Genomic DNA, 57,671 nt, shown 5'->3' with positions numbered 1-57,671 from the left:
ACATGGATTGTCTCCTGCTGGATAGGATATTTGCGGCCTTACCGTCAATGGAGCAGAGCGGGCGGGCTTCTCGTTGGGATAACGATAGTTGAAGGCTTGTCGACCTTCATCCCCGGAAATGATGGGTTTCCATCAAGCGGTTCGCTTTGCCACGCCAGACAAGGCGTTCGAAATGGAAAGAAAATTCCATGTGGTTTTATTGTGCAATTATTCTTGCAGATCGCCTGTTTCGTCTCTTATGCTTGTTCATCACGCGGCCGCCAGTGCTGCGCCACGTTGAAGGAGACGGTCGTGAATAGTGTCGAAAGCGGTGCGGCTACACCGGATGTGATTGTTGAAGCGTTGACGCGCGGCCCGGGCGCAATTCGCATACGCGGGCTTTTCAGCGAAGCGCAGGTTGCCGAGGCGCGGCGTGTGGTGATGGCGTATTCGGAAGATCATGCGCAGACGGTGACGCATTTTCAGGGACAGGCTGCGGAAGAGCAGCGCCTGCATCTGCAACGACGCGTGTGGAATCTGCTGGCTAAGGGCGATGTGTTTTCGCAGATGTCGGAGCAGCCGGTGATCGTCGATGCAATGCGACGTTTTCTGGGTTCCGAATTCATCATGGGTTCGATCGCGGCAAATCGCATCCTGCCGGATGGTCCCGGCCAGGAGCCGCACATCGACTATCCGTACTGGGATTTTCACGCGCCGGAATCATTTCCGCTCGGCATCAATGCATCGTTTCCACTCAACGCGCAGGTAACGATTCCGCTTGATCCGTTCACCGTGCAGACAGGCGCAACCGCGTTCGTGCCGCATACGCAGCACGAACTGCGCTATCCGGGCGAGGGCGATGCTTTCTTCGAGCGCTGCGAGCGCATGGAAGCGGAACCGGGGGATGCCATCGTATTCTTCGGCGCGACGTGGCATTGCGCGATGCCTAACCGCAGCGCGCAGGATCGTAGCGCGGTGCTGATTCAATACCTGCCGAAGTTCGTGAAGCCGATGGAGGATCTCAGGGCGATGGTCGGCGAAGCGTTTGTCAAACGTGCGAGCCCGACAATGCGGCAGCTGCTTGGGATGAACTTTCCCTATCCCCAGAACCTGGATGAGATTGCGATCGCAACCAATGCAGAGGGGCGGAAGAATGCGATGCGTTAGATAGCGACACGATTCGTCGCTATGTTTTGCGCTGCAATCGAAGGACACCTGTGCAATGCCGCCCTCTACCCGTGCTGGTAGGGCCGCATGATAGTCAGACTAATTGCGCGGGGCCGCACGGTAATCGCGACTCATTCCCATCGTGCCCCAGCATGCTTTGGGCGAGCAGCCTACGCTTCGCGAAACCCTTTGCGAATGTGGGCATGCGCGATGTTTACTATCTGCTCACAGCGTACTAGGATCAATTCACAGGTTAAATCTTGACGTGACGGTATCTGCAGTTATTGCGTGTTACACATGTCCGGCTGGCAGCGTTCCCGTATGTGTATGAATCACGCAGGCAAACCACATGTCAGCCTGGTGACCAACGTACACGTGTTTGCGCAATCAGCAAGACGCAGTTACCAGTCGATGACTTTCCTGGGCCGACCGTTCAGCACGGCAACATCCGCATTCGATGGCCGTCTCCCGGGTAGAAGACAGTGGCTTCTGTTGAAATAGATAAGGCAGCCGTTGTCAGCGTATGTCTCGCTGTTGGCCTTTGAGAGGGGCCCGGCTATGAGCATCGTCATGTCTGCTCTTGTTGTGCTGGAAACAGCCATCATCATCTGGTGGCTCGCCAGATCGGGTACACCTCGCGGAATTCGAGCGGGACATCCGCACTCTGCTGCATCACGAGAGATGCCGTCGGGCGGTCCGCGCACATCACGCGGCGGACGATTGTTCGTTGACCATTTTCGCGAGATCGTCTCCGCGAGAGTCGTGCATCGTCAGGCGTACAGCGTGGCCGCGCGCTCGCGCGTCTTGCCGCATTCGCGCGCGGATAGCACCGGACACAGGGCACATGATGACAGCGTCGAGCACGTACTTGAATTGTTACCGCTGCCCGCGCTGATACTCGGGGATCAGGGTCGCATAGCGAAGGCGAACACACAGACTGCCGTGCTGTTCGGTTACGCACGCGATGAATTACCTGGCAAGCCATTCCACGTGCTGGTGCCCGAAGCGCAATGTATGGAGAGCGATGCCAAAGCGTATTCAAACGAAGCATTGATGCAGGAAATGCCGGTCGCGCCAGCGATGCGCGAACGCCTCGCGAAACGCAAGGATGGCACTGAATTGCGCATCGAACTTGGCCTTAACACGGTGCTCGTCGATGACCGCAGCGTGACACTCGCGTTCATCGTCGACCGGACGGATCGATACGAGCTGCTTCGCAACCGTCAGGATCTGGCGCATCTGACGCGCGTATCGACGATGGGGCAGCTTGCCGGTTCGCTTGCGCATGAGTTGAACCAGCCGCTTACCGCGATCCTGAGCAATGTGCAGGCCGCGCAGCGGTTCATGGCGCTCGATCCGGTCGATCTCGATGAAGTACGCGAAATTCTCTCTGACATTGTCAAGGATGACTATCGCGCCAGCGAAGTCATCCGGCGCATTCGCGCGGTCGTCAAGAAAGGTGATCTTGAAGTTGCGCCGCTCGATCTCGCAGGCGTGATCCGTGATGTTGTCTTTCTGCTGCGCAGTGACGCGATTGTGCGCGGCACGCGTGTGGTGCTCGACATCGATAGCGATCTGCAGCCAGTGCGCGGCGACAGGGTGCAACTACAGCAGGTGCTGCTGAATCTCCTGCTCAACGCGTTCGATGCAATGAATGCGGTGCCGTCCGCCTGTCGCGAGGTGCGGGTGACGCTCAAGCCGGATAGTCACGATATGGTGCGCATTGCTGTCCGCGATTACGGTCACGGTCTGGCACCCGACAGGCTCGACAAGATCTTCAAGCCGTTCTTCACTTCAAAACCCCAGGGGCTCGGTCTGGGGCTGTCGATCTGTCAGTCGATCGTCGACATGCACCGCGGTCGAATCTGGGCCGAAAACAATGTTGATCGAGGTGCGACGTTCTACGTCACCTTGCCCGCTGGAGATCCGGCAGAGCAGGATCGGGCGCCCAATATCACTTCTCCCTGGCACGACACGCCGTCTGCTTCCCGCTGAGCCAGACGGCAACCGCGAAATTCCCATCGCTCTCCTGCAAAGCTTTTCGAAAGTTTTTGGTTGTTAATGCGAATGAGTTGCATTAACATTCACTTCGCTGATTAACCTTCCGCTTAACAACCACGCGTTCGAGCGATGTCGTGCCGCGCATGCCGCGTCGCACGGGCTTCCGCCTGCCTGACTAAAAACAATATGCAGAATCTGACCAACGTCCGTCGCCCAACCTTTGGACGTAGTTCCAGCCGTGCTCCGTCGTCGTTTCTCAGTGTCGCGCTTCTGGCCAGCGTGGGGTTATCACTGTCCACGCTGTCGTCGTCTGGATGGGCGCAGGCCGCCGCGTCGGGGGATGCCGCGCTGCCCACGGTCAGCGTGACTGCTTCGCGCGACACGACGGCAGCGGCTGCCGATACCGTCAGCGCTGGCGCGCTGGGTTCGCGCAAGCAGGTCGATACGCCGTTCTCGACCCATGTCGTGACGAGCGAGGAAGCGCAGGATCTGATGGCGAACACGGCCAACGATCTCTTCAAATACGATCCGGCGGTGTCGGCGACGGCCGATAACTCGATTAGCGAAAACTCGATGTTCACCGTGCGCGGGCTGCCGATCGATACGCTGAACGGCATCAAGGTCGACGGCCAGAGTTTCCCTTCGTGGGACACCGATCTCGCGCTCGAGCAGTTCGAGCGGGTGGAGCTGCTCAAGGGTCTCTCCGGTTTCATGTACGGGTTCGGCTCGCCGGGCGGCATCGTTAACTACGTGCTCAAGCGCCCGACCGATGATCCGTACCGCAGCTTTTCGGTCGGCTATCAGTCCGCCGGTGTGTTTAGCGAGAAGCTCGATCTGGGTGGCCGCTTCGGTAATGACAATCGCTTTGGCTACCGCTTGAACCTGGTGAACGAAGACGGCAATACTGCCGAGGCCAATGGTCATCTGCGGCGCAAGATGGCTTCGCTCGCGATGGATTTCCGGATTACGCCGAATCTGACGTGGTCCGCCGATGCGTTTTACCAAAAGCGCAAAACTAATGGCACGCTGTTCGGCATCATGTTTGGCGGCGGCCTTGGCATTCCCGACGCAAGCACGATTACCCATGAACTGACGCAGCCGCAGAACTTCTACCAGGTCGAAATGGCTTCGGTTGGCACGGGCCTCGACTATCATCTGTCCGAGAACTGGCACGCGAGTGTGAAGTACCGCTTTGCCAAGGAAAATCGCACCAACTCGGACAGCCTGCTGTTCGTGTTCAACGACGCGGGCGACTACTCGAACACGCTCTACGCCGCGATGACGCGCTACTTCTACCAGAACGTCGACGCGATGGTGCAGGGCAGGTTCAACACCGGCAGCGTAAAGCACGATGTCGTGTTTGGCGCGGGCTATCAGTCGCAGATGACCGAGTACGACAACAGCGAAGGCTGGAACAACGGCTATAGCCTCGGCACCGGCAATCTGTATGGCAGTACGCTCTTGACCAATGCCGAAGTCAACATCGCCGAAAACCTTTACAGACAGTCGCGCACGACGCAAACGGCGCTCTACGCGAGCGATACGGTGGCGTTCACGTCGCGCCTCTCCGCGCTGCTTGGCGTGCGCTACACGCAGTTCCGCCAGCACACCTACAACACGGATGGCTCGGTGATGGCGGAATACAGCGCCAATCCGGTCACGCCGACTGTCGCGCTGATGTTCAAGACGGACGCGTACTCGACGCTCTACGCGAGCTACGTGGAGTCGCTGCAGCAGGGTGGGGCGGCATCGAATACCAACGTCAATTTCCCGACCACGTATGGCCCGCTTCGAAGCAAACAGTATGAAGTCGGCTTCAAGACGGATCGTCAGAAGTGGGGCGCCAATCTCGCGCTATTTCGCGTCGATCAGGGTTATAACTACACGAATTCGGCCAACATTTTCGTGCAGGACGGCACCAAACGTTATTCCGGTATCGATGCAGCCGGCTGGCTTCAGTTGACCAGCGACTGGCGCGTACTGGGTGGCGTGATGTGGCTCAACACGAAGGCGGTCGATATCGACGACGTTGCCGTCGACGGCAAGCGGATCTATGGCGCACCGCGCTTGACGGTGACCGGCCGCATTGAATACAACCCGTCGTATCTGCGCCCGCTCACGCTGGCGTTTGGCGGCAAATATGTCAGCGACATGGCTGTCGATGCAGCGAACACACAATTCGTGCCGGCATACGTGACGTACGATCTGAGCGGCAGGTATGAAACGCGGATTGCCGGCAAGGACGTGACGCTGCGCGCGGGCATCAACAACCTGTTCAACCGTCGCTACTGGACCACCGCATGGGGCTACTACGTGAGCCCGTCGCCGACCCGAACCGTCGTGGCGAGCGCGACGATGGAGTTCTAGGCGCTTCAACAGGTCATTGCACAGACTATCAGTGTCAAAAAGGATGCGGCCACAACGATTTCGTTGTGGCCGCTTTTGCATTGAGTTCGCAATCCAGGGTCCCATTCCAGAAAAAATCATAAGGGTTATCCCTTAAGTATTCTTTTTGTCTGACGATATAACCGCTATGGACTCGTTCAACCCGGGGGAGCTATGGCAGAGCAGACGGCGCAGACGGTAAATACGCAGGGTGGCAAGAAGGCGTTACTGATCGGCGGCGGTGCGCCGAATTCCACGCTGATCGCGGGCGCACTGGCGGCGTTTCTCGACGCAGGCATTCACTTTGACGTCATTTCGACATCAGGAGCCGGCGCCCTGATGGGGCTGCTCTACACAGCGCCGCTCAACGACACACCGAGAGAAGCGCTCGCCCGATGGGCGCAGATCGGCGTGGCCGATTCGATCTACGAGTTTTTCCCGGTCAACTACAAGGTCTTCATGAAACCGGGTATGGCGGCGGGGGCGTATCGCAACACGCTTTCGTCGATGCCATGGGCAAATACATTTTTCGATTCCTTCGGCGGCAATCCGGCAGCGAACCTCTGGTCGGACTGGACGCAGCTCTTTCTCGCAACGATGTCGCCTACCGATCTGACGCCGCAAAGTCTCGGGCTCTGCGCCCATCTGCCGTTCGTCGAGCAGGTCGTCGATTTCGATGCCGTCGCCGCGATGCAGCCCGAGTTCTATATCAACGCATACAACCTCACGAAAGAGCACATGACAACGTGGGGCAAACGCGACATCACGCCCGCGCATGTGCGTGCGGCGCTGTCGTTTCCGTTCATCTATCCACCGACCGAAATCGACGGAAACGATTACATCGAGGGCGCCGCGCTCGATTCAATCAACTTCAAGCCGCTCGTGTCCGACGACGACGGCGCGCCGGGCCTGCATCGCGACGTCGATACGCTGGTCGTGTTCGACATCCTCGGTGACGACCAGTTGATCCGCAAACCGCGCAATCTTTACGACGCGTGGGTGCGCTCCATCATCACGCCCCTCGTGAAGATCGCGAAAAGCGACATGCGCCTTTTCGAACTGCAACACAACATCGACCCGCTTACCGGCAGGTTCAAGCGTCGCCTTTTGAAGGTAGACCTGACGGGCGGCATTCCGCCCGATCACTGGCCCGAGGTGCTCGACTGGTCGGAGTCGAACCTGAAACTCCTGTTCGACATCGGCTATCAGGCCGGCCGCGCATTCTGCGAAGCGCACCCCGAACTGATGTCGCGCGAATCCGGCAAGGTTGAACGTTCTCCCCTGGCGCCCGAACGTACGATACCCGCGCGCTCAAGAGAGTCGATGCTAACGACGGAGCCGGAACGTGACGATTCAGAAGTCTTTAGCGAATAAGACAGGAAAGCCAAGGAAAAGCCTCCCATGACCATCATCCAGCGTTTCGTTCTCACCTTGTCCGTCGCACTGATTGCGCTGATTCTCGTCGGCGCCGGCGGACTTGTGCAACTGTCACAATCGCAGCAACGGTTCGAGTCGGTGGAAACCGACACGATTCCGAGTATCCAGACCCTCGATAAAGCCAAGGGCTACCTCGGCGACGTGAGGCTCGCCGGCTACCGGCTCGCTGTCTTCTCGAACAGCGCGGACAAGACGGCGCTCGATCAGGCGATCGCCACGGCCAACACGCAGTTCGACGACACGATTGCCCACTATGAACAGAGCAACATCACGGACGAGACGGATCGCAGGATGATCCAGGCCGACAAGGCGGCGATGGCCGCCTATCGGACGGCGCTCGAACCGTTCATCGAACACGCGCATGCCGGCGATCTCGACGGCGTACGCGCGACGCTGGTTGCAGGCGGCGCGCTGGCAGTGGCGGCCGGCAACGTGAAGAAGGGCATCGACGATCACATCGCGTACAAGATGAAAATCGCCAATGAAGTCCGTGACCAGAACGCAGCGGCCTACACGCAGGCATTCCGCTTCCTGCTCGCTGTGATCGTCGTCGCGCTGCTGCTTTCCGGCGTGCTGGCCACACACCTGTTCCGCATCATCCAGAGCAGCCTGAGCGGTATCCGCACGACACTGGAGCGCGTCAGCGAGACGCTCGATCTCACGCAGCGCGCGCCGGTTCAGCGAATGGATGAAATCGGCAGGACCGGCGCGGCGTTCAATACGTTGATGACGCGGATTGCCGAAGCGATGGTTTCAGTGCGTTCAGCGAGCGAATCAGTCGGACAGGCTACGAAGGAAATCGCGGCTGGCAACGTGGATCTGTCGTCGCGTACCGAGCAGCAGGCCGCGTCGCTTGAAGAAAGCGCATCGAGCATGCAGCAGCTGACGGCCACGGTCAAAAACAATGCCGACAATGCCCGGCAGGCGAGCGCGCTGGCCGCGAACGCGTCCGACGTCGCGCATAAGGGCAATGAAGTCGTGGGCCGGGTCGTGGATACGATGAGCGAGATCAACGGCAGTTCGAACAAGATCGCCGACATCACCGGCATCATCGAGGGCATAGCGTTTCAGACAAACATTCTCGCGCTGAACGCCGCGGTCGAAGCGGCCCGCGCGGGCGAGCAGGGTCGCGGGTTTGCGGTGGTGGCGAGCGAGGTGCGCAGTCTTGCGCAACGCTCGTCGAGCGCGGCAAAGGAGATCAAGGAACTGATCGCCGATTCCGTGCAGAAGGTGCAGCATGGATCATCGCTCGTCGAAGAAGCGGGGCACACGATGACCGATGTCATGGAGGCAGTGCAGCGCGTGACCGGCATCATGGGCGAGATCGCAGCCGCGTCGGATGAGCAGACGCGCGGCATCGAGCAGGTCAATCAGGCGATCACGCAGATGGACGAAGTGACGCAACAGAACGCTGCGCTCGTCGAAGAGGCCGCCGCGGCTGCGCAGTCGCTCGAGGGCCAGGGTAAGCAGTTGCACGAGACTGTCGGTGTGTTCCAGCTGGGTGCGGTTGCGCAGGTTGCGCCCCGCACGGCTTCTGTGGCGGCGCCAGTTTTGCCGGCGCGGCGGGCTTCTGTTGCCGCTCCGGTTAATAAAAATCTGCCGGCGCTTGCGACAGCGGAACAGGTGGAGTGGGAGAAGTTCTAGACGCGCGGGTTGCCGCTCATTGCCGGACCTTCACAACGGGCACGCGGGATCGGATAGCATGACCGCTGTGCATGGTGCGGTCATGTTCGAACGAGTCCAGCAGCGAGGCAAGCATGGGAGAAGCGTGGCAATTCCAGTTGAGGATCTCTGTCTCAGCCGAACTCGCGGCGGTTCTGCGCGGGGATCCGGCATGCACGTCGCACGAAGCGCTTCGCGACGTTCTGCACCGGCACCATGCATCCTTGAAGTGCCAGTTCGACGCTTTCGCTGATTACGTGAGCGAGGCGGAAAGAATGGGCCCCGAAAAATACCCGTTGTATGAATGGACACGGAAAACGATTGAAGCGCCTGAGAAAAAGGCTCGGTATCTACGGTCCTTTACCGTCTATGTAGATAGCGAGGAAGTGTACGGCAAAGAGGTCGCTGATCCGCTGCAGTCTGAACTGTCAACGCTGGTCAGCGACGCCGGCATCATCAGCGTAAGCAGGTTCGACACGAACCCGGCGAACAATCCGCAACCCCCTGCGCGCGAGCGTTAGCGCCGGCTTTCGCGCACCGGTATTGGACGAAGGTCCAATACCGGTGCGCCCGCCAGGCGCGTAGTTTGTTGCTGGGGAGCATGCGTTCGCTCGTGCGCTCCGAGGTGAGGTGCGCGGAAAAATCCAGAACAAGACGATCGCTTCCTCAAGCGATGATTCCGACACTTTCCCTGACACATGACCCTATGAGGGAAAGCAAATGACAAACCGTCTCCTCTGGTTTGCGATGGTGCCAGTGCTGCTTTTCGCAGGCACCGCCATTGCGCAGTTCCCGGTGATGGACATGGTCGCCGATAACGTTGTTCAAAAGTACCAGTCATCGTCCTGCGAGCAGCTGTGGCAGGAACGTGCGCAGCAAAAGGGCAAGCCGAAGCCTGAAAGAGAGCAGCAGGCCGTGCAGTTGCTGCATGACGATCCGCAGATGCGCGCCGCGTTCATCAACAAGGTGGCCGCGCCCATCGTGAACAAGATGTTTGAGTGCGGCATGATTCCCTGATCGTTACGGGCACGCCGCTAACCCGCGCCGCTGAGCCGCTGATTTGCCGAGGCTGCGATGACCTATGAGAAACTGAAGAGGAGCGTGACCTTTGTCATGCTTTGTATGTTCATGGCCGCAAGCGGCAACGCGCAGCAGTCGTCGAAAATGCAACATACGCCCAAGGCGGGGAAATCTGCGTCTACGGCCGCGGCGCTCACGTTCCAGCCCGGACTTGAACCACGCGCGATCGATATCCTCAAGGGAACCAGCGCCCGTCTAGCCGCCGCGAAGTCGATGACTTTCACGGCGGTCGTTTCCTATGAAAGTCCTAGCCGCCTCGGTCCCCCGCTCGTGTATTCCACCCGGTCGGAAGTCACGATGCAGCGGCCGGACAAGCTCAAGGTGATCACACCTGGCGATGGTCCGGCCTCGGAGTTCTACTACAACGGCAAGACCATGACGGCATTCGCGCCCGCGGAGAATCTGGTCGCCGTCGCTGACGCGCCACCGACCATCGATGCCGCGCTGGAGGCTGCCTACAACACAGGCGCGATCTATTTTCCGTTCACCGACGTGATCGTCGCGGATCCCTGGAAGGACATTGCCGACGGCTTGAAGATCGCCTTCTATGTGGGTCAATCGAGCGTTGTCGGCGGCACGACGACGGACATCGTGGCGTACGTTACCGGCGATGTGTTCGTGCAGGTCTGGATCGGCGCAGACGACAGACTCCCGCGACGTATCTACGCCATTTACCTTAACGACCGCGTCCGTCTGCGTCATGTGCTGGAGTTATCGAACTGGCAGCTGGATGTCTCCATTCCGGCGAACGCGTTCGATCCGGCCGGAGCAGTCAACGCCGCACGCATTGCATTTGCGCGTCCGGACGCTGGCGGCGCGCCCGGAATGAAACCCCCGCCGAAGATGAAGCCCGCCAGAACTCAATGAGGAGACGCATCATGAAGAACGTCGTCGCCTGTCTCCTGAGTCTGCTCGTCCCGGCGCTTGCATCCGATCCTGCCGGCGCGTGGTCGCATGCCAATGCATATGGCGGCACCACGTCGCACAGTTACGGATCGACAACCCGTACCGACTATGCGGGCGGCAGTGAAACGCACACTTACGGTCAGGGCACGACCGCAACCGGCCGCTACGGCGATACAGCCAGCCACCAGGCAGGCTCGAACCAGACGAACTTTTCCAATCCCTACGGCGGAAGCGCGACCCACACATACGGTCAGGGCACCAGCGCGACCAACGCTTATGGCGGCTCGGCTTATCACGCGACAGGGTCCGGCTACACGAGCTATACAAGCGCGTCGGGCTCGACCGCATATCACAGTGCTTACTATGGCGGCGCGCCATACCCCGCCTACCATCCGCCCGTTACCGTGAACAATTACGGGTCCGGATGTTACAACTGCGGTGGCTGGTCCACCGCGGGCGCTGCTGCTGCGGGTCTGGCGGTTGGTGTGGCGGCCGGTGCGGCGGTGGCTTCGGCCAACACGGCGGCCGCTACTTCGAATGCATACAGCGCCGGCGTTGCCGCGGGCAGCACAAGTGCATACAACGCTGGGGTAGTCGCCGGAGCGACGGCCGCGAACGCAGCGTTTGCGATGGGTGCGATCTATGCAGTGCTGCCTGCCGGCTGCATCAAACCAGCGGTTTCGGGCGGGACGTACTACCTGTGTGGCAATACGTGGTTCCAGCCCTCCTACGGTGCGAACGGCGTTTATTACCGCGTGGTTCCCGCCCCTTGAGGAACCTCCGGCGCGGGGTGTCCTCGTTTCCGGGTATGCAGCAGGCAGGATTGCGCCCGTGTGCGTGATGTCCATGGGCAACACGCTTGCCACCAGAGAGGGAGGACCGAACGGTGAACCATATCATCATCGCCTTGATCGTGTTTGCATGTGTCTTTGGAAGCGCACTGCTTGGCTTGTATGTGCGCTCCATGCTGCCGCAGCATCACCTTAGCGACGAATCGATCGGTGTCGTCAAGCTGGCGACGGGCCTGATCGCGACGATGGCCGCACTCGTGCTCGGCCTTCTGATCTCGTCGGCGAAAAGCTCGTTCGACACCGTCAACGGCGAGCTCGTGCACAGTGCGGCCAGCATCATCCGGCTCGATCGCGTGCTGGCCCAATACGGACCGGAAACGCAGGATGTCCGGCTTTCGATCAAGGAGGCCTACGGCCACTTGATCCAGGTCATCGCCTCCGGCGACGCGGCGCAGCTTGCAAGTCTGACTAGCCGCGAGGCAATCGCCCACTCGGAAGCGCTTCAGCGCAAGTTGCAGGCGCTTACACCAGCGCAGGAGGAACAGCGCCAGTTGAAGGCGCGCGCCGGTCAGATCGCCGATGAAGTGCTGGCTGTGCGCTGGCTGGCGCTGTTGCAGTCGGTGGGCTCGATCCCTGTACCGCTGCTGGTAACACTGGTGTTGTGGCTGTCGATTATCTTCGGCACGTTTGGCATGTTCGCGGGCCCAAACGGAACGGTCATCGCTGCGTTGGCGCTCGGCGCACTCTCCGTTTCGGGGGCAATTTTCCTGGTGATGGAAATGACTACACCGCTCGGCGGAGTCATCACAGTTTCGCTTGAACCGCTGCGCGATGCGTACGCCATACTTGGGCAGTAGCGGGGGAGTGCCAGCGCCGGATCAGTGATTGAACCAGCGATATTGCAGCGCAATCGATATCGTTTGAAAATTGCCGCCCACGCGTGTGATCAATCCGCGCGACCACGCGAGCTTTGCCGAAAATTGCGAAGCAAGTGGAAATGACAGCGTGACGCCATAGCGCACGCTGCGCTGCAGGTCCTGATCCTGGACGCCATTCACGCTTGTTCTTCCGCCTGCGAAATACGTCGCGTCGGCTGCGATCCACAAACCCGGTCGCCAGGTGTAGCCCCCATGCCACTGGAAGGCGGGCATGGGATCCTGACTGCGTCGCCGGCCGCGGAAAAAATCGGTGTTGTCGGTGAAGAACCATACGCCCGCCGTGCCTTCGACAAACCAGTTGCCGATCGGTTGTGACAGCCCGATCTCTGGCTTGAACGACCACCGGTTCGCCCCGACGTTGATCACGCGGGACGGCACGTACTGGCCCGTCGGCGCAACCACGCTCAGGCTCATGCCAACGATGGTGGTGGGGCTGCGCCGCGCGAATTCCTCGGGTGTGAGTGGGGGGTCGCCGAGAAGATTGACGGCAATCCTGAATCGCACGTCGCCGAGGCCCGACCGGTAGGCGTGACCAGGCACGCCCTCCACATTGCCTGTGACGTCGGCGTTGGCATACGGCACCGACACGGCGACGCTCGTGGTATGCCCCAGCACGCCGAAGCTATGGGAATAACCGAGTGCCCACGTATTGATTGTTGCCTGCACGTCGGTGACCGGCAACGAAGGATCGAATGTGACGTCGCCGCTCGATCGCGCATAGCTCAGCACCACGAAGTTCGTTCCGACCGGAACGGCTGAATAGGTGCGCGGCTCCATTTCCTGCGCGTACGACAATGCGGACCATATCAACGCCACGCCTGCGCACAGATTCCGGATACGCCGCGCACGCGCCGCGTCCTGCACCGCGCCGGTCACGGAAATAAAGGGCATCAGTCGCATCGACATCTCAACAGATCAGCGGGTTTTTGAGGTCAGGAAGCGGGCATAAATCACCTACCATTCAGTAAGACACGCGCCAGCGCAGCGGCCTCGTGTCGACCACACACCAGGAGACGACTATGAGGATTCTGATATTGCTGGCATGCGTGATGCTCTCCTCGAGCGCATTCGCGGAATGCACGACTAACGGGCGCGGCGTCACCGCGTGCAATAACGGGCAGGAGGCTGGCGGCTATAACGCGAACACGGGCAACGCATGGAAGTCCCAAAAGGGCCCGGCGGGCGTGACCACGACCCAGACAAGCAGGGGCGGAGAGGCCATGACCAAAAACGGGAAAGGGGTCTACAAAAGTCCGAGTGGCAAGACCTGCTATAAAAGCGCAACGAGTCAGGGGTGCAATTGAGATGTCTGTGCGAGACAAAGGGCTGTCCCGAAGCACCTGAGCGGTATCGCAAGGAGAGGCGCTTTTGCGTTGGCTGCGATCACGATGCCTCTCCTTATGTCGACGGCGATGGCGTGCCGGATTGTGTGAGGTCATAGATACGTATGCCGTTGCCGAGATTCGTCGCGTTCTGCCATTCGGGATCCGCAATCGAGCGTTTGGCGTCGCTGTATCCGAAGTCCCACAACTCCATCACGGTGGCACGCGAGAATTCGTAGTCTTTGTAATTCGACGACTGCGAGCGGTTGCGGTTAATGAAGTGAACGAGCGCGACCGCGCCGCGTGTGCTGATCGTGCTGAGTTTCGCGACGTCGGGATCGTCTTTCATGGACGGCGGCAGCTTGTCGAGCAGCCGGCGCAGTGCGGCGCGAAGCTCTTCGATTTCGCTGATGCGGCTGGTGTTAAAGCGTGTCTTGCTGGCGTACTGGATGTCCTTGGCGCGCTCCTGCATCTGCGCGATATTTTGCGGCAATGCGCCGAGGCCACTGAATACGTCAACCTGCAAAATTAGCGCACTCATTCGATAGTCTTCGTCGAGCACATACCAGAGTGGCGAATTGCAGGCGATGCCGCCGTCCCAATACCATTCGCCATCGATTTCTATCGCTGGAAAACCTGGAGGCAGAGCGCCGCTCGCCATCACATGTTCAGGTCCAATCCGCATCTTGCTGCTGTCGAAATACATCGAATTTCCGGACCGGACATTGACGGCGCCAAGCGACAGACGAATGCCATTGCTATTGAGCAGATCGAAGTCGACCAGTTCTTCGAGCGTCGCCTTGAGGGGACGCGTGTCGTAAAGACTTAACGCCTTGATGTCATCTTCGCGCGCAGTCAGCGGCGCGGGAAATCGTGGCGTGAAGAATCCCGGGACGCCGAATGCGACCGTGGAGGCCGCGCTCACGAGATTGAAAAACGGACGGATCGGATCGAATACAGCCGGAGGGATGAACGGCGACCGTGCCGATGCGCGCTCCCAGAATGCGCGCAATCGCTCGACACGCCTTGCGGACGGATTGCCGGCGATCAGCGCCGCGTTGATCGCGCCAATCGATACACCGGCGATCCAGTCAGGTTCGACATCGCATTCAGCGAGTCCTGCATAGACCCCCGCCTGATAGGCGCCCAGCGCGCCACCGCCCTGCAGAACGACCACCGTATGGTCGAACTTTCCCCAGGCCTGAGTCGTGTCCGCAGGCGTTGCCTTAAGTGTCTTTGCCATGACTTATATGTCCTCCGCGTCTGGCGGAAGCCGCATACAACGATCACGGGTTCACACCGGCATTCCATCAGGCATCGGTAAGGACCCTGTGGGGCATGGATGCCGCCAGGTCCTGCTTTAATCCGCACTTGTCCGGCCACTGCATGGAGTACGCGTATACCCGCAGCACAACCGTGGAGCGGGTCACACCGACCGGATGAAAAATTCATATCGTTAAAACTATATGTGCCGAAAGACCGAAAACAATTGGACCTTGGTCTGATGCGCCGGTCATCCGGATGCGTTACCCGTAGCCCGGTCCCGCAACGAATCGTAGATCGGCGGACAGCGCAGCAGGGTGGGAACGATCATCGCCGTGAAGCACGCGGTGAGCATCGGCAGGAGCAGCGTGAAACTCCCCGTCATTTCAGTTGCGAGAACAATACCGGTGATTGGTGCGCGCACGACAGCGGCAAAGAAGGCGGCCATGGCGACGACGGCGAACGCAACCGGCGAGCTGGCGACATCAGGAAACAGCGATCGCCCCGGCGGAAGCGCCAAGCGCCGCAATGGCGGTACGCGTCTCGAACCGTCGTATCAGTTCTTCCAGCACGAATAAACACAGTTGAGATTAGTTTGTCCCCGAGAATATTCGTACATAGTTAAACGGGCGCAATTGGCCTTTGGTCTAATACATGCCCGAATGGGGCTTGTTTGCAACACGCCAGATTGAATTCGTTCAAATGCGCCAAATTTAGCGCATGTCGTGTTTACTATCGCCCTCCTCGCACCTACGATTGAATGTGCATTGCAGAATGCTGTCGCCGTACCGGCAGTCCTTTTTGCACACCGTTTCTTAATTAAGAAACCCAGTCCCCCGCTCCGGCTTGCCGATCACGACAGTCATCAAATTCGATCGCGGGACACGCTGGGCCCAGAGTAAACATTGATCGAGGCGCGACGTGTCACGTTATCTGGATCGCCGGGTAGGGCGCGGAGAAACGGGTCGCGATACAGGCCATGACTATTGCCACATCGCTGGTGTTCGTTGTCGACGATGACGATTCGGTACGTATCGCGCTGGGGCGCCTGATCCGCTCAGCCGGCTATCAGGTCGAGATGTTCGACTCGGCAAGGGCGTTTCTCCAACGGGCAGGTACGGTCACCTGTCCCGCCTGTGTGGTGCTGGATATCCAGCTTCCCGACCTCAACGGTCTCGAACTGCAACGCGAACTGAATGTGTCGCTGCCGGTCATTTTCATCACCGGATATGGCGACATTGCGATGACCGTCGGTGCAATGAAGGCGGGTGCGTCTGATTTCCTCGCTAAACCGGTGCACGAGAGCGATCTGCTACGCGCAATCGATCAGGCGCTCGAACGTGCCACCCAGACCTTGAACAGCCGCAGCGAACTGGACCAGATCCAGCGCCGCGTCGATCGTCTGACGCCGCGCGAGCGGGAAGTCATGTCGCTGATCGTTGCCGGCCGGTTGAACAAGCAGGTGGCGGGTGAGCTGGGCACCGTCGAAAAAACCATCAAGGTCCATCGTGCCCGCGTCATGGCGAAGATGGAGGTCACGTCGCTCGCACAGCTGGTGCTGATGGCCGACCGCGTCGGCCTGTGCGGCGCGTTCGAGGCGCACGCTCCCCACTGAATGCCGATGGGGTCATCTGCGGGTATTCACTCGCGGTCGTCACACACGGGACCAAAGTCCAATATCGGCATCGCCTGGTGTCTCATAGTCTAACCGGTGGGGAGTGTGAGAACCGCGAGCTCCCGTACACCGGACTATTCAGAATGGGAAAAGCCAAACCGTTCGTTGTCGTGGTCGATGACGATGATTCGGTGAGCCGGGCTATCAAGCGACTTTTGCGCTCGATTGGCATAGTCGCGGAAACGTTCGCCAGTGGCGACCGGTTCCTCGAAGTGCTGTCGTCCATGCCGTCCTACCGTCCCGACTGTGTGATTCTCGATGTACAGATGCCGGGAATCAACGGGCTGGAAGTTCAGCGACGTCTGTCCGGTAGCGGAATTCCTGTCATTTTCATCACGGCCCATGACGATATCGGTGTGCGCGAGCAGGCGCTCTCAGCAGGCGCGCTCGCCTATCTGCGCAAGCCGTTCAACGACGAACTGTTCGTGAAGACGGTACGCGCTGCTTTAGACAGCACCCAACAGCCCTGAGGCCGTACGCCGTTCAAACGGCTAGGCGTATCGGCGCGATATGGGACCAAAGGCCAATTGTCTTTGACTTGCGCGAACACCAATATTGTTCTCATCCGATGAGGGCCGCAGGCGGGGATGCGGTTCATTTTGGCGTCAAACACCGCTAAAGGGAGTGTGCGTCATGCGCAAGAGCATCCGGTTTGCTGCAGCTGTTCCGCTTCTGGCCGTCGCCGCGGCCTGCTCAACGGGGGGAGATGGCTCCTCGTCCTCGACTGGAATGTCGTCAACGCCGGTCGCCGAAGATTCGGTGCTCAAGAAAGATAGCTTCGCTGCGCTGGAAGCGTTGTATGCGAAGGAACCCAAGGCGAAAGAGCTGTCCACCAGGGCCAAGGCGATTCTCGTGTTTCCGAGCATCGTGAAGGCGGGTTTTCTCGTCGGCGCGCAAGGCGGAGACGGCGTACTGATCGAGAACGGCAAGGTCACAGGCGTCTATAACAACACGGCTGTGTCATACGGGCTGCAGGCCGGTGTGCAGTCGTTCGCCGAAGCGATGTTCCTGATGACAGACGCAGCTGTCAACTATCTGCACAGCAGTGATGGCTGGTCGTTCGGCGTGGGGCCGAGCATCGTCGTAGTGGATTCAGGCATGGCCAGGTCGATGACCACGACCACACTCCAGTCCGATGTGTATGCGTTCATCTTTGGACAAACGGGGCTGATGGCCGGCATGGGATTGCAAGGTCAAAAGATCACGAGGCTCAGAGGCTAGGCGGAACGCAATCGTTGCGCGTGCAACCAGGCCGCTTACTGCCGGCGGCGTGGAACGCGCGACAGGCACCCTGAGCAAGTCGCGGACGACACGCATAACGGACACGCGGACGCGTGTGTCTGCGCGGACGGTCGTGAGTGAGAGGGGCGCCGGCAAGGCGAATTAAAAGGGACTCTGGCCATGCTACCCATCGTACGAGGTTCGACTGGCTTGCTGATGCTGTTGCTTGTCTGTTCCGCAGGCGCGCAGCAGCCCATCATCTACCCCGCCAAAGGGCAAAGTCCGCAGCGTCAGCAAAGCGATACCGCGGAGTGTCAGGTGTGGGCGAAGCAGACGACCGGCGTGGACCCCGTCGCCCTCGCGCAGCAGAGCGCCAATCAACCTGGCGTGCCGCCGCCGCAGGGCGAACGCCTGCGTGGCGCAGCAGGCGGCGCGGCGCTCGGTGCGGCGGTCGGTGCGGTGGCCGGCGATGCCGGGAAGGGCGCGGCGATTGGCGCGATCACGGGCACCGCGGCGGGAGGCATGCGCCAGCGACGCACGCAGCAGGCGGCCGCTGCCCAGACGCAGGCCAACCAGCAGCAGACTTCGCAGGAGCTCGCCACCTTCAACCGCGCGGTGGGGGCGTGTATGACCGGCCGCGGGTACACGATCCAGTAGCCACCGCGAGCGGCACGAGAGGCAGCCATGCGAAAGAACTACACCTGTCTGATGTTTGCGGCGGTTTCCTGTTTCCTGTCGACCACCCTGCTGGCAGCGGACTTCGACGGCAGCAAGCCGCTTGTCTGCGCCACCATCGATGCGCACGACTGCGATCCGGGCCAGATCTGTCTGCGCGCGTTGCCAGCCGAGCTGGGCGCGCCGCAATTCCTGCGTATCGACTTCGCGAAAAAAACGGTCGTGGGTCCGGTACGCGCGACGCCGATCCGGTTCATGGAAAACGGCCAGGGACAGATAGTCATGCAAGGCACCGAACTCGGCTACGCGTGGACGATCGCGCTCGACAAGGCAACCGGTTCGCTGGCCGTCACGCTGGTCAACCGCGAAGACACGCTGGTGCTGTTCGGCGCCTGCACTCCCATGTAGCTGAGACGGTGATCCGATGAAACGCGCAAGCCTGGATGCTCAGATGCAACCCTCACCGCTGGCCGGTGAACACGCACAGCTGAAGATGACCGCTCACGGCCCGTGGCGCTGGCTGTGCGTTCTCGCTCCGGTGATGCTGTGCGCGGCCTGTCACAAGGCGCCGGCGGTGCCGACGGCCGGTCCCGCGGAGGTCACCGTCATGCAGGTCACCCAGCGCGACACGCCCGTCGATTTCGAGTTCACCGCGCAGACACAGAGTTCGCGCGAAGTCGAGATCCGCGCGCGCGTCGATGGCTTTCTCGACAAGCGGGTGTACACCGAAGGGGACCTGGTCCACGCCGGGCAGACGCTGTTCCTGATGGACCCGAAGCCATTCGAGGCCGCGCTGCAGACTGAAAAAGGCCAGCTCGCGCAGCAGCAGGCGAGGCTCTACGTGACGAAAGCGAACCTCGCGCGCGTGATCCCGCTGGCTGCGCAGAACGCGTTGAGCAAGAAGGATCTCGACGATGCGACCGGCAACGAGAAGCAGGCAGAAGCGGCAGTGATCGCCGCGCAGGGGCAGGTGCAGACGGCACAGCTGAATCTCAGCTATACAACGATCAAATCACCGCTCACGGGCCTGTCGAGCTTCGCAAGGCAGCAGGACGGCAGCTACGTGACGGCGGCCGCCACGGGCCTCCTGACCTACGTTTATCAGCTCGATCCGATGTGGGCGAATTTCAGCGTCTCCGAAAACGAGCTGCTGAAATACCGCGACGACATCACGGCGGGCCGTCTGAAGTTCCCGGCGAGCCAGGACTTTGAGGTGACGCTCGTGCTGGCCGACGGCACGGAGTTCCCGGACCGCGGTCACATCAACTTTGCCAACCCGGCGTTCAACACGCAAACCGGCACGTTCCTCGTGCGCGCATCGTTTGCGAATCCCAAAGGCACGCTGCGTCCGGGGCAGTTCGTCCGCGCCCGGGTGTCCGGCGCGATCCGTCCCAACGCAATACTCGTGCCGCAGCGTTCGGTGTTGCAGGGCTCCAAAAGCCATTTCGTATGGGTCGTCGATAGCGACTCGAAAGCGCATCAGCGCGTGGTCGAAGTGGGCGAATGGCACGGCGATGACTGGTTCATCACGCAAGGTCTGAAGGCAGGCGAGCGGGTCGTGGTGGATGGTGCGATCCGTGTGGTTGCCGATACGCCGCTGAAGATCGTCGCGACGGCGCCTGCGCCGCACGCCGCGGACGACGCCCCACCGGGCGACCAGAACAGCACGAAGGGACGACCGTCCGATACCGTTGCATCGAAGTGAACGGACCAGCGAAATGAACATCTCCCATTTCTGCATCGACCGTCCGATCTTTGCAACGGTCATTTCGATCGTCATCACGCTCGGCGGTGCGGTGGCGATGGTCAATCTGCCGATTGCCCAATACCCGGACGTGACGCCGCCGCAGATCACGATTTCCGCGACCTATCCAGGCGCCAGCGCGGACGTGGTCGCGAACAATGTCGCCGCGCCGATCGAGCAACAGGTCAACGGCGCGGATAACATGATCTACATGAACTCATCGAGTTCATCGACCGGCAACCTGACCGTCAACGGGTACTTTCAGATCGGAACCAACCCCGAACTCGCGCAGGTCGACGTGCAGAACCGCGTGAATCTCGCGTTGCCGCAGTTGCCGCAGTCGGTTCAGGCGCAGGGGATTCAGGTTCAGAAAAAGTCGTCGGCGTTCATGATGGTCATCTCGATCTATTCGCCGTCTGACCGCTACGACGCGACATACATCGCCAACTACGCGAACATTTACGTACTCGATGCGCTCAAGCGCATTCCGGGCGCGAACCAGTCGGCGATCTTCGGCACGCCCGACTACGCGATGCGGATCTGGCTGAAGCCTGATCGAATGGCTCAACTCGGCGTCACGGCCAGTGACGTGCAGCACGCGGTCGCCAACCAGAACCAGCAGTTCGCAGTGGGCCGCATCGGCCAGTCACCGACCGGCTCGCCTGTCGAGCAGTCGTTCGCCGTCACGACCACCGGCCGGTTGAGCGACCCTGCCGAGTTCGACAACATCATCATCCGTGCAGCCAATGGCGATGCAGCGATCGTGCGGCTCAAGGACATAGGCCACGCCGATCTCGGTCAGAAAGATTATTCGATTCGCAGCCGCTTTCAGGGCAAGCCAGCCACGATCATCGCTGTCTACCAGCAGCCCGGTGCGAACGCGCTCGACGTGTCGAAACAGGTGCGCGCGACGCTTGCCGAGATGAAGAAGACCTTTCCAGAAGGTCTTGAATACAGCATTGCGATGGACACAACCGAGTTCACGCGCGCGTCGATTTCGGATGTGATCCACACCTTCTTCGAAGCACTGGTGCTGGTGGTGATTGTCGTGTTCGTGTTCCTGCAAAGCCTTCGCGCGACACTGATTCCGGTGCTCGCGGTGCCGGTATCGATTGTCGGCACGTTCATGGGGATGCTCGCGCTCGGCTTCTCGATCAACATGCTGACCTTGTTCGGGATGGTGCTCGCGATCGGTATTGTGGTGGACGACGCGATCGTCGTGATCGAGAACGTCGAGCGGAACATGAACGTGCACAAGCTGAGTCCGAAGGATGCAGCCAAGCGCGCAATGGACGAAGTCGCGGGCCCGGTCGTCGCGATCGTGCTGGTGCTGTGTGCAGTCTTCGTACCGGTGGCGTTTCTCGCGGGTATCACGGGTCAGTTGTACAAGCAGTTCGCGATCACGATCGCGATCTCGGTGGTGTTGTCGGGGCTGGTGGCATTGACACTTTCACCGGCGCTTGCCGCATTGCTGCTCAAGCCCGGGCACCATGAAAAGCGCGGTTTCTTCAAATGGTTCGACAACAGCTTCGCAAAAATGACCGACGGTTACACGCGTGCGGTCAAACTGGTCATCAAACGTTTCGCAGTGGCGTTGCTGCTCTTTGTCGGGATGATCGCGCTGGCGGTCGTCATGATGCGCTCGATTCCCACGTCGTTTCTGCCGCCGGAAGACCAGGGATATCTGCTTGGCGCAATCATCATGCCTGATGCGGCGAGTCTCGATCGCACGGGCGATGTCTCGCGGAAGGTCACCGACTACTTCATGAAGCAGGAGGCGGTGAGTAGCGTGACGATCGTCGATGGCTACAGTCTGCTTGACAGCCAGAACAAGAACAACGCGAGCACGTTCTTCATCGGCTTCAAGAGCTTCGATGAGCGCTACAAATTCGCCAACATCAGGACGCAGAACGCACGGGCCGTGCTGATCGACGCGTATAAGCACTTCGCCGATGTGCAAGAGGGGATCATCCTGCCGGTCAATCCGCCGTCCATTCCCGGGCTCGGTACGACAGGCGGCACCGAGATGTGGATTCAGAGCATGGGCGACGCGACCACCGCGCAGCTAGCAGGGGTCGTGGACGATTTCCTCGCAAAGGCGAAAAAGCGGCCTGAACTTGCGCGCGTGACGTCCACGTTCAATGCATCGGCGCAGCAGCTTCTTGTCAATGTCGATCGGGACAAGTCGGAGACGCTTGGCGTGCCGATCGAAGAAGTGTATAGCGCGATGCAGACGATGTTCGGCTCGCTTTACGTATCGCAGTTCAATCGTTCGAGCCGGCTGTGGCAGGTGATCCTGCAGGCGGAACCGTCCTACAGGTTGACGCCAGAGGATCTCAACCAGATATACGTGCGCAGCAAGACGGGCAGCATGGTGCCGTTGAAATCCGTGGTGACATCAAAGTACGTCACAGGCCCCGACCTCATGACGCGCTTCAACAACTTTCCAGCAGTCAAGATTACGGCCAATGGTGCGCCAGGCTATAGCTCCGGTCAGGTCATCTCGACGCTCGAGGAAGTGGCCGACGAAGTGATGCCGTCGGGCTATGGCCTCGGGTGGAGCGGCGAGGCTTACGAGGCGCGGCAGGCCGGGGGCACGTCGGGGCTCGTGTTCGTATTCGGTCTCATCATGGTCTTCCTGATTCTCGCGGCGCAATACGAGAAGTGGAGCCTGCCGTTTGGTGTGTTGATGGCCGTGCCGTTCGCGCTCTTCGGCGCATTGCTCGCGATCATGCTGCGGGGCCTCGAAAACGACGTGTATTTCCAGATCGGCCTGACGATGCTGGTCGCGCTCGCGGCGAAGAACGCGATCCTGATCTTCGAGTTCGCGGTGCTGAACCGCGAAGCGGGAGAGTCGGTATACGACGCAGCCGTGACGGCGGCGTCCGAGCGTCTGCGGCCGATCGTGATGACGTCGCTCGCTTTTATTCTCGGTTGCGTGCCGCTGGCGATTGCGCTGGGCGCATCCGCCAACAGCCGGCATTCGATCGGCACGGGCGTGATCGGCGGGATGCTCGGCGCGACGGCGATCGCGGTGTTCTTCATCCCGATGTTCTTCTACGTGCTCGAATCGATGTCGGAACGGAGCGGCAAGAAGAAGACGCCCGGCTCGAGCGGCGGAGCGGCGGGCGGATCCGCTGGCGGACCCACGCCGGGGCCCGCACCGGCGCCTGTCGTGCAACCCGGCCCCGGTGTGTCGGCCGTCAAACCATCTGCCCCGCGCGAGGACGACTGACATGCGTGGCCCAGCGTCCCTGTTGCGTGTGATCCCTGTCCTGCTGATGTTGGGACTGGGGCTGTCCGGCTGTCTGTTCGGCCCGGACTATGTGCGGCCCACCGTGCCCACGCCCGCGACCTACCGCTTCGAGCCGGGCGAGACAGCTGAAGTGGCCAATGCATTGTGGTGGGAGCAGTTCCAGGATCCGGTGCTGAACGACCTGATCGCCGCCGCGCTCGCCGACAACAAGGACGTGAAAATCGCCGCAGCGCGCGTCGACCAGTTTATGGGGCAGTTTGTCACGACGCGTTCGGCGTTGTTTCCGCAGATCAGCGCCGGTTTCAGCGCTTCCCGTCAGCGTGCAGCGGTGGCGGGTCTGTCAACGCTGCCGCCCGGCGTCAGCCCTGTCTTTAACGAGTTCCAGGCGCCGCTGCAGGTGGCGTGGGAAATCGATCTCTTCGGCAAGGTGCGGCGTCAGACGGAATCGGCGCGCGCGAGTCTGCTGGCGAGCGAAGAGGGGCGGCGCGCGACGATCCTCTCGCTGGTGGCATCGGTTGCGTCCGCGTATATCAATCTGCGTGATCTCGACCAGCAACTCACGATCGCGAAGGCAACCACTGACAGCCGCGCCGGCTCGGTGAAGGTGTTCCAGGCGCGCTTTTCTGGCGGCGACGTGTCGCAGATGGAACTCGCGCAAAGCCAGTCGGAATACGAGGCATCGCTCGCGACGATTCCGCAGATCGAGACGCAGATCGCGCAGCAGGAAGATGCGCTGTCGGTGCTGCTCGGTCACAATCCTGGGCCGATCCTGCGTGGCCGCGAACTGACGGAACTGGCCGTGCCGGCGGTGCCGGTGGGCTTGCCGTCCGATCTGCTCGAACGCCGCCCCGACCTGCGTCAGGCCGAGCAGAACCTGATTGCCGCCAACGCGCTGATCGGCGCAGCACGTGCACTGTACTTTCCGGATATTTCGCTGACCGGTCTGTTTGGTACGGCGAGCGGTCAATTCTCGAAGCTCTTCACGGGGCCGTCGCGCGTCTGGTCGTTCGCCGGATCGTTGACGGTGCCGATCTTTACCGCGGGCAGCATCAGCGGGCAGGTGAGCCAGGCCGAAGCGCAGCAGCAACAGGCGCTGTTTCAATATCAGCAGTCGATCCAGACGGCGTTCCAGGAAGTCGACGACGCACTGATCGCGCTCCAGAAGTCGCGCGAGCAACTCGTCGTGCAGGGACGTCAGGTGGAAGCGTTGAAGACCTATTCGCGGCTCGCACGTCTGCGCTATGAAGGCGGTTATACAAGCTACATCGAAGTGCTGGATGCCGAGCGCAGCCTCTTCAATGCGCAGCTCAGCTACACGCAGACCAACGGCCTCGTATTCAGTTCGCTGATCGGTCTTTACAAGGCGATGGGCGGCGGCTGGGTGGTCGATGCCGAGCGCATGACGGGCCAGGTCATGCAGCAAGGCGCCAATGCGCCCGCGACGAAGCAGGCCGCCGCGGAGCCATCGCAATGAGCGCCGAGCGACTTCTCGCCTGCCACGAATGCGATCTGCTGCAACGTGAGGCACCGTTGACAGGCGAAGGCGTGCTGCGGTGCTGTCGATGTGGTGCGGAACTGTACCGCAGCCATCCGGACAGCCTCGATCGTGCGCTTGCCTACACGCTCACGTCTATCGTGCTGTTCGTGATCGGTAACGCGTATCCGATCGTCGGGTTATCGGTTAATGGCGACCTCGTCGAGACGACCCTGCTCGGTGCGGTTCGCGTGCTGTACAGGGACGGCATGTGGCCTATCGCAGGGCTCGTGTTCGCGACGACATTCCTCATGCCGCTGCTTCAGATGAGCACCATGACGTACATGATGGTGCCGCTGCGACTTAACCGCGTGCCGTATCGGGCCGACATCGTCTTTCGTCTCATGCATCTGGCACGGCCGTGGGGTATGACGGAGGTGCTCATCCTCGGCATGCTGGTCGCGCTCGTGAAGCTCGCGCACATCGCGAGTGTCGTGCCCGGTGTTGCGCTCTGGTCGTTCGGCGCGCTCATGCTGCTGCTCGCGGCTGCCAGTTCCGCATTCGATCCGCACGAGCTCTGGCAGCGCATGGGCGACCGCTTCAGCGGCGAGCCGGATCCAGGCGAGCTCGCGACACCCTCCGCACCCACGGCAATGGCAAGCGGTCTGATGACCTGCCACAGTTGCGGGTTGTTGACGAAATCCGATGCGCATGTACACGACGCGAGTTGTCCACGTTGCGGTGCCAATCTGCATCCCCGCAAACCGGCAAGTTACGCGCGCACCTGGGCGTTCCTCATCGCCGCAATGGTGCTGTATATCCCGGCAAACGTGCTGCCGATCATGAATACCAGCTCGCTGTTCGGCGCGGAGAAGGACACGATCCTGAGCGGCGTCGTGTACCTGTGGACTTCGGGTTCGTGGCCGCTTGCCGTCATCGTGTTTATCGCGAGCATCGCTGTGCCGATGCTCAAGATCATGGCGATCTTGTATCTGGTCATCACGACGCAGCGGCGCTCAGTCATGCTGTTGCAGCAGAGAACCCGCATCTATCGTCTCGTGGAACTCGTCGGGCGCTGGTCGATGCTCGATATCTACGTCATCACCATCCTTGTCGCACTCGTTCAGTTCGATGCGCTCGCAACCATCCAGGCCGGTCCGGCCGCCGTTGCGTTCGGTGCAGTCGTGGTACTGACGATGTTCGCGGCCATGTCGTTCGATCCGCGTCTTATCTGGGACGCGACGGAGCCCAATCATGGCTAGACCTCCCGGTCGACCGGATGTCCCCGAAGCCGTCGCCACGCCGCGCTCGCGCTGGCGCTTTCAGGTCGTGTGGCTGGTGCCGCTGATCGCGGTGCTCATCGGCGGCTGGCTGGCGGTGAAGACAATCCTGGAGCAGGGACCGACGGTCACGATCAGCTTCGAGACGGGCGAAGGGCTTGATGCGGGCAAGACCAAGATCAAGTTCAAGAACGTCGACATCGGCGTGGTCAAACATGTCACGTTATCGGGCGATCACCGCCGCGTGATTGCCACCGCTGACATTTCCAAGGACGCCACCGGGCTGCTGGTGGACGACACGCGTTTCTGGGTGGTGCGTCCGCGTATCTCCGGCGGTACCGTGTCGGGCATCGGCACCTTGCTCTCCGGCTCTTTCATCGGCATGGACGTGGGAGCGTCGACAAAGTCGCGGCGCGACTACACCGGCCTCGAGACGCCCCCTGTTTTTGCAAGCGGGGTGCCGGGTCGTGAGTTCGTACTGAAAGGCCCGGACATGGGCTCCCTCGATGTCGGTTCGCCGATTTATTACAGGCGGCTGCAGGTCGGTCAGGTGACCTCGTACCAGCTCGATCCGAACGGGAAGGGCGTGACGATGCATGTCTTTGTCAACGCCCCCTATGAAAAATACGTGAAGGCGGATACGCGATTCTGGCACGCGAGCGGCGTCGACGTGTCGCTCGATACGAGCGGGATCAAGGTCAATACGGAATCGCTGGTGGCTATCCTGATCGGCGGACTCGCGTTCCAGACGCCCGAGGAAACGGAAGATAGTCCTGAAGCCGCCGCGAGCACCGAGTTTTCGCTGTTCCGCGATCGTGCCGAGGCGATGAAGCAGCACGATCGCATCGTCGACCACTATGTGCTCGTTTTCAGGGAGTCCGTGCGAGGTCTGTCAGTCGGCGCGCCGGTTGATTTTCTCGGCATCACGGTCGGCGAAGTGGCGAAGATCAATACACGGTTTGATCCTGTCACCAAGCAGTTCAGCATACCGGTCGAGATACGGCTTTTCCCGGAACGTTTCACTTCGCGCTTCGAGAAGGGCGAAGCCGGAGCCGGAACCGGAGGCAGAATCACCAACGATCGCCAGGACCTTGCGAAAGCGCTGGTGGACCATGGTTTGCGTGCCCAGTTGCGCACCGGAAACCTGCTCACCGGGCAACTCTATGTTGCACTCGACTTTTTCCCGAATGCGGCTAAGGCGGCCGTGGACTGGACTACTAATCCGCCCGAGATGCCGACCATACCGGGAGGCTTGCAGTCACTGCAGGATTCGGTGACCAGTCTCGTCGCGAAACTGAACAAGATTCCGTTCGAAGGGATCGGCAAGAACGCACAACAGACACTGGCCGACGCGGACACGCTCCTCAAGCAACTGAGCACCGAGGTCATGCCGCAGGCTAAAGAGACGCTAGCCGCCGCGCAGACGGCGCTGAAGTCGGCCAATGGCGCGATACAGCCCGATTCCCCACTGGCGCAGAACACCAATGACGCCATGCGCGAAATGGCGCGCACAGCGGCTGCCTTCCGCACGCTCGCGGACTATCTGGAACGCCACCCAGAGGCGCTGATTCGCGGCAAGCTGGAGGATAAAAAGTGATACGCCTATCTTTATCCCTCGTCATCACGCTAGCCGTGGTCGCGCTGGCGGGTTGCGCCAGCTCGCCCAAGGCGGACTTCTACACATTGAGCCAGCAGGCGTCAGGCGATAGCGGACGTCCCGTCGCGCCTCTCACGGTTCTGGTTGGACAGGTGAGCATCCCAGAACTTGTGGACCGGCCGCAGATCGTGACGCGCGCTGGCGAAAATCACGTGACGATCGATGAATTCGCCCGTTGGGCGGACCCGCTGAAGAGCCAGATTCCGCGTGTGGTCGCCGCCGATCTTTCACAACTGTTGAACAGCCCGCGTGTGTCCGTCACGCCAATGAGTGGAGATCCGACGTGGCGCGTGCGGCTCGACGTCCAGCGCTTTGACGCCGACATCGGCGAGGCCGCGACGGTCGATGTCTTGTGGTCGGTGTTGCCGCCGGGGAAAGCGTCGCCGATAACGGGGCGTACCACCGTGCGCGAGCCTGCCGCCGGCGCTGGCTACGATCCGCTGGTGTCAGCCTGGAGCAGGGGACTGGCCACGGTTAGTCGCGATATTGCCAGCGCTATCCGTCCGGCGTCGCCCTGACGCGTGGCCGTGCCGGCGAAACGGAAAGCGCATTGCGTCGACGAGGAAGTCGCATGGCAAAGCTGCTGATCGATGTGGTCATTTTTCTTGTGTCGGCGCTGATCGCTGTGCCGCTGTCGATACGTTTAGGCTTCGGCTCCGTGCTGGGCTACCTGGTGGCCGGCGTGATGATTGGCCCGTGGGTACTGAAGCTCGTGACCGACGTCGACTCGATCCTGCATTTTTCCGAACTGGGCATCGTGTTGATGATGTTCGTGATCGGACTGGAAATGCGGGTCGACACGCTCTGGGAGATGCGCAGGACGATCTTCGGTTACGGCGCGATGCAGATGGCGCTCTGTGCCGCTGTGATGACAGCGATCTTTCTGGCCTACGGGACACCCTGGCGTATCGCGTTGACCGGCGGACTCGCACTCGCGCTGTCGTCGACGGCCATGGTGATCGCTGAACTTCAGGCGCGCGGCATGATGGACAAGCCGGCAGGCCGCGCCGGCTTCGGCATTCTTCTGTTCCAGGACATGGCGGCGATCCCGCTGATCGCGCTCCTTCCGCTGCTCGGACCCGGAGGCGCTACACCCGCGGCGGAACCTGGCTGGCTCGTCGCGGTGAAGGCGCTCGTCATGCTGGGCGCGGTGGTGCTGGTCGGTCGCTACCTGCTGCATCTTGCGCTGCGTTTGATCTCCGCGACCCGTGCGCCGGAGATATTCACAGCGTTTGCGCTGCTCTGGGTGGTGGGCATAGCGCTACTCATGGAGAGCGTCCATCTGTCGATGTCGTTAGGCGCCTTTGTCGCGGGCGTGCTGCTCGCCGATTCGGAGTTTCGCCACGCGATCGAAGTCGATATGGCGCCGTTCAAAGGCTTGCTGCTGGGTCTGTTCTTTATCGCGGTGGGGATGTCGATCGATTTTGGCGTGTTGATGCGTGAGCCTCTACGGGTCGCGGTGCTGGTGGTGGCCGTGGTCGGCATCAAGGCGATCGCGCAGTGGTTTCTCGCCCCCCGATTTGACGTGCCGGCTTCGGAGCGTGCGTACTTTGCGATTCTGCTCTCGCAGGGCGGCGAGTTTGCCTTCGTCGTGTTGGCCGCTTCACTGGCCGCGCGGGTGATCGATGAACGCCTGTCGTCACTGGTGACGCTGGTCGTCGCGCTTTCGATGGTATCGACGCCGCTGCTATTGCTGGCGCAGCGCCGGTTTGGGCAGCCCCGCGAATTGCTGCCTGAAAAGTGAGGTGTTTGCGCCGTCGCGAATGGAATGCGCAGCACCGTCGTTTGTCGAGCGTTAAGGGGTCGTGAGCCATGCAACGAATCGTTCCGGTATTGATCGGTTTTCCGATCCTGTGGCTGGCATGTGCGGCAATGGCCGCGCAGCCGATCATCTATCCCGCACGTGGACAAAGCCCGCAACGACAGCAGACCGATACGGCAGAGTGCAATGCATGGGCGCAGCAGACCACTGGCGTGAATCCTGTCGCGCTGGCGGAGCAGATGTCGAGCGCCCCGCCGCCGCCGTCGCAGCAGGGGCGGCTATTCCGCGGCGCGGGAGGTGGCGCGTTGTTTGGCACGCTGATCGGCGGCGCTGCCGGCGGTCACTGGGGCGAAGGTGCAGCGATTGGTGCGGTCGTTGGCACGATGGGAAGTGGCATGCGGATGCGGCGCGAACAGGAGATGCAGGCTTCGCAGCAGCAAGGCATGCAGCAGCAGGTGTCGGGCCAGCTTTCGACATATAACCGCGCGGTGGCGGCATGCATGACCGGGCGCGGCTACACAGTCGAATAGCAGTCACACGGGCGCCGTGCGTGTGAAAAGTCCGCTCGCCGCTGCACAACAGGAAAAAGGAGCAGTCATGCTGAAGACATTACGGGCAACCGCGCTTGCGGTCCTTGTTTGCTCCACGCCTTTGTGGGCGCTCGGCGCGGACTTCGACGGCAGCAAGCCGCTCTTGTGCGCCACCATCGATGCGCACTTCTGCGAGCCCGGCGATATCTGCTATCGAACGTTGCCGGGCGTATTAGGCGCACCGCAGTTCATGCGCATCAATTTCGCAAAGAAGCTTATCGCGGGGCCGCAGCGCACGACGGAGATCCGCTATATGGAGCCGGTCGAAGGGCAACTGCTCCTTCAGGGCACGGAACTGGGCTACGGCTGGAGCATCGCGCTGGACATGAAGACCGGCGCCATGTCGACAACGCTTGTCAGCAACGAAAACGTGTTTATTCTGTTCGGCGCCTGCACGCCGTCCTGATTTGTGTGGCTGTCGGGGCTGAGAGCGTTATCGATTTCGATCACTTCACTCGACAGGAGAGTCGCCAGACCCGTCAGCCGCGACGTGAAGTGACACCAGGCGTGCAAGCACGATAGCCGGATAGAGCTGGCCTATGAGCGCTTCGAGAATCGAGAGCGACCGCGCTGCATGAGCGATCGGTGTGATATCGCCATAACCCACGGTGGTGAGCGTGACAAAGCTGAAGTACACCCATGTCGCGCGATCCGGTCGGGCGTCGACCTGGTGAATGCCGGCGTACGCATCGGGGAAGTGGATGCCGACGAGTTGATAGGCTTCTGCCCAGACCACTCCGATCAAGACGTAAAGCGCAATCGCGCCGAGGATCCTGTCGAATGTCACCCGTCCTGGCGCGAACACGTTAATCCCGATCACCGCACCCAGGATGCCCTGCGCGAGGAGTGCCGTTTCGTCACGCAGACCGGGCGTCCACGCGGGCGGGAGAAACCGTGCCATGCCGAGAAACAGGATTGCAATGCCCGCGACCAGCGCGACGATCACGCGTTGCCCGCGATGGTCCGACACGGCGGCCAATCCGCTCAGGAGCGTCAGCGATAAAAGCACGTCTCGCGCGATGCGCGCGATGGCGCTGTCTTGAGCGAACGCGAAGGGCACGACAAACACGTTTAGCCCGAGCAGAAGGAGCAGACCCGCCATGCTGTCGACGCGTAGCTGCACTGCGCGGTTACGCCACCATTGCGCGAATGCCATGGTCGCTCCTGTCGTTTTCAATCCGGGCGCTTCCCGATCTTGCCGACCTTATCTGTCGGGCGGGCTGGCATGCCATTGAACATTGAGACCGGGTGTGCGTCGCGCACCTGCGAGCGCGCTAACGGCGGAAGCCGCCACCGCCCCTCGCGCCTCCGCCGTTCGCACCCCGGGCGCCGCCCGATTGCGCGTAGCGCTGGCTCTGTGCGGCGCCCTGCTGCCGTCCCTGCATGTCCCGGTTCAGGTCGCCGTAGGAGGGCTGCGTGCTTTGCCGGCTGGCTCCGCCGACGGGTGTTTGCGGCTGGGTCGCGGGCCTCGTGGCAGTCGTCGATGGTGCCGTACGCTGCTGATAGCTCTGCGCGTTTTGCCCGGGGTTGCCTGCATTGGCGGTCTGCGTCCCCGCGGGCCGCTGATGCTGGTATGTCTGGGCGCTTTGCTGGGTGTTCGGCGTTCTGGCTGGCTGTGTCCCGGCGGAGCGCTGCTGCTGATAGTTCTGGGCATTCTGCTGGGTAGCGCCGGCGTTTGCCGTGCCGGACGTACGCGGCGATTGCGAAGTTGACGTCTTTTGCTGCGACGACTGCGGTGTCGGCTTGTTCACGTTGGACCAGGAGCCGTTGTCGTATTTCTGCCAGCCTGAGCCGGTGTTCTTGTACACGTTGCCATCGCGACCGGCGTACAGGTCACCGCCCGCGGTCTTGCCGGCGATGGCCTTGCCATTGGCCGTGCTACTTGCGACCGCCTTGCCCCCCGCCGAATTCTGGTACCTGCCCACAGTCCCGTTAGCGGTTGTCGTGTGCTGCGTTGCGGCCCACTGGTTTCCCTTCGTCACAACCGAACTTCCCCACTGACCATACGCGTTCGATCCCTGACGGGTGGCCGCATACGCGCCGGTATAGGGGTTGTAGGCCTGCGCGACAGTCGCGCTGCCGTATCGTCCGGATGCCGTCGCACCGCGTGCATAGGTGCCCGTATAGGGGTTGTAGGACGCGCCCCATTGCGCGCTGCCGGCCGGCCCATAGACACCGCCGCGCACACCGCTTGCTCCCGTATAGGGGTTGTAGGTTCGATATCCATACGGCATGGGTCGTGGGTAGTAGACCGGATACGGCCCGCGGCCTATGGCGACATAAGGCGGATAGTAATAGCCGTTACCTTGAGCGACGATCGCGCCGATGGCGGCGCCCGCGATAAATACGCCGAGATAGCCTGCGGTATAGCTGGACTGGACATATCCGCCGGGCACGACCTGCTGGGTCACATAGGTGACGTTGTAGACGGGCGAGGACACCGGGATCGTGTAAATCACGGGGGGCACGACGGTTGTCGTTTGCCAGGGGCCAGCGGGCGACGGCGAGTCGAACCATACGCCCTGAGAGCACAGGTAGTAGCGGTTCTGCACCTTGACGACCTTGTCAGGCGTGTTGGTTGCGTAGGACATCGGCGTACCCGGAATGGGCGCAAATTCAGGGTCGCCGCTGTAGGCGACCTTGACCGCAGCGGCGGCCGCGGTCGGATTCACTTCGACTGTCGTCGGAATCTGCGCCAGCAGCACGGCGTCCTTCGCTTCCGGCGTGCCCGGTACCGAAGCGAGGACGCGCGAGGCGGGGCTGGCATGGGGAATCTTCGCGAAATCGGGCGGGAGGTGGTCGGTCGCGTACGTCCATGGGCCATTTGGGCTGGGTGATGAAAACCATCGGCCCGCAGTCAGGTAGTAGTACGTTTTGGTCGGCGTATGGACGAACACATCGCTTTGCGTATTTGTCGCGAATACCAGCCCGGTGGCGGGGATCGCCGCATAGACCGGCTGGCCATCGAAGACAATCAGATCAGCGGGCGTGCTGCTGAAAAACACAGCGGGTGGCTTCCCCGCGTTTTTCGGGGACGGTGGAATATAAGGTTTCAGATCAGCCCATGTCGGATCGGCGGAAACCTTCGTCATCTTCGGGGGCAGTGTTTTCGTTGGAGCCCAGCCGGTTTTCATGTCAGTCGATGTCATCCATGACTGGCCCGTGAACAAATAGTACTGGTGCAGAGCGGGGTCGACGAACAGCGGCCAGCTCGAGTTGACAACGAATTGCAGATCTGAATTCTGGATCGGTGCCAGCACGGGTTCGCCGTCTACGAACAGCAGCACCGCAGGGCTGAAACTCACGAAGATCGCCGGCGGGTCGCTCTTGATGCCCGCGACCGGGGACGTATCCTTTTTATCGACGCTTGCCGCGAGACGGTCCATCGAGATCGTCAGCGACGCCTGCGGGTTGAGGAATTTTCGAACCAGTTGATCGAGCTTCTGGCTGGTCGGCGTGTCAGTGTCGGGGAACGCAGTGCTGATGATTTGCGGTGCGCTCAACAGGACGTTCCGGCTGTCGATATCCACGTCGGTGTGCATCTGGAACGCGATTACGCCAACCTGCGGTTTGCCGCCGTGCTGGGTCACGCTGATCGCCATCCGGCCGGTGAGTTCCTTGAAGTCTTTCCAGTCGTCGATCTGTGGCTGGTAATAGACGACACGTGCGTCGCCCTTCGCCAGTTCGCGTGGCCAGCCGGGGTCTTGAGTGGCGGCAAGGGCTGTCTGCATCAACGGGAATGCCAGTGCCAGCGCCAATGCACGGATGGGAAGCTTCGATGTCGCCATGTTTGCTCCAGGCCGGTCTCAGACGTTTTCGGCGCGCAACCGGAGCGATGGACAAAGGCAGATTTGCGGACCCGGACTACGGATCCTGGCGGCCCGGTCGCAGTCGTCGTCAGTCATGCCCACCAGAACAGTAGGTTCATCACAGCGCGTATTCAATTGGACCTTGGTCTAATCGCGTGTGCTGCGCCGCGATCGTACGGCCGCTGGTCGGGCGTTGCCAGGGGGAAGGGCATGCAAACGCCCAGACGCACGCGAGCCGGGTGAATTCAGGGCGTTCGTGAACTATGCTCAATGTTACTTAGTCCCTGAATATCCGGTCCCCGGATCCTCTACTCTTACGGCGCGGACATGCTAAATAATCTGCTCAGGTTTTCCTTCATTGCGGTGCTTGTCAGTTTCTGCGGACTGGCGGCGGGTCAAGCGGAGGACGTGAACTCGCCTGACGGCATGATCAGGATGGTCACGCAGCAGGTGCTCACCGAGATCAAATCCGACAAGGAGATTCAGGCGGGCAACCTGACTCGCATTACCGAACTCGTCAACCAGAAGATTCTTCCCTACATCGACTTCAACCGCACAACGCGTCTGGTCATGGGCCGCTACTGGGCCTCGGCGACGCCGCAGCAACAGCAGCAGATCACCGAGCAATTCAAACTGCTGCTGATCCATACCTATTCAGGGGCACTCGCGCAAGTACGCGACCAGCAGATGACCTATCAGCCGTTCCGCTCGTCGCCCACTGATACGGACGTGATTGTGCGTTCTTCGGTCGTCAATAACGACAAGACAATTGAACTCGACTATCGCCTGTACAAGACGCCGAATGGATGGCGCGTGTATGACCTCAACATACTCGGCGTATGGCTCATTCAGGTGTACAAGCAGCAGTTCGCCGACCAGATCGCACAGCACGGCGTGGATGGTCTGCTTGACTTCCTGACGCAGCGAAACCAGCAGATCACGACGGGTGGATAGGCGAGGGCCGCGTGACCTGAACGTTGGGCTTCCTGCCTGCGTGCGAATAGATAAAAGACGTGTGATTCGCGCCGGATCATTCCTCGACGGCCTCTGTCACACAGGGCTGACAGATCGCTCTTCCAGCTGGAGAAGAACATCGTGAACCTCGACACGCCGGAAACGCTGATGGCCGCTTCCCTCGTTCTTCTCATCGGGCGGCAGATCCTCGCACGGGCAGCGATACTGCGGGCTTACAGCATCCCCGAGCCAGTTGTCGGCGGGCTGCTCGTCGCCGTGCTGGTTTTTGCACTGCGCAAGATCCTGCAAATCGACGTGCGTTTCGATACGACAATCCAGACGCCGCTGATGCTCACTTTCTTCGCGACTATCGGTCTTAACGCCGATCTCGCAGGGCTCAAAGCGGGGGGGCGTACCCTGATCGTCTTTCTCGGCGTCGTGGTCGGCCTGCTTGTGATGCAGGATGCACTCGGTCTCGGTCTCGCCTGGGCGCTGGGGCAGGATTACCTGCTCGGTCTGCTCGGCGCGTCGGTGACGCTCTCCGGCGGTCATGGCACGGGTGCAGCGTGGGCCAAGGTTTTCTCGGAGCGTCACGGGCTCGCATCCGCGACGGAGATTGCGATTGCGTGTGCCACGTTCGGCCTGATCCTCGGAGGCCTGATCGGCGGCCCGGTTGCGCGCTTCCTGATCACGCGCTATTCCCTTACCCCCAAACCGGAAGTCTCCGAGGTCGTGGACACGACCGGTTTCGAGCAACCCAAGGCTGTCCGGATGATCACGGCGGACGCCGTGATCGAAACAGTGGCGCTGATTGCCGTTTGCCTCGCTGTCGGTTCGGCCATCGCATCGTGGCTGGCTGGCACAGCGTTCGAACTACCGTCGTTCGTGTGCGTACTTTTCGTCGGCGTCGTGCTGCGCAATGGCCTGGCCATTCCCGGCTGGTATCAGGTCCTCGAGCGCGAAGTGTCATTGCTCGGCAATGTCAGCCTCGGGCTCTTTCTCGGGATCGCGCTGATGAGCCTGCGCCTCGGGGACCTGGCTTCGCTTGCATTGCCGCTTCTGGCAATCCTCGTCGTGCAGGCGATCGCGATGGCTGTCTACTCCATTTTCGTCACGTTCCGGGTCATGGGGCGCGGCTATGACGCGGCAGTACTGGCCGCCGGGCACTGTGGGTTCGGCCTCGGGGCCACGCCGACTGCGATCGCCAACATGCAGGCTATTACAGGCCGCTTTGGCCCTTCGCACATCGCCTTCCTGGTGGTGCCGATGGTGGGCGCGTTCTTTATCGACATTGCAAACGCGATCGTCATCAAGTTGTTCCTGCTGCTGCCCATTTACGGGTGAAGCGCATCTGTCGCCGGGGCGGCCCTCGCTATCGGTGACGCTCTTCGTGCGCGCTCAGGCGAACGCGTTTTCGAGCAGTTCGAACGCAGCGAACCTGTCCTCGTAGAGCAGGACCGCACTACACGGTGGACGATGGACGACGGGCCGGCTCGCGCATGACTGTCTCTCTGGTTCACGCGCAGCAGACGCCACCGAAACAGCGTCAACCATACCGAAAGCTAAACGAATAAAACAACAGGCTTTTAGCAAGCGACGCGCCGCGAAACGATAACACTGGAATGGTCCAATTCGCGCTGTTTCACGTGGTATGTCGCAACCGCTACATTTCAAACAACAACGCCAGCGTCCTCCATGCGCAACTGACGGGAGCGCTGAACTGCGAACCTGGAGCCCCGAGAAATGTTCCGTAGAGCCCTTGTACCCATTCCGTTTGCGGCGCTGATGCTTGCGCTGTCCGCGTGCGGAAGCAGCAACGACAACAAGTCTGCATCGACGCCTGCGCCGGTCGTCGCTGTGTCGGCGCAGGACGCAGCTGCGACGGCCACGCCGATCAAGCATCTGGTGGTGATCTTCGGTGAGAACCGTTCGTTCGATCACTACTTCGCGACTTACCCGAACGCGATCAACCCGGCCGGCGAGCCTGCGTTCAACCCATCGGCCAGCACGCCGACGTCGATCAACGGACTGACGCCGGCCCTCCTGACGTCGAACCCGAACAAGACGGCAGCCGGTAACGGCGCGAACGCGTCTAACCCGTTCCGTCTCGATCGCACGCAGGCCAACACCGAAGGCCAGAACCACGCGTACACGGCTGAACAGCAGGCCTACGACAACGGCCAGATGGACCTGTTCCCGGAATTCACGGGTAACAACACGGTCAGCAGCACGGGCGTATTCGGCACGCCGGGTCTCGTGATGGGCTACTACGACGGCAACACCGTCACGGCCATGTGGAACTACGCACAGAACTTCGCGATGAACACCAACACGTACACGGACACGTTCGGTCCGTCGACGCCGGGTGCGATTCACGTGGTCTCCGGTCAGACGAACGGTGTGATCCCGAGCGGCGGCGTCGCGGTGGCAGGCAGCATGATCTCCGACGGGCAGGGCGGCTTCACGATCACGGGCGATCCGGATCCGACGGGCGATGTCTGCTCGGGCGCGACGACTGGCAAGATGTCGGCGGCGAACAAGAACATCGGCGACCTGCTGAACGCGAAGGGCCTGACGTGGGGCGGCTTCATGGGCGGCTTCGACCTGACGGTAACGAATCCGAACGGCACGACGGGCTGCACGCGCACGACGTTCTCGTCGGTGCTCGCTTCGTCGCCGAAGGATTACAGCCCGCACCACAACTGGTTCCAGTATTTCCCGACGACGGCCAACCCGGCGCACACGCGTCCGACTTCGCTCGCCACGGTCGGCTTCACCGATCCGCTCGACAGCACGGCGACGCCGGTTCACCACGAATACGACGTCAACGATTTCTTCGCAGCGGTGAAGTCGGGCAACTATCCGTCGGTGAGCTACCTGAAGGCGCCGGCTGTGCAGGATGGTCACCCGGGCAATTCGGATCCGCTCGACGAACAGGCGTTCTACACGAAGGTCATCAACTTCCTGCAGCAACAGCCGGACTGGAAGAACACGGCCGTCATCCTGACGTATGACGATTCGGACGGCTGGTACGACCACCGTTATGCAGCACCGACGACGGCTTCGTTCGACGCCGCCGACCAGCTGAACGGCGCCGCGACGTGCGGCACGGCGGGCACGACGCCGCAGGGCCTCAGCCCGGCTGGTCTCGCGATCAACGGCCGTTGCGGCCCGGGCACGCGTATCCCGTTCGTCGTGGTGTCGCCGTATGCGAGGGTCAATTTCGTGGATGACACGCGCCTCACGCAATCGTCGGTCGTGCGCTTCATCGAGGACAACTGGCTCGGCGGTCAACGCCTTGGCGGCGGTTCGAACGATGCAGCAGCGGGCAGCATCATGGGCCTGTTCGACTTCACGAACGGCGGCACCACGCCGACGCTGTATCTCGACCAGAACCTGGGCACAAAGCTCTCGGCTCCGCCGCAGATCTAAGCCTCAGTTCGTTGCACTCGTGACCCGTGTCGAGCCAGCTTCATGCTGGCTCGACACGTTTGTTCGTGTTCCGCGTTCTTCATCGCCATCGCCATGACCCTTCGTACGAATGTCGCGCTTCCGCCGCCGATGCCGGCCGGCAAAAAACCCGATCCCCGCGCTGCCCGTCGCGCGTTCACACGTGTGCTCGCGTGGGTCATACCTGGCGTCGTGATCGCCCTTGCCGCCGTCGCCGGCTACGCGCTCGTGTATCCCGAGCGCATGCCGGCGGGCGTGGGCCAGTTCGTCGAAGACCTCACCGGTGCGAATGCGCATCCGGTCCATCTTGTGCGGCCCGACACAGCGCCGCTTAGCGCTGTCGCGCTGCTTGGACGCGAACTGTTCAATGACCCGTCGCTGTCGGTTTCAGGCAAGCAGTCGTGCGCGTCGTGTCACAGCGCGCAACACGCGTATGGGCCGCCGAATGATCTGTCGGTGCAGCTTGGCGGTCCGCATCTGACGGACGCCGGCTACCGGCCGCCGCCGTCGCTCACGTACCTGTATCGTCAGGCGCCGTTCAGCATCGGGCCGGACGCAGGCGATGTCGACGTCGCCGTGAATCTCGATCAGGCTGCCGCGGCCGCACAGGGCGTGCAGCGCGCGGTGAAGACCGCGGGCGCGGCGCCTGCAGCGCCTGCGATGGTGCCGCAAGGCGGTTTGTTCTGGGATGGCCGCGCGGATTCGCTGCAACGCCAGGCCATCGGGCCACTGTTGAACCCGGTCGAAATGGCCAATAAAAATGTCGGCGAAGTGGTGCAGAAACTCTCGACCAGCAAGTACCGCGATGCGTTCAGCAAACTGTTCGGCAATGCGGTGTTCGATCATCCGGATCTGCTCGCGTCGGAAGCGATGTTCGCGATCGGCCGTTACCAGGTCGAAGACCCATCATTCCACGCATTCAGCAGCAAGTATGACTACTGGCTCGAAGGACGCGCGCATCTGACGCAAGCCGAATTGCGCGGTTTGCATCTGTTCAACGACAAGGACAAGGCGAACTGCGCGGGCTGTCACGTGAGCCAGGTGAGCCGCGACGGCCTGCCGCCGCTCTTCACCGACCAGCAGTACGAAGCGCTCGGCGTGCCGCGCAACAACGCGCTGCCGGTCAACAGGGATCCGAAGTTCTATGACATGGGCGTATGCGGCCCGTTCCGGCACGACATCGCGACGCAGACCCAGTATTGCGGCATGTTCCTCACGCCGACACTGCGTAATGCCGCTTCACGTCACGTGTTCTTTCACAACGGCGTCTATCACGACCTGAAGCAGGTCATGAACTTCTACAACCTGCGCAACACGAGCCCGGAGAAGATCTATCCGCGCGACGCGTCGGGCAAGGTCAAGAAGTACGACGATATCCCCGCACAATATCAGGCGAATATCGACGTGGCCGACGCGCCGTTCGACCGCAAGGCGGGCGACCCGCCCGCGATGACCCACAGCGAAATCGACGACATCATCGCGTTCATGAAGACGCTCGACGACGGCTACAAGGTGGACGACGGCTACAAGGTGGACGGTCACTGACAGCAGTGGGCCGGCGCTGACCAGCAAGACGGGGAAGCCTGGCCCGCCCCAACGGCTTGGGGCGTCGAAATCGGCGCGGGTCGCTCAGGTCATCGAAGCAAGACCAAGCACGGCGTCGCGCTTTTCCAGCAGGTGGTGGCGCAGGATGGCGGCAAGACGCTTGCCGTCGCGCGCGTCGAGTGCTTCGAGCATTTCCTCATGATCGTGAATCGCACGATCCCACTTCGGAATCTGGAAGTTGGACCGAAACCGGAGTGCCTGCAGGCGACGATTCACGGAGATATACATCTGCCGCAGTGCCGAGTTGCGCGCCGCCTCGTTGATCTTGTCGTGAATCGCCTGATTGCGACTGTAGTACCCGGCGAGGTCATTCTGCGCGCGGCACGCGAGCATCGCGTAGTGCAGCGCCTTGATCTCCGCGATCTCCGCCGCAGTGATGCGCTCGGCCGCAAGTTCGCCCGAGAACGCCTCCAGCCCGCTCATCAACTCGAAGGTCTCGCGCAACTCCGCTTCGGACATCTTCGACACCGATGCACCCCGGTTCGGGGAAATCTCGATCAATCCTTCCGCGGCCAGCACTTTCAACGCTTCGCGCAAAGGCGTACGCGAGATGCCGAGCGTTTCGCACAGTTCCCGCTCATTGAGCTTCTTCCCAGGCTCCAGAACGCCCTCGACGATGAACCGCCGCAGGTGATCCACCACGGTGTCGTGCAGACGCTGGCGCTCGACTTTAGGCATGACGGAGCCCAGCCGTTTCTCACTCTCGAAGTTCAGTTCTTGCATACAAAATGTTCCTGATTCCTTTCTTGCATAGTAGCGCGGATCGAAATCCCAATAAAAGAGCCGGGTAAACACGGATCGAATTGGACTTGGAGTGCCTCGATTCATTCGCGTATAGTTTTTTGAATGCAAAATACAATCGGAGAGGCACAATGATCAAACTGGACTTTCATCCTGCTGGCCGACATTTCCTGCAGATCCCGGGACCGAGTCCGGTGCCCGATCGCATCCTGCGCGCGATGAGCTACCCAACCATCGATCATCGGGGGCCGGAGTTCGGCGCACTCGGTCTGAAGGTGCTCGATGGCATCAAGAAGATCTTCAAGACACAGCAACCGGTGGTGATCTATCCCGCGTCAGGCACAGGCGCCTGGGAAGCTGCACTCTCCAATACGCTGAGCCCGGGCGACGCTGTATTGATGTTCGAGACCGGCCATTTCGCCACCCTCTGGAAAAAGATGGCGGAAAGCCTCAGCCTCAAGCCGGAATTTCTTGGCTTGCCGGGCATCGAGGGATGGCGGCGCGGTGTGCAGCCGCACATGATCGAGGCGCGCCTGCGCGCCGACACACAGCACACGATCAAGGCGGTGTGCGTCGTGCACAACGAGACGTCCACGGGCGTGACATCGGACATCGCCGCGGTGCGCCGGGCCATCGATGCAGCGGGTCACCCCGCGCTTCTTCTCGTCGATACGATCTCGGGTCTTGCGAGCGCCGACTATCGGCACGACGAATGGGGCGTGGACGTGACGGTGTCCGGTTCGCAGAAGGGTTTGATGCTGCCGCCCGGCATCAGCTTCAACGCGGTATCGCAGAAGGCCCTTGCCGCGAGCGCGAGCGCGAAGCTGCCGCGCAGTTTCTGGGCGTGGGACGAAATCATCGAGATGAACAAGACCGGCTACTGGCCGTACACGCCGAACACGAATCTGCTGTATGGCCTGTCCGAAGCCCTCGACATGATTCTCGACGAAGGGCTCGACAACGTGTTCGCACGTCACAAACGTCTCGCCGAAGCGTGCCGGCGCGCGGTCCGCGCGTGGGGACTCGAGATCCAGTGTGACGACCCTTCCGTGTACAGCCCGGTGCTGACCGGCGTGATGACACCGGAAGGCATCGACGCCGATGCCGTGCGCAAGGTGATCTACGAGCACTTCGACATGTCGCTCGGAACCGGGCTCGGCAAGATGAAAGGACGCATGTTTCGCATCGGACACCTTGGCGATTGCAACGACCTCACGCTGATGGCGACGCTCGCCGGTTGCGAGATGGGGCTGCAACTCGCGGGCGTCCCGCTTGCGGCGAGCGGGTTGCCGGACGCGATGGCCTGGCTGACGTCACAGGCCAAAGGCGCGGCGTCGCTCAAGGCCGCGGCCTGACCCAGCCTGGCTGTCCGCGTGACCGCCTGGCCGTTACGTCCAGCCGGGCACGAACGAATCACGCGAATCACGCACAGAGCCCATCCGCGCCGGCGCGCCATTCATGAGCCTTCGCTCACGGCACGCGAGCCGGAACACGAAAGCAACGGAGACAGACGATGAAACGGTTTCGTATTACCAGTGCGACAAGCATCGTTCTAATCATGCTGTGCATCATGTACTTCATCACCTACCTTGACCGCGTGAACGTCAGCACGGCAGCGGCAGGTTTCGGCAAGGAATTCAGTCTGTCGAACACGCAGATCGGACTGGTGTTCTCGGCGTTCGCGTATCCGTACCTGCTGTTTCAGGTGATCGGCGGATGGGTGAGCGACCGCTTCGGCGCGAGACGAACGCTTCTCTTCTGTGGCGCACTGTGGGCCGTTGCCACGCTGCTGACCGGCTTTGCGGGCGGCCTTGCTTCGCTGCTGGCAGCGCGTGTGTTGCTAGGACTCGGCGAGGGCGCGACGTTTCCTGCGACGACCGCCGCGATGTCGCGCTGGATCGCCAAAGAGAAGCGAGGCTTCGCGCAGGGCATCACGCATGCCGCTGCACGCATCGGCAACGCGGTCGCGCCCGGTGCGATCGTCCTCGTGATGGCGACCTGGGGATGGCGCGAGTCGTTTTACATCTGCGGCGCGATCAGCCTGATCTGGGTCGCGGTCTGGTGGCTCACTTTCACGGAGCATCCGAAGGACCATCCACGCATCACCGCGGACGAACTCGCGACCCTTCCTTCGCCGAAGCCAAAGGTCGCCAGTGTTCCCTGGATGCCGCTCTTCAAACGCATGGCGCCGGTGACGATCGTCTACTTCTGCTATGGCTGGACGCTCTGGCTGTTTCTCAGCTGGATTCCGCAGTACTTCCTGCACAGCTACCACCTCGACCTGAAGAAATCGGCGCTCTTTGCCTCTGCCGTGTTCTTTGCGGGCGTGGTGGGCGATACGCTCGGCGGCATCGTGACCGACAGGCTCCTCGTCCGCACGCGAAGCCTGAAGTGGGCACGAAGCAGGATGGTCTCGGTCTGCATGCTGCTCACGCTGGCGTCGCTCGTTCCGCTGATGTTCACGCACAACCTGTATGTCTCGATGACGTGTCTCTCCGCCGGATTCTTTTTCGCCGAAATGACGATCGGGCCGATGTGGGCCATTCCGATGGACATTGCCCCGCAATGCTCGGGCACGGCGAGCGGAATGATGAACACGGGTTCGGCGCTTGCCGCGATCATCTCGCCGGTGCTGTCCGGGTTCCTCATCGACCGGTTCGGCAACTGGGAGTTGCCGTTTGTCGGCAGCATGGCGCTGATGGCGGTCGGCGTGGTGCTCGCGTTTCGCATGCAGCCCGAAAACAGATTCGAAACCGGCGAGACGCAGCGCGAGCATGCCGTTTCGCATCTCGGAGTGTGAGCGGTATGGCCAGCTATTCTGCGATCAGCCGCAGTCTCGCTCAGGCGTGGAGCGACCGGACCGTGCTCGAAAACCTGCCGGCGGAACGCATTCCCGCCGATGCAAACGCCGCGTATGCGATCCAGCACGAAATCATCGCGCAGCGCGGCGGGCAGATCGGCGGCTGGAAGGTCGGCGCGAAGTCGCCTGCCGGCCCGATCCAGGGCGCGCCACTGCCGGCGGAGGCGTGTCTCGCGAACGGGGCGCGTGTTGCACGCAGGGACTACGCGCCGCTCGGTCTGGAACTCGAAATTGCGTTCAGATTCGGCCGTAGTTTCGAGCCGCGCGACGAGCCCTGGCCGGACGACGAGGTGATGGGCGCGATCCAGTCGATGGCGGCGGCCGTCGAGATCGTCGCGAGCCGTCACGCGGCCTGGCCAGATGTCGACAAGCTCGCGCAACTCGCGGACCTGCAGAACCACGGCGCGCTGATCGTCGGCGAAGAAGTGGCGTATCGCGCGGACTTTCCATTCGTGTCGCCCGCGCTGCAATTCACTTTCGATCACGCAAACATCGCCGCGCAGGCGGTGGCGAATCCCGCCGGCGATCCGCGGCGCCTGCTGCCGTGGCTCGTCAATCACTGCACGTGTCATCGCGCGATCGCCGTGACACCGGACATGATCGTCACGACTGGCTCGTACACCGGCATGGTGTTCCCGTCCGCTGCGGGCGTTGCCCGCGGCGAGATCGATGGCCTGCCCGCCGTTCACCTTGTGTTGTCGTAGTCTCGAACAGGTTTGCCGAAATGACCCATTCCAGCGCCGGACTGCTCGTCAAACCGGTTCATCTTGTGCCGTCAGCGGCGCGCCATGTCTCGCCGCTCGCCCGTCGCCTGCGCGAAGCCCTGCGCGGCGATGTCTTCTTCGACAACGCGAGCCGCGGACGCTACGCGACGGACGCGTCGATTTACCAGATCATGCCGATCGGCGTTGTGGTGCCGCGCGACCAGGACGACCTGCGCGCCGCACTCGAAATCGCACGAGGCGAGGGCGCTCCGCTCCTCGCGCGTGGCGCGGGCACGAGCCAGTGCGGGCAGACGGTGGGCGAGGCGCTCGTCGTCGACACGAGCAAGTGGCTGAACAACATTGTCGGGTTCGATGCCGATGCGCGTACCGTGACGGTCGAGCCGGGTGTCGTGCTCGATCACCTGAACGCATGGCTGAAGCCGCACGGCCTCTGGTTTCCGGTGGACGTTTCGACGGCTGCCCAATGCACGATCGGCGGCATGGCGGGCAACAACTCGTGCGGTTCGCGTTCGATCGAATACGGCAACATGGTCCATAACGTGGTGTCGATCGACGCCGTGCTGGCCGATGGCAGCGAAGCGCGCTTCGAGTCTCTCAGGCTGCCCGCGCAGGGCATGCGGCTCAACGGGATCATCGACGGCGTGCGTAACATCGCGACGCGTGAGCGCAGCGAAATCGCGGAGCGCGTGCCGAAGGTGCTGCGGCGCGTGGCCGGCTACAACATTGACCTGTTCGACTGTCAGAATCCGCGCGCCTATACCGACGACGGTTCGGCCAACCTTGCGCATCTGCTGGTCGGGTCGGAGGGCACGCTCGCATTCAGCCGGCAATTGACGCTCAAGCTCGTGCCGTTGCCTGCGCACAAGGCGCTTGGCGTAGTGAACTTCCCGACGTTCTATCAGGCGATGGACCTTGCGCAACACATCGTCAGGTTGCGTCCGACGGCCGTCGAGCTTGTCGACAGTACGATGATTGAACTGTCGCTGTCGAATCCTGCCTTTCGGCCGGTGATCGAGAAAGCGCTGGTCGGCAAGCCCGCGGCGATTCTGCTCGTGGAGTTCGCCGGCGACGATGGCGCCACGCAGTTCCAGCGCCTCGCGGAACTCGATGAACTGATGAGCGACCTCGGTCTGCCCGGCTCGGTCGTGAAGATGCCCGATGCAGGCGAACAGAAGGCGCTGTGGGAAGTGCGCAAGGCGGGCCTCAACATCATGATGAGCATGAAGGGCGACGGCAAGCCGGTGTCGTTCATCGAGGACTGCGCCGTGCCTCTCGAACATCTTGCCGAATACACGGAGCGCCTGACCGGGATGTTCCACGAGCACGGCACCGAAGGCACCTGGTATGCGCACGCGAGCGTCGGCACGCTACATGTGCGACCGATTCTGGATATGCGTCGCGACGGCGGCGTGAAGATGCGTGCGATCGCGGAGCAGGCGGCCGAACTCGTGCGCGAGTACAAGGGCGCGTATTCGGGCGAACACGGTGACGGGCTGTGCCGTGGCGAATGGGTTGCGTGGCAGTACGGGCCGCGCATCAATCAGGCGTTCAGCGAGATCAAGCAGCTTTTCGATCCGGAAAACCGCTTTAATCCGGACAAGATCGTACGTCCTCCAAAGATGGACGACGCGCGCAATTTTCGCTTCGCGCCGGGCTATCGCGAGAAGGCGTTCACGCCGTCGCTCGACTGGTCCGCATGGAACGTGAAGCGCGATCCGCTTACTGGCGTCGAGACAGCGCCGGGCACAGGCGATGACCTGAGCGGCGGTCTCGCCAAAGCCGTCGAGATGTGCAACAACAATGGCCACTGCCGGAAGTTCGACGCCGGCACCATGTGCCCGAGCTATCGCGTGTCGAAGGACGAACAGCATGTCACGCGGGGACGCGCCAACACCCTGCGCCTCGCGATCTCCGGGCAGCTCGGCGAAGAAGGGCTCGCAGGCCGCGAGGTCAAGGAAACGCTCGACCTGTGCGTATCGTGCAAGGGTTGCAAACGCGACTGCCCGACAGGCGTCGACATGGCGAAGTTCAAGATCGAGGCGCGGGCGGCGTGGACGAAGCGTCATGGCACCCCGTTGCGCGAGAGGCTGGTCGCGTTCATGCCACGCTATGCGCCGTATGCCGCACGCGTCGGCGCGCTGATCGCCGCCACCGAAAAAATTCCCCTGCTTTCCGGCTGGATGAAACGCGCGCTCGGTTTCGCTTCCGAGCGGGCGTTGCCGCGTTTTCAGACCTCTTTCCTGTCGAATGCGGTGACCCGTCGACCAGGCGCATCTGGTGCATCCGGCGCATCCGCTACAAAGGAAGTGCTTCTGTTCGTCGATACCTTCAATAACCACATGGAGCCGGAGAACGCCCGTGCCGCGCAGACAGTGCTGGAAGCCGCGGGCTATACCATTCACTTCAACACGCGAGCGGGTGAGCGGCCCGTATGTTGTGGACGCACGTTCCTCGCGGCGGGCCTCGTCGACGAAGCGAAGCACGAAGCGCGACGTCTCCTGGATACGCTGATGCCGTTCGTCGAGCGCGGGGTCGCGGTGGTCGGGCTGGAGCCCTCGTGTCTGCTGTCGATGCGTGACGAATTCCTGCAATACGGCTACGGCGACGAGGCCCGTCAGCTCTCGGAGTCCGCCTTCCTGTTCGAGGAGTTTCTCGTGCGTGAGAAAGCGGCGGGGCGGTTAGACCTTCCGCTGCGTGCGCTCGATGCTGCGCGCGCGTGGGTTCACGGCCACTGTCATCAAAAGGCGTTCGACGCATTTCGCCCCGTGCAGACGGTGCTCAGCTGGATCCCGGGGCTGGATGTGAAGACGATCGAGTCGTCCTGCTGCGGGATGGCGGGCAGCTTCGGTTACGAGAGGGAGCACTACGCGGCGTCGAAGGCGATGGCGGAACTGTCGCTCCTGCCCGCCGTGCGGCAGGCAGCGCAAGGAGATCTTGTCGTCGCAGACGGCACCAGTTGCCGCCATCAGATACGCGACGGCGCGCAGGCCGATGCACTGCATGTGGCGCGTGTGCTGGCCCTCGCACTTGATGCCGGATCTTAAGTGCCGGTCTGTTGTGCAACTTCGGTGTTAGCCTGGATGCACCCGGACTCACGTCGGGCGCCGGACTTCGAACTGTCCGGCGCCCGACGCTCCAGGCAATGAGCGCTTCACTTCGGTTGCGCAACGTACCGCAGGTAAGGCTTCACGGTTTTGAAACCCTGCGGATATTTTTGCGTCGCAGCATCGTCGGAAACGGATGTTGGAATGATGACGTCTTCACCCGGTTTCCAGTTCACCGGCGTCGCCACCGTGTGTTTCGCGTTGAGCTGCAGCGCATCGAGCAGACGCAACACTTCGTCGAAATTGCGGCCGGCGCTCATCGGATAGACGAGCGTGGCTTTGACTTTCTTGTCCGGCCCGATGAGAAACACAGAGCGTACGGTCGCGTTGTCCACCGCGGTGCGCGGGCCGCCGCTCGCCTCAGGGTGAATCATGTCGTAGAGCTTCGCGACCGTCAGGTCCGGGTCGCCAATCAGCGGGTAGCTGACCGCGTGGCCCTGCGTCTCTTCGATATCCTTGACCCACTTCTCGTGGTCGCTGACGGGATCGATGCTGAGCCCGATAATTTTCGTGTTGCGCTTATCGAATTCTGGCTTCAGGCCCGCCATGTATCCGAGTTCCGTGGTGCAAACGGGGGTGAAATCCTTCGGATGCGAAAACAGGATCGCCCAATGGTCGCCGATCCATTCGTGAAAACGGATCGTCCCTTCGGTGGTTTCGGCGGTGAAATCCGGAGCTTCTTCTCCTAGTCGAATCGACATCATCATTCTCCATAGAGCGGGTGCACCAGGGTACCAGTGCCGCTGTCGGAGCGACGGCCCCCGGCTGCCTGGGTGTTTAGTCAGGTGATTGGTTTGACTCGGGATCAACCTCCGGCTCGTTGAACCGTATCGCGCGGGAGGACACTCTGCGGGCGCAGCGGATCCAGAGGCCCTCATCAATAGACGTGATGCGGGACAAACATCGGGACGCGCTGCAGGTCGCGCTTATAGCGTAGAACAAAAAAAGACTTTCGAATGGCGCGATCTGAAGGGCCGATATTTCCAGGCGCTGCGTTCGGCATGCGTTTTCATACGGCCTTGCGTAAATCGTGCCTGAAAGTGGCCGCTCAGGGGTGCCGTCAACCTGCTTTTGCCGGTCGCGAGCGTCCATGCGTCGCTCGTGTCACAGCTCGCGCATGCGCTGGACAGCGGGCACGCGCGTCTCGCGAAATGCGGCGATCACGGCAATCACAACCGACAGCGCTGCCACGCCGAGCAGGAAAGCAAGAAAGACCCAAGGCACACTGAGGTGCTCGGGTGGAGGATCGAACACACCGGTCAGCAGCTTGACCAGCATCCATGCCAGTGCAAAGCCAGTCAGCGTTCCGATGGCCGCCCCGCCGACCAGGAGCATGAGTGCCTCGCTCCACAAAAACGCACCGAGCTGACGCGGCCTGGCACCGAGCGCAGACAGAATCGCGAACGTGCGCCGCCGGTCGGCGAAGCCTAATGCAATGATGAGTCCCGTTGCGCCTGCGACCATCAGCGCCGCCGCACCGAGTTCGAGTTGCGTCAGGCCACGCAGATCGACGGCCGTCAAGCTCGAACTGATCATATGCTGGACCTGCCCGATGTCGCTGACCTTGACGGCGCCGAGTGGCGCGACCACCGCTCGCGCTGCCGCGGCGACCTGCTCTGGCGGCGCGGTTGTCTTCAGCAAAACGATTTCCGCCGCGCTCGTGCCGGTTTGCTGTGCGACGTAGCCGGCGTTCGCGACAAGGAACGAGTCGCGCGGCGCGGTCGGGAATTCGCGCACGACGCCAACAAAACGAAACGGCACTACGTGATATTGACGATCGCCCGCGTTCTGAAGTCGAAGATTGATCTCGTCGCCCGGGTGCAATTGATAGTCCTTCACGGTCTCTTCGGACACGAGGATGCCGTTCGGATGCTGGAGAAGCGCGTCGAGCGATCGTTGCGCATCGCCGCCTTCGAAAAAGGCGTCTGCCATGCGCGTCGCCTCTCCGATGTGGCGGGCGTCGATGCCATACAGGTCTTGCAGGTCTGTGCCCACATAGGCGAAGCGGTGTTGCATTCGTTGGGCCGCGCTGACTCCGCGCAACGCCGCAATTTCGTCGAATCTGGCTGACGCGGGCGCCTGCGAAGTCCCGGTCACCGTCACGTCCGCGCCGTTCGTGAGTTCCGCGTCCACCCGCGCCTGCGCGTTGTAGGTTGCGTTGAATACAGCCGTAGACGTCGCAAATGCGAACGCCAATGCGACCAGCGCGATGCCCTGCGTCATTCGATTGCGTTGCCGGCTCATTGCTGCGACGGCCACGCCGGCGAGCGAGTGCGCCAGCGGACGAAACCATACGGCGAGCGTGCCGCGGCCACGCCGCAATCCCGCGAGACCCAGCCGGATGGTCAGCAGACCGGATCCTGCCCAGGCCATTGCGGGCGCGAGAAAGGCGACGTAGTCGATTGACGATGACGGCGTTCCTTCGGGTGCCAGCACAACCTGATACCCCGTGCTCCATGTCCGCCAGAAAATGATGGCCGACAGTGCGAGAAGCACGAGGTCGAGGTAGACCCGCTGCCAGAGGCGCGGTCGGATGGAACCCGTCATCCGGCGGGCACTCGTGACGGACGTCGTACTCGCATCGATCCAGGCTGTCACGAGAATCGCGGCATTCGCCAGCACGATGCCCGCTATGGCCGCGCAGGCAATCCAGACCATCGACGACGCCCCGAAATAACCGGCATCGGGAAACAGACGCGACAACAGTGCAGCGAGAATCAGTCCAGCAAGCGTCCCGCCGACGCCGACGCACATCGCCTCGACGGCTGCCAGCTTCATGATCTGGCCGCGCGATGCGCCACGGATCCGTAGCAGCGCCTGATCTCGCCGTCGCCGTCCGGAACCTGACGCAACGACGGCAATCGTCAGTAACGCGCCCAGGAGCGCGCCGGGTGTGCCCAGAAACAGGAACAGGACTTTTGCGTAAAGCGCGTCGCTGCGTACGCCGTCGAGCCGCGCAGCAAGATTGTCCGCGACGGGCGCACTGCCCGCGATGCGCGTCTTGAGGTTCTTCGCGGCGCCCTGCACCTGGGCCTGGGCAGCTTCGGGATCGCCCGGAAGGCCGTCGTGCGCGAGTCCGACGTGAAGCTGCATGCGTACCGCATGCGGTCGGGCCGTGGCTTCTGCGTCGAACAGGCGGTGCCACGCGCCGATCGGAAGCAGAAGCACATTGTCCGGGGGCGCTTGCGGTACTGCGCCGGGCGCAGCACCGATCGTCTGAAACATCGCGTCGGCGTTGGGCAAATCGACGATGCCGGTGATCAGTACATCGGCCGGAGCCCGGGCCGGACGACGAATGCTCACGGTATCGCCAATGCTCACGTGCAGGTTCGCGGCCGTTTGCTGCGCAACCAGAACGCCATCCAGATTACCCAGCAGCAACCGGACCTGACCCGGAAAGTCCCGGAAGTACGAGTGGGAGAGGCCGAGCACTTTACCCTTTCCGGTTGTCTGTACGGTGTCTCCTGTGGTGGCTTCGAAACCATCGACATCGGCATAGCCGACAGGTTGCTGTCTGGTGACGCGCGCGGCCTTTTCGATGGCTGCCGCCGTTTGCAGGACCGAAAGCGCGTCAGTCGTCGCGGACTCCAGTTGCACCTGCCAGTCGACGGGCAGGCTCGCGGCGGCCCGCAGTGTCATCGAAGCGACACTCTGCGCGATGAAGGCGCCAAGCGATGCGATCAGCGCGACCGTCACCGCGACGCCCGCCGCCATGCCCGCGAGCCTGCCCCTGCGCGCCCTGACGAGTCCGGCGAACCATAGACCGATCATGTTCGGTTATCCGTCGATCCGGCGCCGGTGAGCACGCCGCGCTCCATGTGCCAGATCGTGTTCATCCGTTCTGAAACAGCCGGATCATGCGTAGCGATGACAAGCGCCGTCGACGTGTCTGCGAGATGCGCGATCAGTGCGTCGAGCAACGCCTGACCGGTAGCCTGATCGAGCTGGCCCGTGGGTTCGTCGGCGAGAATGATGAGCGGCCGTCCGACCGACGCACGCGCCACAGCAACGCGCTGCATCTGCCCGCCCGAGAGTTCCTCCGGCATTTTCTGCGCAAGCGCCTCGAGACCGAATGTGGCAAGCGCGTCGGCCACGGTGCGTTCGACACTGTCCGCGCAGGCGCCGGAATCCGCTGTATCGGCCATCAGGAGCGGCAGCGCAACGTTTTCGCTCACGGTCAACGGTTCCAGCAGGCTCGGTGTCTGGAACACAAGCGAGATTTTTGCGGGGCGGAGCGTATCTGGCGAACCCAGCGCGGGCCAGGCGATCACGCCACTCGTCGGCGTATCGAGTGCTGCCATCAGATGCAGCAAGGTTGTCTTGCCGCTCCCCGACCGGCCCGCCAGCGCGATGCGAGCGCCGCGTTCGAGGACGAAGCTGGCTGAGGCGAGCGCCACGACCTGCGTCTCGCCGTGCCGGTAGATGCGGCTGAGCGACTGGGCTTCGATGAGTGCATCACGCATCGACGAGCCTTCCATCGCGAATCAGGAGCACACGGTCCGCACGCGAGGCCAAAGCCTTGCTATGCGTTGCGATCAGCGCCATGTCCCGGTTGCCGTGACATCGCTCGACCAGATGATCGAGGATCACGGTTTCGGTTGCCGCATCCACTTCGGCGGTCGGTTCGTCCGCAAGGAGCACCTTGGGCTCGGCGGAGAGCGCCACCGCGAGTCCGGCGCGCGCCGCTTCGCCGCCAGACAACTGCGACGGATGCGCGCCGCGTCGTCCGGCGAGGCCAGTCACTTCAAGCAGCGCGTCGAGTTTGCCTCGATCCTTCCTGCCGGCCAGCGACATCTGCAAGCTCATGTTGCCCTCGACGGTGAGGTGCTCGAACAGGTTTCCCGACTGCATCAGCATGCCGATGTGTCGTGCCCGCAAGCCCGCACGCACCGCTTCGGGTCTGCGTGAGAGGCGTTGGCCCATCACATCGACGTGGCCGCCGTCCGGTTCCTCCAGTCCCGCAAGACACGCGAGAAGCGTCGACTTGCCGCTGCCGGAAGGCCCCAGCAAAGCGACGAGTTCGCCTGCGCACAGTTGCAGTGAGATGCCCCTGAGCGCTGCGGTCTCGTCGTCGCCCCGGTGATAGAAGCGGTAGAGTTCGAACGCTTCGAGCTGAGGCTCATCAATGCCACTGGAACGATTGAACGATGAGGTTCCATTGATCGGCATTGTCGGCTCCCAGAGGCGAGGAGAGATCTATCGTAGCGAGTGTGCCGCCGCGATAGATCAAATACCGGTGATTCTCAAGACGGAGTCGCTTGTTCGTAACGGGGTTCGGTTCCGAATCGGACGTGTAGGTAATGAGCACGGCCGGTCCGGCGTGCAGCGATACGTTTCTGATTGCACCGATCCTGACTGCATGACCGGTCCTGGCGAGTTCAGCGGCTTCGCGCCCGGTAACCGACGATGCCGTGGGCGCGCTCGCAGCTGGCGCAACGCTAATCTCGACGATGTTGTACTTATCCACAAACCTCGCGCCGTCGTGGCGTTCCTTGCGCGCCCAGCCTTCGGGGACCTGGAGCGAAAAGCCTGCGGGAGACCGGTAGGTGACGAAGATCTGGCTATCCGGAATGTCACCCGGCGGGCTCTTTTCGGGCGTGGCAGCTTGCCCGATTGTCGCCACTCCGCCTTCGGCGGCTTGCAGTGTGCAGGGCAAGGCAGCGAAAGCAAGCGCAATGGCCGAATTGCGCAGTACATGCTGACGGGCTGGCTTCGGCATCGGTCCCTCCATGCGGTCGCGTCGGAGCAGGTGACGGCGACCGACGCTCAGCGCCCCAGCGATCTAAAAAACATGACCGCAGGTCTATTCCTGCAGGAACGCTGGTTCGTACGATCCAGATTCAAACCATAGTCCGCCAACCTTAGGACACGCTTAGCCGCCTTGCCTGGTGTGAAGCTCGCGTATACCCCGGGCGTTCTTCGGCCAGGTGTGCCAATCGGGATCACGCGGTCAGTGAAGCGCCGGGATCGATATTGACACCGGTCCTTTTAATGTGGAATAGTGTTCCATATATTGTGGGATGAAATTCCACTCGATGTTTACGCCGCAGATGACACGCCAGGGAGGCAAAAATGGCAAGCACTTCGCAGGAGCTCAGCTACTCCGGCATCCTGGACCGTGCTCTGGCAATCATCGAATTACTGGCAGAGAGTGCGGACGGGCTGCCGTTGAGCGCTATTTCGGAGAACCTGCGGATTCCTCGCAGCGCGACGCACCGGCTGCTGACGTCGCTTTCCAGTCACGGCTACGTGCGTCAGGAAGAGGAGCGCGGGACGTACGTCCTGACCTCGAAGATTCAGGTCCTTGCCTTTCGGCATCTGTCGGTGAGCGGATTCGTGGATGCTGTCCAGCCCGTGATCAACCGGCTCGCGATGGAAACCGGTGAACTGGTGCGACTGGCGGTTGCGGACAACGGGCGACTGACCTGGGTGGCCCGTGCGCAGGGTGCCCGCTCCGGGCTGCGGTACGACCCGGACATGGGCATGGAAGCGAGACTGTCCTGCTCGGCCACAGGTTATGCGTGGCTCTCGTGCATGAGCGACGAAGCAGCACTCGCTCTCGTTGAAGCGCAGGGTTTGGGCACGCCCGATGAGTTTGGCCCCGCAGCGCCGCAGACAGGTGCGGAAATCCTCGAACGCGTTGCATTGGCCCGTCAGCGCGGGTACGCGGTCGCGATCCAGACGTTCACGGACTGGATGTCCGCGATGGCCGCGCCGCTCGTGCACCCGGTCAGCGACAAGGCAATCGGTGTGGTGAGCGTGGCGGGCCCGGTGTTTCGCCTGACCGAAGCGCGCCTGCACGAATACGCGCCGCTCCTTCTGGAAGCAGTAGAGGAAATCAGTCATCTCATTCCGGGGTCTCCCGCCCTGATGAACCCGGCCATGGCAGCACTCAGCGCCCGACACGGGCTCATCTCGTAGCAACTGTGGAAATGAACAATCCGGCGCTGATGAATTGCGATCTGCTCGTCGTGGGTTCCGGCGCCTCGGGTCTGGCCGCCGCTGTCACTGCGGCGTGGCATGGTCTCAAGGTGGTGGTGGTCGAGAAAGATGCCGTATTTGGCGGCGCGACCGCGTGGTCGGGTGGCTGGATGTGGGTGCCAGGCAATCCGCTCGCGAGGCGCGCGGGGATTATCGAAGACCCGCAACAGCCGCGCACTTACCTCAGGAACGAGCTGGGTGAGCGCTACGATCCAGTGCGGGTGGACGCGTTTCTCAACAACTGCTCGCACATGGTCGCCTTTTTCGAAGCGCACACGGCGCTGCAATTCGTCGACGGCAATGGCATTCCGGATATTCACGGCAACGTTGAAGGCGCAGCAACTCAAGGCCATCAGGTCATTGCCGCGCCGTACGACGGACGGCAGGTTGGGCCGCTCATCAAGCGTCTGCGCAAGACGATGCGTGAGACATCGTTCATGGGCATGCCGATCATGGCCGGTGCGGACCTCATGGCGTTCCTGAGCATGACGCGCTCGCTCAAGTCGTTCATTCACGTGACGAAGCGCTTTACGCGGCATCTGCTCGATCTGGCGCGCTACGGCCGCGCGATGCAACTGGTCAATGGCGTCGCGCTGGTTGCGCGCCTCGCGAAGTCGGCGGAGAACCTGGGCGTCACGCTGATGGAGTCCGCGCCTGCAAAGCGTCTCGTTTTAGAAAACGGTGCGGTACGCGGCGCGGTGGTCACGACGGCAAAGGGCGAAGTCGAAATTCGCGCGAGCAAGGGCGTCGTGCTCGCGGCCGGCGGCTTCCCTAACGACGTGAAACGACGCAAGGCGCTCTTCCCGCGCACGCCGACTGGCCGTGAACACCTGGCGCTGCCGCCCGAGAGCTGTTCGGGCGACGGCATCACGCTTGGTGAATCCGCGGGCGGTTATCTCGTGACGGATGTCGCATCGGCTGCGGCATGGGCTCCCGTATCGAGGGTCACGCATCCGGACGGAAGCATTGGCCACTTCCCGCACATCATCGACCGTGCAAAGCCTGGCGTGATTGGTGTGCTTTCCAGCGGCAAGCGTTTCGTGAACGAGGCGGACGGCTACTACGATTACACCTCGGCGATGATTGCGGCGGCGCCTGAAGAGCAGGAAGTCGCATCGTGGCTTATCTGCGATCACCGTTTTCTGCGCCGGTATGGCCTCGGTTACGCGCGGCCTTTCCCGGTTCCGGTTGGCGCGTTCATCCGCCGTGGCTATCTGCAGCGCGGCGCGACCATCGAGGAACTTGCAAGGCGTTGCGGTATCGCGCCCGAAGGCCTGGCTGCGACCGTCAAGGTCTACAACGAGTACGCGCGGCGCGGCGAGGATCCGCACTTCGGACGCGGCTCGACACCGTATAACCGCAAGGGCGGTGACCCGTTGCACGAGGGCCTGAATCCGTGCGTCGCGCCGATCGAACAGGGACCGTTTTACGCGGTGAAGGTGTTCCCGGGCAGCTTCGGAACGTTCGCCGGCCTGAAGACGAACGGCTCCGCGCAGGCGCTCGATCAGGAGGGCAACGTGATTGCCGGCCTCTATGCGGTGGGGACGGATATGGCCAGTGTGATGGGCGGTGTCTACCCGTCGGGCGGCATCAATCTCGGTCCGGCCATGACCTTCGGTTATGTGGCGGGCCGCCACGCGGCGGGTGCGACGGACTACGAAGGTAATGACGGGTTAGAGACCGTCAGCACGACAGCACAGGCGGCGGACCCGATGCCGCTGTCCACGCGCTGACGGCAACGTCCAGCTTCAATGCAATACGAAAAGATATTTCGTTAAAGCGGGAATCACACAGCGGGGAGGCGCGAATGAAGCCGATTTGCCGCTGCGCTAAATGGAGAAGACATGTCACAGCACAATCATCGCCCGTTGTCGCTTGCTGCGTTGACGGTGATCGAACTGACGCCGCCGCAGATGGTCGAGTGCGCGGCCGAGGCCGGCTACGATTTCGTCGGCCTTCGGCTTCTACCCGCGACCGCGCATGAAGTGCGTTACGACTTCATCGGCGATACGCCGCTGAAACGCGAGACGCTCGCGCGTCTGAAGGACACCGGCGTGCGCGTGCTCGACGCCGAGATTCTTCGCCTCAAGCCCGATACCGACGTTGCCGGCTACAAGCCGATGCTCGAAACCGCGGCCGAACTTGGCGCGCGCTATCTGCTCGTGGCCGGCAACGATCCCGACGAAGTGCGTACAGCGGAACACCTGGCGCAATTGTGCGATCTTGCCGCGCCGTTCGGGCTCACGCCTTCTCTCGAACCGATGCCTTGGACTGACGCGAAAGACGTCACGCAGGCCGCGCGCATCGTGAAGGCGTCCGGGAAGCAGAACACGGGTCTCATCGTCGATCCGATTCACTTCGATCGCGCGGGCTCATCGACCGATGAGCTGCGTTCCCTGCCGCGCGAATACTTCGGCTACCTGCAGTTCTGCGATGCGCCCGCCGGGCGTCCGAAGGATCTTGAGACGCTGCTCTATCAGGCGCGTTGCGAGCGGCTGATTCCGGGCGAGGGTGGCCTTGATCTCGCGGGCATTCTGCTGGCGCTGCCTGACGGTGTGCCGATCAGCATCGAAGTGCCGATGGAGACATGGGCGAAGACGGCGAAGGCCGTCGAGCGTGCACGAAGGCTACGCGAAGCGACGCTCGCCGTGCTCGATAAAACTTATGGGCGGAACTGATCACCTGCCGGTCGGCAGCCCGAAACAGAGCATCGCGAACGATGATGGCCGGGCTGGCCGATTGCAGCTAGACGTCCGCATACCCTTCTTCGAACGCACACGCTGCGGGCCGCCGTCTCAGTTAGCGAGCATTTCGATCACGCCGACCACGAGGGCAAAAACGCTGATGCAGCCGCCGAGGGTGACTGCGCCTTGCATAAAGGGTGACATATGCTGTTCCGTTGAGGTGAGGGACGGCGCCTATTAGATCTCAACAGAAAGGAAAAAGAAAGGTTTGGATCAGGCCGATCAAGTGTCGCTACCGGGCAGGACCGGACGCTGGACAGTTACATGCCCGGCCGGAAAATACGCTCCGACTCCAGGACTATGGATTCGATGACGCCACCGGAAGAGGTGTCGACTGCAGGCGGGCAGCAAGCGTCTCAAGTACATTCAGCGCAATTTCCAGGTCCGGTTGAGTCATGGTTTTAGCGAGCGCTTTCGCCCACACTTCCTCGGA

Annotated in this window: 49 protein-coding genes (2 of these 49 cut by a window edge); 36 read left to right on the top strand and 13 right to left on the bottom strand. The window is 61.8% G+C overall.

Translation table 11 applies throughout. The features are described from left to right. Positions 1-4 carry the beginning of a fatty acid desaturase gene (locus tag P3T16_RS11735; protein ID WP_429342418.1) on the bottom strand. 1,067 nt of this gene lie to the left of the window's left edge, so 4 of the gene's 1,071 nt are visible here — the first part of the coding sequence; the start codon lies at positions 2-4; the stop codon falls past the left edge of the window. Between the two features lie 287 nt (positions 5-291). Here P3T16_RS11735 and P3T16_RS11730 point away from each other — a divergent pair, with 287 nt between their 5' ends. The 10 genes from P3T16_RS11730 to P3T16_RS11685 all read left to right on the top strand — a co-directional run bounded on the left by P3T16_RS11730 (position 292) and on the right by P3T16_RS11685 (position 12,265). Next, positions 292-1,146: a phytanoyl-CoA dioxygenase family protein gene (locus P3T16_RS11730; RefSeq protein WP_429342417.1), complete on the top strand. Its 855-nt coding sequence runs from the start codon at positions 292-294 to the stop codon at positions 1,144-1,146. Positions 1,147-1,716: 570 nt separating this feature from the next. Beyond that, positions 1,717-3,141, top strand: coding sequence for an ATP-binding protein (locus P3T16_RS11725; protein WP_429342416.1), 1,425 nt, complete (start codon positions 1,717-1,719; stop codon positions 3,139-3,141). Positions 3,142-3,333: 192 nt separating this feature from the next. Continuing rightward, positions 3,334-5,514, top strand: coding sequence for a TonB-dependent siderophore receptor (locus P3T16_RS11720; RefSeq protein WP_429342415.1), 2,181 nt, complete (start codon positions 3,334-3,336; stop codon positions 5,512-5,514). A gap of 192 nt (positions 5,515-5,706) precedes the next feature. Continuing rightward, positions 5,707-6,906 carry a patatin-like phospholipase family protein gene (locus P3T16_RS11715; protein WP_429342414.1) on the top strand — a complete coding sequence of 400 codons (1,200 nt, stop codon included), beginning with the start codon at positions 5,707-5,709 and terminating at the stop codon, positions 6,904-6,906. 27 nt (positions 6,907-6,933) lie between these two features. Then, a complete protein-coding gene (locus P3T16_RS11710) occupies positions 6,934-8,613 on the top strand; it encodes a methyl-accepting chemotaxis protein (RefSeq protein ID WP_429342413.1) in 1,680 nt (559 codons plus the stop codon). A gap of 113 nt (positions 8,614-8,726) precedes the next feature. Continuing rightward, positions 8,727-9,152 (top strand): hypothetical protein, encoded by a 426-nt coding sequence (locus P3T16_RS11705; RefSeq protein ID WP_429342412.1) that lies wholly within the window; start codon positions 8,727-8,729, stop codon positions 9,150-9,152. 199 nt (positions 9,153-9,351) lie between these two features. Further along, complete coding sequence (locus tag P3T16_RS11700) at positions 9,352-9,648, top strand: hypothetical protein (RefSeq protein ID WP_429255230.1); 297 nt, start codon at positions 9,352-9,354, stop codon at positions 9,646-9,648. A gap of 57 nt (positions 9,649-9,705) precedes the next feature. Further along, positions 9,706-10,578 carry a DUF2092 domain-containing protein gene (locus P3T16_RS11695; RefSeq protein ID WP_429342411.1) on the top strand — a complete coding sequence of 291 codons (873 nt, stop codon included), beginning with the start codon at positions 9,706-9,708 and terminating at the stop codon, positions 10,576-10,578. Positions 10,579-10,589: 11 nt separating this feature from the next. Continuing rightward, positions 10,590-11,390: a hypothetical protein gene (locus P3T16_RS11690; RefSeq protein WP_429342410.1), complete on the top strand. Its 801-nt coding sequence runs from the start codon at positions 10,590-10,592 to the stop codon at positions 11,388-11,390. Positions 11,391-11,503: 113 nt separating this feature from the next. Then, positions 11,504-12,265, top strand: coding sequence for a hypothetical protein (locus tag P3T16_RS11685; protein ID WP_429342409.1), 762 nt, complete (start codon positions 11,504-11,506; stop codon positions 12,263-12,265). Positions 12,266-12,286: 21 nt separating this feature from the next. Here the strand turns inward: P3T16_RS11685 and P3T16_RS11680 are convergent, their stop codons facing one another. From P3T16_RS11680 to P3T16_RS11670, 3 genes are all read right to left on the bottom strand, one after another. Continuing rightward, the gene (locus P3T16_RS11680) at positions 12,287-13,246 is read right to left on the bottom strand and encodes a transporter (protein ID WP_429342408.1); all 960 of its coding nucleotides are present in this window, start codon (positions 13,244-13,246) and stop codon (positions 12,287-12,289) included. A gap of 498 nt (positions 13,247-13,744) precedes the next feature. Beyond that, on the bottom strand, positions 13,745-14,911 hold the full coding sequence (locus P3T16_RS11675; RefSeq protein WP_429342407.1) for a patatin-like phospholipase family protein: 1,167 nt from the start codon (positions 14,909-14,911) through the stop codon (positions 13,745-13,747). Between the two features lie 270 nt (positions 14,912-15,181). After that, positions 15,182-15,379: a chloride channel protein gene (locus tag P3T16_RS11670; protein WP_429255224.1), complete on the bottom strand. Its 198-nt coding sequence runs from the start codon at positions 15,377-15,379 to the stop codon at positions 15,182-15,184. On the opposite strand from P3T16_RS11670, the gene P3T16_RS11665 reads away from it, so the two are divergent. The 15 genes from P3T16_RS11665 to P3T16_RS11595 all read left to right on the top strand — a co-directional run bounded on the left by P3T16_RS11665 (position 15,378) and on the right by P3T16_RS11595 (position 30,671). Beyond that, the gene (locus tag P3T16_RS11665) at positions 15,378-15,509 is read left to right on the top strand and encodes a hypothetical protein (RefSeq protein ID WP_429255223.1); all 132 of its coding nucleotides are present in this window, start codon (positions 15,378-15,380) and stop codon (positions 15,507-15,509) included. The genes P3T16_RS11670 and P3T16_RS11665 overlap by 2 nt on opposite strands. A 401-nt stretch (positions 15,510-15,910) precedes the next feature. Continuing rightward, positions 15,911-16,546 carry a response regulator transcription factor gene (locus P3T16_RS11660; protein ID WP_429255222.1) on the top strand — a complete coding sequence of 212 codons (636 nt, stop codon included), beginning with the start codon at positions 15,911-15,913 and terminating at the stop codon, positions 16,544-16,546. Between the two features lie 143 nt (positions 16,547-16,689). Then, entirely contained in the window at positions 16,690-17,076 is a 387-nt protein-coding gene (locus tag P3T16_RS11655; RefSeq protein WP_429342406.1) for a response regulator transcription factor, read from the top strand. 259 nt (positions 17,077-17,335) lie between these two features. After that, entirely contained in the window at positions 17,336-17,827 is a 492-nt protein-coding gene (locus P3T16_RS11650) for a YSC84-related protein (RefSeq protein WP_429342405.1), read from the top strand. A 180-nt stretch (positions 17,828-18,007) separates the two neighbouring features. Next, positions 18,008-18,484 carry a YMGG-like glycine zipper-containing protein gene (locus P3T16_RS11645; RefSeq protein WP_429255219.1) on the top strand — a complete coding sequence of 159 codons (477 nt, stop codon included), beginning with the start codon at positions 18,008-18,010 and terminating at the stop codon, positions 18,482-18,484. A gap of 51 nt (positions 18,485-18,535) precedes the next feature. Further along, positions 18,536-18,910: a hypothetical protein gene (locus P3T16_RS11640; protein WP_429342527.1), complete on the top strand. Its 375-nt coding sequence runs from the start codon at positions 18,536-18,538 to the stop codon at positions 18,908-18,910. An 85-nt stretch (positions 18,911-18,995) separates the two neighbouring features. After that, positions 18,996-20,207, top strand: coding sequence for an efflux RND transporter periplasmic adaptor subunit (locus P3T16_RS11635; protein ID WP_429342526.1), 1,212 nt, complete (start codon positions 18,996-18,998; stop codon positions 20,205-20,207). A gap of 13 nt (positions 20,208-20,220) precedes the next feature. Next, positions 20,221-23,481 (top strand): efflux RND transporter permease subunit, encoded by a 3,261-nt coding sequence (locus P3T16_RS11630; protein WP_429342404.1) that lies wholly within the window; start codon positions 20,221-20,223, stop codon positions 23,479-23,481. A gap of 1 nt (position 23,482) precedes the next feature. After that, positions 23,483-24,976, top strand: coding sequence for an efflux transporter outer membrane subunit (locus P3T16_RS11625; protein ID WP_429342403.1), 1,494 nt, complete (start codon positions 23,483-23,485; stop codon positions 24,974-24,976). Then, positions 24,973-26,238 (top strand): paraquat-inducible protein A, encoded by a 1,266-nt coding sequence (locus P3T16_RS11620; RefSeq protein ID WP_429342402.1) that lies wholly within the window; start codon positions 24,973-24,975, stop codon positions 26,236-26,238. The genes P3T16_RS11625 and P3T16_RS11620 overlap by 4 nt, the downstream gene beginning before the upstream one ends. Beyond that, positions 26,231-27,853 (top strand): intermembrane transport protein PqiB, encoded by a 1,623-nt coding sequence (locus tag P3T16_RS11615; RefSeq protein WP_429342401.1) that lies wholly within the window; start codon positions 26,231-26,233, stop codon positions 27,851-27,853. The genes P3T16_RS11620 and P3T16_RS11615 overlap by 8 nt, the downstream gene beginning before the upstream one ends. Continuing rightward, positions 27,850-28,431 carry a PqiC family protein gene (locus tag P3T16_RS11610; protein ID WP_429342400.1) on the top strand — a complete coding sequence of 194 codons (582 nt, stop codon included), beginning with the start codon at positions 27,850-27,852 and terminating at the stop codon, positions 28,429-28,431. Before P3T16_RS11615 ends, P3T16_RS11610 begins: the two co-directional genes overlap by 4 nt. Positions 28,432-28,484: 53 nt before the next feature. Beyond that, positions 28,485-29,657, top strand: a complete 1,173-nt coding sequence (locus P3T16_RS11605; protein ID WP_429342399.1) for a monovalent cation:proton antiporter-2 (CPA2) family protein — start codon at positions 28,485-28,487, stop codon at positions 29,655-29,657. Between the two features lie 68 nt (positions 29,658-29,725). Beyond that, positions 29,726-30,205: a glycine zipper family protein gene (locus P3T16_RS11600; protein WP_429255212.1), complete on the top strand. Its 480-nt coding sequence runs from the start codon at positions 29,726-29,728 to the stop codon at positions 30,203-30,205. Positions 30,206-30,272: 67 nt separating this feature from the next. Next, positions 30,273-30,671, top strand: coding sequence for a hypothetical protein (locus P3T16_RS11595; protein WP_429342398.1), 399 nt, complete (start codon positions 30,273-30,275; stop codon positions 30,669-30,671). A 45-nt stretch (positions 30,672-30,716) separates the two neighbouring features. On the opposite strand, the gene P3T16_RS11590 is transcribed toward P3T16_RS11595, so the two are convergent. Further along, a complete protein-coding gene (locus P3T16_RS11590) occupies positions 30,717-31,421 on the bottom strand; it encodes a potassium channel family protein (protein ID WP_429342397.1) in 705 nt (234 codons plus the stop codon). 118 nt (positions 31,422-31,539) lie between these two features. Further along, positions 31,540-34,053: a hypothetical protein gene (locus P3T16_RS11585; RefSeq protein ID WP_429342396.1), complete on the bottom strand. Its 2,514-nt coding sequence runs from the start codon at positions 34,051-34,053 to the stop codon at positions 31,540-31,542. 348 nt (positions 34,054-34,401) lie between these two features. On the opposite strand from P3T16_RS11585, the gene P3T16_RS11580 reads away from it, so the two are divergent. The 4 genes from P3T16_RS11580 (at position 34,402) to P3T16_RS11565 (ending at position 40,023) form a co-directional block, all read left to right on the top strand. Beyond that, complete coding sequence (locus P3T16_RS11580) at positions 34,402-35,028, top strand: MlaC/ttg2D family ABC transporter substrate-binding protein (RefSeq protein WP_429342395.1); 627 nt, start codon at positions 34,402-34,404, stop codon at positions 35,026-35,028. A 138-nt stretch (positions 35,029-35,166) separates the two neighbouring features. After that, a complete protein-coding gene (gene gltS, locus P3T16_RS11575) occupies positions 35,167-36,372 on the top strand; it encodes a sodium/glutamate symporter (protein ID WP_429342525.1) in 1,206 nt (401 codons plus the stop codon). A gap of 399 nt (positions 36,373-36,771) precedes the next feature. Continuing rightward, the gene (locus tag P3T16_RS11570; protein ID WP_429342394.1) at positions 36,772-38,460 is read left to right on the top strand and encodes a phospholipase C; all 1,689 of its coding nucleotides are present in this window, start codon (positions 36,772-36,774) and stop codon (positions 38,458-38,460) included. 93 nt (positions 38,461-38,553) lie between these two features. Next, positions 38,554-40,023 (top strand): cytochrome-c peroxidase, encoded by a 1,470-nt coding sequence (locus P3T16_RS11565; RefSeq protein ID WP_429342393.1) that lies wholly within the window; start codon positions 38,554-38,556, stop codon positions 40,021-40,023. Positions 40,024-40,107: 84 nt separating this feature from the next. On the opposite strand, the gene P3T16_RS11560 is transcribed toward P3T16_RS11565, so the two are convergent. After that, entirely contained in the window at positions 40,108-40,806 is a 699-nt protein-coding gene (locus tag P3T16_RS11560) for a GntR family transcriptional regulator (RefSeq protein ID WP_429255205.1), read from the bottom strand. A gap of 149 nt (positions 40,807-40,955) precedes the next feature. On the opposite strand from P3T16_RS11560, the gene P3T16_RS11555 reads away from it, so the two are divergent. From P3T16_RS11555 to P3T16_RS11540, 4 genes are all read left to right on the top strand, one after another. Continuing rightward, complete coding sequence (locus P3T16_RS11555) at positions 40,956-42,179, top strand: pyridoxal-phosphate-dependent aminotransferase family protein (protein WP_429342392.1); 1,224 nt, start codon at positions 40,956-40,958, stop codon at positions 42,177-42,179. A 158-nt stretch (positions 42,180-42,337) separates the two neighbouring features. After that, a complete protein-coding gene (locus P3T16_RS11550) occupies positions 42,338-43,624 on the top strand; it encodes an MFS transporter (RefSeq protein ID WP_429342391.1) in 1,287 nt (428 codons plus the stop codon). 5 nt (positions 43,625-43,629) lie between these two features. Beyond that, positions 43,630-44,388 (top strand): 2-keto-4-pentenoate hydratase, encoded by a 759-nt coding sequence (locus P3T16_RS11545; protein WP_429342390.1) that lies wholly within the window; start codon positions 43,630-43,632, stop codon positions 44,386-44,388. Between the two features lie 20 nt (positions 44,389-44,408). Continuing rightward, on the top strand, positions 44,409-47,453 hold the full coding sequence (locus P3T16_RS11540; protein ID WP_429342389.1) for an FAD-binding and (Fe-S)-binding domain-containing protein: 3,045 nt from the start codon (positions 44,409-44,411) through the stop codon (positions 47,451-47,453). 107 nt (positions 47,454-47,560) lie between these two features. Here P3T16_RS11540 and P3T16_RS11535 read toward each other — a convergent pair whose 3' ends face one another. The 5 genes from P3T16_RS11535 to P3T16_RS11515 all read right to left on the bottom strand — a co-directional run bounded on the left by P3T16_RS11535 (position 47,561) and on the right by P3T16_RS11515 (position 53,232). Then, positions 47,561-48,214, bottom strand: a complete 654-nt coding sequence (locus P3T16_RS11535; protein ID WP_429342388.1) for a peroxiredoxin — start codon at positions 48,212-48,214, stop codon at positions 47,561-47,563. A gap of 403 nt (positions 48,215-48,617) precedes the next feature. Further along, positions 48,618-51,284, bottom strand: a complete 2,667-nt coding sequence (locus tag P3T16_RS11530) for an FtsX-like permease family protein (protein WP_429342387.1) — start codon at positions 51,282-51,284, stop codon at positions 48,618-48,620. After that, positions 51,281-51,976 (bottom strand): ABC transporter ATP-binding protein, encoded by a 696-nt coding sequence (locus P3T16_RS11525; protein WP_429342386.1) that lies wholly within the window; start codon positions 51,974-51,976, stop codon positions 51,281-51,283. Before P3T16_RS11525 ends, P3T16_RS11530 begins: the two co-directional genes overlap by 4 nt. Then, complete coding sequence (locus P3T16_RS11520; protein ID WP_429342385.1) at positions 51,969-52,682, bottom strand: ABC transporter ATP-binding protein; 714 nt, start codon at positions 52,680-52,682, stop codon at positions 51,969-51,971. The genes P3T16_RS11525 and P3T16_RS11520 overlap by 8 nt, the downstream gene beginning before the upstream one ends. Then, positions 52,636-53,232, bottom strand: coding sequence for a hypothetical protein (locus P3T16_RS11515; RefSeq protein WP_429342384.1), 597 nt, complete (start codon positions 53,230-53,232; stop codon positions 52,636-52,638). The genes P3T16_RS11520 and P3T16_RS11515 overlap by 47 nt, the downstream gene beginning before the upstream one ends. Positions 53,233-53,585: 353 nt before the next feature. On the opposite strand from P3T16_RS11515, the gene P3T16_RS11510 reads away from it, so the two are divergent. From P3T16_RS11510 to P3T16_RS11500, 3 genes are all read left to right on the top strand, one after another. Continuing rightward, on the top strand, positions 53,586-54,434 hold the full coding sequence (locus P3T16_RS11510) for an IclR family transcriptional regulator (RefSeq protein WP_429342383.1): 849 nt from the start codon (positions 53,586-53,588) through the stop codon (positions 54,432-54,434). 11 nt (positions 54,435-54,445) lie between these two features. Then, complete coding sequence (locus P3T16_RS11505; RefSeq protein ID WP_429342382.1) at positions 54,446-56,227, top strand: FAD-dependent oxidoreductase; 1,782 nt, start codon at positions 54,446-54,448, stop codon at positions 56,225-56,227. Between the two features lie 111 nt (positions 56,228-56,338). Continuing rightward, a complete protein-coding gene (locus tag P3T16_RS11500; protein ID WP_429342381.1) occupies positions 56,339-57,172 on the top strand; it encodes a sugar phosphate isomerase/epimerase family protein in 834 nt (277 codons plus the stop codon). Between the two features lie 364 nt (positions 57,173-57,536). Here the strand turns inward: P3T16_RS11500 and P3T16_RS11495 are convergent, their stop codons facing one another. Beyond that, positions 57,537-57,671: the end of a MarR family winged helix-turn-helix transcriptional regulator gene (locus P3T16_RS11495; protein WP_429342380.1), read on the bottom strand. The gene runs 345 nt beyond the window's last position; 135 of the gene's 480 nt are visible here — the last part of the coding sequence; its start codon lies off the right edge, out of view — the gene reads right to left on this strand; the stop codon is at positions 57,537-57,539.

Source organism: Paraburkholderia sp. GAS42 (assembly GCF_050436565.1).
Lineage (GTDB): Bacteria > Pseudomonadota > Gammaproteobacteria > Burkholderiales > Burkholderiaceae > Paraburkholderia.
This window is presented reverse-complemented; position numbering and strand designations above follow the sequence as displayed.

Bases quoted from the DNA above. Each gene is read 5' to 3' on its own strand.
- P3T16_RS11715 (WP_429342414.1), top strand. From the start codon at position 5,707: ATGGCAGAGCAGACGGCGCAGACGGTAAATACGCAGGGTGGCAAGAAG.
- P3T16_RS11695 (WP_429342411.1), top strand. From the start codon at position 9,706: ATGACCTATGAGAAACTGAAGAGGAGCGTGACCTTTGTCATGCTTTGT.
- P3T16_RS11655 (WP_429342406.1), top strand. From the start codon at position 16,690: ATGGGAAAAGCCAAACCGTTCGTTGTCGTGGTCGATGACGATGATTCG.
- P3T16_RS11660 (WP_429255222.1), top strand. From the start codon at position 15,911: ATGACTATTGCCACATCGCTGGTGTTCGTTGTCGACGATGACGATTCG.
- P3T16_RS11720 (WP_429342415.1), top strand. From the start codon at position 3,334: ATGCAGAATCTGACCAACGTCCGTCGCCCAACCTTTGGACGTAGTTCC.
- P3T16_RS11710 (WP_429342413.1), top strand. From the start codon at position 6,934: ATGACCATCATCCAGCGTTTCGTTCTCACCTTGTCCGTCGCACTGATT.
- P3T16_RS11630 (WP_429342404.1), top strand. From the start codon at position 20,221: ATGAACATCTCCCATTTCTGCATCGACCGTCCGATCTTTGCAACGGTC.
- P3T16_RS11705 (WP_429342412.1), top strand. From the start codon at position 8,727: ATGGGAGAAGCGTGGCAATTCCAGTTGAGGATCTCTGTCTCAGCCGAA.
- P3T16_RS11500 (WP_429342381.1), top strand. From the start codon at position 56,339: ATGTCACAGCACAATCATCGCCCGTTGTCGCTTGCTGCGTTGACGGTG.
- P3T16_RS11675 (WP_429342407.1), bottom strand. From the start codon at position 14,911: ATGGCAAAGACACTTAAGGCAACGCCTGCGGACACGACTCAGGCCTGG.
- P3T16_RS11525 (WP_429342386.1), bottom strand. From the start codon at position 51,976: ATGCGTGATGCACTCATCGAAGCCCAGTCGCTCAGCCGCATCTACCGG.
- P3T16_RS11505 (WP_429342382.1), top strand. From the start codon at position 54,446: ATGAACAATCCGGCGCTGATGAATTGCGATCTGCTCGTCGTGGGTTCC.
- P3T16_RS11595 (WP_429342398.1), top strand. From the start codon at position 30,273: ATGCTGAAGACATTACGGGCAACCGCGCTTGCGGTCCTTGTTTGCTCC.
- P3T16_RS11700 (WP_429255230.1), top strand. From the start codon at position 9,352: ATGACAAACCGTCTCCTCTGGTTTGCGATGGTGCCAGTGCTGCTTTTC.
- P3T16_RS11550 (WP_429342391.1), top strand. From the start codon at position 42,338: ATGAAACGGTTTCGTATTACCAGTGCGACAAGCATCGTTCTAATCATG.
- P3T16_RS11535 (WP_429342388.1), bottom strand. From the start codon at position 48,214: ATGTCGATTCGACTAGGAGAAGAAGCTCCGGATTTCACCGCCGAAACC.
- P3T16_RS11510 (WP_429342383.1), top strand. From the start codon at position 53,586: ATGGCAAGCACTTCGCAGGAGCTCAGCTACTCCGGCATCCTGGACCGT.
- P3T16_RS11640 (WP_429342527.1), top strand. From the start codon at position 18,536: ATGTTTGCGGCGGTTTCCTGTTTCCTGTCGACCACCCTGCTGGCAGCG.
- P3T16_RS11645 (WP_429255219.1), top strand. From the start codon at position 18,008: ATGCTACCCATCGTACGAGGTTCGACTGGCTTGCTGATGCTGTTGCTT.
- P3T16_RS11725 (WP_429342416.1), top strand. From the start codon at position 1,717: ATGTCTGCTCTTGTTGTGCTGGAAACAGCCATCATCATCTGGTGGCTC.
- P3T16_RS11620 (WP_429342402.1), top strand. From the start codon at position 24,973: ATGAGCGCCGAGCGACTTCTCGCCTGCCACGAATGCGATCTGCTGCAA.
- P3T16_RS11680 (WP_429342408.1), bottom strand. From the start codon at position 13,246: ATGCGACTGATGCCCTTTATTTCCGTGACCGGCGCGGTGCAGGACGCG.
- P3T16_RS11570 (WP_429342394.1), top strand. From the start codon at position 36,772: ATGTTCCGTAGAGCCCTTGTACCCATTCCGTTTGCGGCGCTGATGCTT.
- P3T16_RS11625 (WP_429342403.1), top strand. From the start codon at position 23,483: ATGCGTGGCCCAGCGTCCCTGTTGCGTGTGATCCCTGTCCTGCTGATG.
- P3T16_RS11600 (WP_429255212.1), top strand. From the start codon at position 29,726: ATGCAACGAATCGTTCCGGTATTGATCGGTTTTCCGATCCTGTGGCTG.
- P3T16_RS11555 (WP_429342392.1), top strand. From the start codon at position 40,956: ATGATCAAACTGGACTTTCATCCTGCTGGCCGACATTTCCTGCAGATC.
- P3T16_RS11650 (WP_429342405.1), top strand. From the start codon at position 17,336: ATGTCGTCAACGCCGGTCGCCGAAGATTCGGTGCTCAAGAAAGATAGC.
- P3T16_RS11520 (WP_429342385.1), bottom strand. From the start codon at position 52,682: ATGCCGATCAATGGAACCTCATCGTTCAATCGTTCCAGTGGCATTGAT.
- P3T16_RS11565 (WP_429342393.1), top strand. From the start codon at position 38,554: ATGACCCTTCGTACGAATGTCGCGCTTCCGCCGCCGATGCCGGCCGGC.
- P3T16_RS11605 (WP_429342399.1), top strand. From the start codon at position 28,485: ATGGCAAAGCTGCTGATCGATGTGGTCATTTTTCTTGTGTCGGCGCTG.
- P3T16_RS11530 (WP_429342387.1), bottom strand. From the start codon at position 51,284: ATGATCGGTCTATGGTTCGCCGGACTCGTCAGGGCGCGCAGGGGCAGG.
- P3T16_RS11690 (WP_429342410.1), top strand. From the start codon at position 10,590: ATGAAGAACGTCGTCGCCTGTCTCCTGAGTCTGCTCGTCCCGGCGCTT.
- P3T16_RS11615 (WP_429342401.1), top strand. From the start codon at position 26,231: ATGGCTAGACCTCCCGGTCGACCGGATGTCCCCGAAGCCGTCGCCACG.
- P3T16_RS11580 (WP_429342395.1), top strand. From the start codon at position 34,402: ATGCTAAATAATCTGCTCAGGTTTTCCTTCATTGCGGTGCTTGTCAGT.
- P3T16_RS11560 (WP_429255205.1), bottom strand. From the start codon at position 40,806: ATGCAAGAACTGAACTTCGAGAGTGAGAAACGGCTGGGCTCCGTCATG.
- P3T16_RS11585 (WP_429342396.1), bottom strand. From the start codon at position 34,053: ATGGCGACATCGAAGCTTCCCATCCGTGCATTGGCGCTGGCACTGGCA.
- P3T16_RS11670 (WP_429255224.1), bottom strand. From the start codon at position 15,379: ATGGCCGCCTTCTTTGCCGCTGTCGTGCGCGCACCAATCACCGGTATT.
- P3T16_RS11635 (WP_429342526.1), top strand. From the start codon at position 18,996: ATGACCGCTCACGGCCCGTGGCGCTGGCTGTGCGTTCTCGCTCCGGTG.
- P3T16_RS11515 (WP_429342384.1), bottom strand. From the start codon at position 53,232: ATGCCGAAGCCAGCCCGTCAGCATGTACTGCGCAATTCGGCCATTGCG.
- P3T16_RS11665 (WP_429255223.1), top strand. From the start codon at position 15,378: ATGGCGACGACGGCGAACGCAACCGGCGAGCTGGCGACATCAGGAAAC.
- P3T16_RS11540 (WP_429342389.1), top strand. From the start codon at position 44,409: ATGACCCATTCCAGCGCCGGACTGCTCGTCAAACCGGTTCATCTTGTG.
- P3T16_RS11545 (WP_429342390.1), top strand. From the start codon at position 43,630: ATGGCCAGCTATTCTGCGATCAGCCGCAGTCTCGCTCAGGCGTGGAGC.
- P3T16_RS11590 (WP_429342397.1), bottom strand. From the start codon at position 31,421: ATGGCATTCGCGCAATGGTGGCGTAACCGCGCAGTGCAGCTACGCGTC.